This is a genomic window from Streptosporangium sp. NPDC049078 (assembly GCF_040648855.1).
Classification (GTDB): domain Bacteria; phylum Actinomycetota; class Actinomycetes; order Streptosporangiales; family Streptosporangiaceae; genus Streptosporangium.
In genome coordinates this window covers 1-56,630 of record NZ_JBEZEL010000015.1, presented here as the reverse complement: position 1 = coordinate 56,630, position 56,630 = coordinate 1, and the positions used below count along the sequence as shown (strand labels likewise).

The following is a 56,630-nucleotide window of genomic DNA, read 5'->3' as shown; positions in this document are numbered from 1 at the left end:
CCCATGGAGGATGGCCCCATGTTCATGCGCATCGATCATGTAGGAATCGCCTGCCACGACCTTGAGGAGAAGATCGCTTTTTTCGAGCAGACCTTCGAGCTCACGGTGGTGGCCCGCGAGGTGAACATCGAGCAGGGAGTGAAGGAGGCGATGCTGCGCATCGCCGACGGCGAAGGCGGTGGATCGTATATCCAGCTTCTCGAACCGCTCGGCCCCGACACGCCGGTCGGCAAATTTCTCGCGAAGCGCGGGGAAGGTGTCCATCATGTCGCCTTCGGCGTCCCGGATGTCGTGCAGGCGATGGACAAGATCGGCGGCAAGGGGGTCCGGCTGCTCGACGAGCGACCGCGCCACGGCTCCATGGACTCTTCCATCGCCTTTCTTCACCCCAAAGACGTCGGGGGAATGCTCACCGAACTCGTACAGGCCCCGGAAAGGCACGCCAAGCCCACCCCGAATGCAAGAAACGCTGATACGTAACAAGTCGCGCATAAAGTCGGACGAGACCGCCAACTCGGCAACGGCGGAGTACGCTGGCGTACCACCGGACGTGGATCCCGCCCCGGCTCCCGCTTCGGATGCCTGAAACCCCCGTCCGGCCCGTGTAGCCGTCTCGACAACCCAGGATCGAGCCTCCATGCAGTCCGACATCGATGCCCAGCTCAACAATTTCTTTGAAGACGCCCCCGCTCGGGAATTCGACGTGGTGCTTCGTGGCTATGACCGGCACCAGGTCCACGACCATCTGAAGCAGCTCGACGGCGAGCTCCGGCAGTCCCGGGAGCAGCTCCAGGGCCTGCAGCGGGAGCTGTCCGACTCACAACGTCAGCTCCAGGAGCAGGAGCGACCGACCTACTCCGGGCTCGGCGCCCGGATCGAGCAGCTCCTCCGCCTGGCGGAGGAGCAGGCGACCGAGCTGGTCCAGGCCGCGAGGGCCGAGGCGAACGAGATCAAGGCGGCGTCCAAGGTCGAGGCCGCCGACCTGCGCGCCGCCGCGGAGAACGAGGCGGCCGAGAAGCGCGCCCTCGCCACCCGCGAAGCCGACGAGATGCGCACCAGCGCGGAGCGCGATGCCGAGGAGATCCGCTCGACCGCCCGCCGCGAGGCCGACGAGCTGACCGCCACCACCGAGCGCGAGGTCTCCAAGCTGCGCGCCACCGCCGACCACGAGGTGGCGGAGAAGCGCGCCGACTCCGAGCGCGAGATCGCCAAGCTGCGCACCACCACCGAGCGCGAGGTGGCCCAGCTGCGCGCCTCGACCAAGCGCGAGCGCGACGAGGTCCTCACCACCGCCAAGCGCCAGGCCGACGAGATGCGCGCCCAGGCCCAGCGGGTGCTTGAGGAGTCCGAGGCGAAGCGGGCACAGGACGAGGCGGAGTTCGAGATCCAGCTCGCCGCCCGGCGCGAGGAGGCCGAGCGCCAGGAGGCCGAGCGCCACGCCAACGCGCAGGCCGCGGCCCAGCAGCTGACCGCCACCGCCGAGCAGCGCGCGGCCACCGCCGAGCAGCGCGCCACCAAGGCCACGCAGCAGGCCGAGCAGACCCGTCGCGAGGCCGACACGCACGCCAAGCAGTTGCTGGCCAACGCGCGCAAGAACGCCGACCAGGTCGTCTCCGAGGCCAAGGCGAGCGCCGACTCCATCGTCTCCGAGGCCAAGGCGGAGGCCGAGCGCAGCCGCACGGTCGCCCAGCGCCAGGTCGACGAGCTGACCCGCCAGCGCGACAGCATCACCAGCCACCTCGCGCAGCTGCGCCAGCTGCTCGGCGGCGCACCGCTCCCGGCCGCCGACCCGGAGCCCGCGATCGCCGCGGCACCGCCGAAGCCGGCCATCCCCGCCGCCGCCAACGGCGCCGAGAAGCCGGTCCCCGCGCCCGCGAGGACCGAGACGAAGGACGACGACGCGGAGTGGTGGCAGGAATAGGCGGCCGCTGACTCCGGGGCGTTCGCGACGGCTACGGGGAGAGAGCCCGGCGACCTGCACGGTCGCCGGGCTCTCTTCCTGTCTCGTCTCTTCTCACCGCCCGGATCACGCGGGCGTTCCGGCGGGCCCGGAGATCAGGACTTCGTGGTGCCCCGGCCTCGACGAACGGCGTACGCGACAATGATCTCGTCGGACGACCCAACCGGACAGGCTCCTACGATCCGGGAACCTCGGTGGGCAGGGGGTGGGCCGCCGGATTCACCCGCTGGACGATCTGGTCGAGGACGACGCGCACGTACGGCTCGCCGACCCACAGGTGCTTGGCGTCGTCCACCCCGACGACCTCGGCCTGGGGCACCCTGGCGAAGCGTTCACGGGCCTGTTCGGGACGCAGGTAGTCGTCGAACTCCGGGATCAGCGCGATCAGCGGCCGCCCGAACTCCGCCCACGCGTCGAGGTCGGCGTCGGTGGCCCGGTGCAGCGGCGGGGAGAGCAGGATCGCCCCCTCCACCAGCGGGTCGTGCCCCCACTTGAGCGCCAGTTCGGTGCCGAAGGACCAGCCGAGCAGCCAGACCCGGGGCAGGTCGTGGAAGTCGGCGTACTCCAGGGCCGCGGCGACGTCCATGCGTTCGTCCTCGCCGGCGCCGAAGGCTCCCTGGGAGGTGCCCCGCTCCGAGGTGGTGCCGCGCGTGTTGAAGCGCAGCACGGCCAGGTCGGCGAGGGCGGGCAGCCGGTTGGCGGCCTTCTTGTAGACGTGGCTGTCCATCATGCCGCCATGGGTGGGCAGCGGATGCAGGCAGACCAGCGTGGCCACCGGGGGCCGGTCGGCGGGCAGGGCGAGCTCACCGACGAGTGTCAGACCGTCGCCGGTGTGCAACTCGATCGGCTCCCTGCGCGCGGGCAACACCGTAGAGGCCCGAATCTCCATGTCTCTCCTCGAATCCGCCCTGCCGGCCCGCGTCGGAGCCGGTCGTGGCCGGTGATGGCCGGTCGTTGTCAGTGGTGGGTCAGTGGTGGCCGGCCCGCGTCTGCGCCGGTCGTGGCCGATGGTGGCCGGTGATGGCCGGTCGTTGTCGGTGATGGCCGGTCCGCGTGCGCCGGTCAGTATCTGCTTCTGCCGGGTCCGCGCCTGACCCGGTTGCGCCAGCACGCGGTGTGCCAGTGCCTGCGCTCGTCCTCCCCGCCCGGCCAGGCGGGCCAGCTGACCAGATGTGGCAGTCCTGGCCTGATCTCCTGATCGCATCCGGGGCAGCGGTAGACCTTGTCCGCCGCGCCACCGGTGACCCGGCGCACCTGCCAGTCACCGTCGGGCCACTCCTCGGTACGGTCGACGCCGGGCACGGAGCCCCCGACGGGACGGGCGAGGCCCCGCTTGCCGCCCCGGTCGAAGGGGTCGGCGCGGCGGGCCTTGCGGGGGCTCACGAGCCCGTCGCGCCGAGGCCGGCCATCACGGTCCTTCCGACCGCCCGCGCCGCCCGACAAGTGCTCGTCATCGCTCTCCCACCCCGCCCACCGGGTCGCCCACCTGGCGAACCGCCACTCCGGCGTCACAACAGTCTCCCAGAGAGGTACCGGCTACCCCAAAAGCCGGGCAGGTAGCCAAAGAGTGGACAGAAAGTACTTGAATCGGAGTTGAGTAACCAGTAGCGTTTGAGAACATGAGCGGAGGAGGAGTCGTGAAGGACGAGCTGACACCTGAGGACGCCCTGCGCCGGATCGACGAGGTCGGCCGGCGCACCCGGCGACCGGCGCGCCTCGCCGGCCTGCTCTACGTGATCGTGGGCGTTGGCACGATCGTCTACTGGCCCGTTATGTTCCTCGGCCCCGGCTGGTCCAGAAACACGGCCGCGGCGGCGTGGCTCGTCCTCACCGTCCTGTTCGTCGGATATCTCGGCGGCATGAGGGTTCAGGACCCGGAGGTCGCCTGGGCCAACAAGGCGACGGGGCCCGTGACGATCTCGTACGTCGCCCTGGTCTTGTCCGTGTTCGTGTTCGGCGCGTTCCTGCGCCCCGACGACCCCGGCGTGGCCTGGAGCGCGGCGCTGATCGCGCTGTCGGCCTGCGCGAGCGTCCCGATCTTCTACGCGGCCTGGCGTGTGCTGCGGGTGGAGCGGTGAGCGAGACCCACAGCGCGCGTGAGGCGGGACACCCGGGCCCGGCGGACGACGGCGCGGGCAGGGCGACGCGCGGCGCCGGGAGCGCCGCGGGCGGCACGGGCTCACACCCTCGGCACGGCCTCGACGACGTCATCCACGCGCCCGTCCGGCTGTCGATCATGGCCGCGCTCTCGGTCACCGACAAGGCCGAGTTCCGCTTCCTGCGCGACACGATCGAGGTCAGCGACTCGTTGCTCTCCAAGCACGTCATCACCCTGGAGGAGGCCGGCTACGTGAGCGTGGAGAAGGCCTTCGTGGGTAAGCGCCCGCGCACCTGGCTCGCCATCACCGATGAGGGCCGCCAGGCGTTTCATGACTACGTCTCCGTGTTGAGACGTCTCACCGAGGGATCCCCCCAATGATCGAGATAGACGACCTGCACAAGCGGTACGGCGACAAGGTCGCCCTGGGCGGCGTGACGTTCTCCGTGAAACCCGGCGAGATGTTCGGCTTCGTCGGGGCCAACGGGGCGGGCAAGACCACCACGATGCGCATCCTGATGGGCGTGCTGACCGCCGACTCGGGCTCCGTGCGCCGCGACGGCAGGGCGCTGACGTTCGACGACCGGCGCCGGTTCGGCTACATGCCGGAGGAGCGCGGTCTGTACCAGAAGATGAAGGTCGCCGAGCAGGTCGAATACTTCGGCAGGCTCAGCGGACTGACCGCGAGCGGGGCGAAGAAGGCCACCGGCGACCTGCTCGAACGTCTCTCGCTCACCGAGCGCGCGAACGACGCGGTGGACGCGCTCTCCCTGGGCAACCAGCAGCGCGTGCAGCTCGCGGTGGCACTGGTGCACGATCCCGAGGCGCTCGTCCTCGACGAGCCCTTCTCCGGGCTCGACCCGCTCGCCGTCGACTCGCTCGCCGAGGTGCTCGCCGAGCGGCGCGCCGCGGGCGTTCCCGTGCTCTTCTCCAGTCACCAGCTGGACCTCGTCGAACGGCTCTGCGACTCGGTCGGCATCATCTCCTCCGGTCGCATGGTGGCGAGCGGGACGGTCGAGGAGCTGCGCGACCGTGAGGGACGCGGCCTGCTCAGGGTGGTCGTCAGGGACGCCTCCCCCGGCTGGGCCACCTCCCTGCCGGGAGAGGTCGTCGAGAAGGGCGACGAGGTCCTCGTCGCGGGCGTCGACGGCGACGACCAGGAGATCCTGCGCCTCGCGGCCAAGGCCGGAAGAGTCGAGCACTTCGGGTGGCAGCGCCCCACACTCACCGAGATCTTCAGGGAGGCCGTAGCGTGAACGGGTTGTGGCTGGTCGCACGGCGGGAGATCGTCACGCGCGGCCGTACGAAGGCGTTCGTCATCGGGCTCGTGGTCAGTGCCGTGCTGGTCGCGGCACTGGCGTTCCTGCCCAGGCTCTTCTCCGGACCCGACTCCTACACTGTGGGGCTCGCCGGAGCGCAGTCGCAGGCGCTGCGGCCGGCCCTGACCGGCGCGGCCAAGGACGTGGAGCTCACCGTCAGGGAGTTCCCCGACGAGGCCGCCGCGAGCGCCGCGGTCACCGCGGGCGACGTCGACGCCGCCGTGGTGGACGGCCGCAAGGTGCTCGCCGACGGCGAGGTGGACCGCGACCTCGGTCTGCTGCTGGAGAGCGCGAACCAGGCCGCCCAGACCGAGAGGCGGCTGGGCGAGGCGGGCCTGGACCCGGCCAAGGTGGCGGAGGCGATGCGGGTCGCCCCTCTGGAGCAGGTCTCCATCGGAGCCGACACCCGCTACGCGGGCGTGCGGGTGGGCATCGCGTCCCTGCTGGTCATGGTGCTGTTCTTCCTGCTCATCTACTCCTCCATGTACGTCGCCATGGGCGTGGTCGAGGAGAAGGGCAGCCGGATCGTGGAGATCCTGCTCACCTCGGTCCGTCCCTGGCAGCTGCTCGGCGGCAAGATCGTGGGGCTGGGCGCGCTCGCGCTCGCCAACATGGTCGTGATCATCGTGGCCGGTCTCGGCGCGGCGGCGGCGACCGGTCTCGCGGCCGACCTGCCCCCGGGGATGACGGGCATCGTGGTCAGCGCGCTGTTCTGGTTCGTCCTCGGATACGCCTTCTTCGCCGCGATGGCGGCGGCGCTCGGATCTCTGGTGTCCAGGCAGGAGGACGCGAACAGCGTCCTCACCCCGATGACGATGCTCATGATGGTCACCTACCTGGTGGCCTACTTCGCGGCGGTCCAGCCGAGCAGCCCGGTGGCCAGGATCCTCTCGCTGGTGCCGCCGTTCTCCTCGATGGTCATGCCGGTCCGGATGGCCGGAGGCGAGGTGTTCGCCTGGGAGATCGCCCTGGCGGCGGTCCTGATGCTCCTCGCGACGGTGGGCACCCTCATGCTCGGCGCCCGCATCTACAGCCGCGCGGTCCTGCGTACGGGCGCCCGCGTCAAGCTCTCCGAGGCGGTGCGCTGACCTCTCGGCGTGACTCCCCGCCCGTACGACTCCCGTACGAGCGGGGAGTCACGTCCCAACCGCCGGCGGCCCGCCGGCGGGCCGTCCGGATGGATCACGGGGACCGGGGTCCCCGCGGGCCGATAGGGTTCGGTCATGCGTCTGGTCATAGCTCGGTGCAGCGTGGATTACGTCGGGAAACTCACCGCCCATCTTCCGATGGCACCCCGGCTCATTCTCATCAAGGCCGACAGCAGCGTCTCGATCCATGCCGACGACCGGGCCTTCAAGCCGCTGAACTGGATGAATCCGCCGTGCAAGCTCCGCGAGGAGGAGGGCACCTGGACGGTGACCCACGGCAAGACCGGCGAGAAGCTCGTCCTCACCATGGAGGAGATCATCCACGACACCAGCCACGAGCTGGGCGTGGACCCGGGCCTGATCAAGGACGGGGTCGAGGCCCACCTGCAGGAGCTGCTCGCCGAGCACATCACCACCCTGGGCGCGGGCTGGACGCTCGTCCGCCGCGAATACATGACGGCGATCGGCCCCGTCGACATTCTCTGCCGCGACCACACGGGCGCGTCCGTCGCCGTGGAGCTCAAGCGCCGCGCCGGCATCGACGCCGTGGAACAGCTCACCCGCTATCTGGAGCTGATGAACCGCGACCCCCTGCTCGCCCCGGTCTCCGGAATCCTCGCCGCCCAGAGCATCGCGCCCCAGGCCAAGACCCTGGCCGAGGACAGAGGCATCCGCTGCGTCACCCTCGACTACGACGAGCTGCGCGGCATCGAACGCGAGGACACCCTGTTCTGACGAGCTGAGTGCCGCCGAGGCCCGGAGGAGGCGTGCGAAACGGAATCCGACGGCTGTCACGGCACGCAGAGCTCCCCGCCCGGGAACGCCGACCACTTTTTGGGTGCGAAGTCCAGGGCGAGGCCGTTCGGATCCTCGCCGTCGCGCACGGCGACGACACCGGGCGGGTTTCCGCGCCACCTCGACGCGGGCACCACCCTGGCCATTACCGCGCGCTCTCGCGCCATTCGGCACCCGACGGGGTCACCGGTCGATCATTGATCGACATTTCCGCCTCCCTTCTTCCCAGTCCGCCACTCAAGCTCGGCCACCCTTTTCGCGACAGGCGTTACTGAATTCTCGACGAGCAATGCGACTGCCGGAAAACAGCCGAATATCAGTGGTTATCCCGCACCTTCTGAATCGCTCTTCAAATACGGTGTGCCGGTGGCACGCTCGATGTGCACCACGTCCGGATCATCCGGCCTGAGACCGAACGCATGAAGCGGCCGTCCGTCGCGGCACGCCGCCGATCGAGAGAGAAACGACGGGCCCCGTGTCCTCCGTTCGGTGGACACGGGGCTCCATCGAACGTCGGTACCGCGAGAACCGCGTGGACGCGACGCTTGGCACATGGACACAGCGGTAAGAGTGAGAGGTCTGACCAAGCGCTACGGCGACGTTCAGGCCGTCGCAGGAGTCGATCTCGACGTCCGCGCGGGCGAGGTGTTCGCGATCCTCGGCCCGAACGGGGCGGGGAAGTCCACCATGGTGGAGGTCATGGAGGGGCACCGCTCCAGGGACGCCGGGGAGGTGAGCGTCCTGGGGGTCGACCCCGGCAGGCCCACCCGCGCGTGGCGCTCACGGATCGGCATCGTGCTGCAGACGGCCAACGACGTGGCCGAGGCGACCGTGCGGGAGACCGTACGGCATTTTGCAGGCTACTACCCCGGCGCCAAGAATCCGGACGAGGTGATCGAGCAGGTCGGGCTCACCGAGAAGGCCGACCAGCGCATCCGGAAGCTCTCGGGCGGGCAGCGGCGCCGGGTGGACGTCGCGCTCGGGGTGATCGGCGATCCGGAGCTGCTCTTCCTGGACGAGCCGACCACCGGGTTCGACCCGGAGGCTCGCAGGCGGTTCTGGGAGCTGATCGAGAGCCTGGCCCGCGACGGCACCACGATCGTGCTGACCACCCACTACCTGGACGAGGCCGAGGCGCTCGCCGACCGGGTGGCGGTGGTCGCCGGGGGGCGGATCGTGGCCGAGGGCGAGCCGAAGACGCTGGGCGGCAGGGCCGCCGGCAAGGCACTGGTGAGCTGGTCCGACGCGGGTGAGCGCCACTTTTTGGAGACGGACACGCCGACCAGGACCGTGCTGGAGCTGACCCGTCGCTTCGACGGAGAGGTCCCCGAACTGGCCGTGACCCGTCCCACCCTGGAGGACGTCTACCTCCGCCTCATCGAGCCCCCCGCCCGACCGTCTCCCGTACGAGCGCGAACCGATCCCCCGAGGTGACCGACCAGATGAGCCAGACCCTTGCCCGCCCCTCCGCCCCGGCGTCATCCGTCGGGCAACCTTCCGTGATGCGACTGGGGCTGTCACGGACGGTTGTCGAGAACAGGATGTTCTTTCGCGAGCGAGACGCGGTGATCTTCAGTTTCGCCTTCCCGATCATCATATTGGTGATCTTCGGGTCGATCTTCTCCGGTGAGATGGAGGGGACCGGCCTCACCGTCTCCCAGCTGTATGTGGCCGGGCTCATCGGGACCGCCGCGATGACGGGGTTCCAGAACCTCGGGATCAACATCGCGGTGGACCGCGACGACGGCACGCTCAAACGGCTGGCGGGCACCCCGCTGCCGCGCACCTCCTACTTCATCGGCAAGGCCCTCAACACCCTGTTCGTCTCCTTCCTGCAGGTCGTCATCCTGCTCGCGATCGGGGTCGCGCTGTTCGGCCTGAAGCTGCCGTCGGAGACGTTCCGGTGGGTGACCTTCGCCTGGGTGTTCGTGCTCGGCGTGGCTGGCTCGGCCCTGCTCGGTGTCGCGATCAGCAGCCTGCCCCGGTCGGCCAAGAGCGCCTCCGCGGTGATCGCGATGCCGTTCGTGGTGCTGCAGTTCATCTCCGGGGTGTTCATCCCCATCGGACAGCTGCCGTCCTGGCTGGTGAACATCGCCTCGCTCTTCCCGCTCAAGTGGATGTGCCAGGGGTTCCGGTCGGTCTTCATGGGGGACGCCGGTGCCACACTTGAAGTCGCGAACTCGTACGAACTCAACCGGGTCGCCCTGGTCCTGGGAGCCTGGGCGGTCGGAGGACTGGTGCTGTGCCTGATGACGTTCCGCTGGAAGAGCCGCCGAGACGGGTGAGTCTCGCCGACCGCACCGAGCCCTCCGCCCGAAGGACCGAACCGCACGCGTGGGAGTCGCTGCGCGGCTGGGAGTTGCTTCTGGCCTTCGGGCTCCTCCTGCCCACCTCGACCGCGTTCGTCATCGACGTGCCCGTGCGCGAGAAGGTGATCGTGGCGAGCTGCCTGGGCGCGATCCTGCCGCTCTATGTCCTGTTCGGCCGTCCGGCGATCATCCGCGGTGACCGGCTGCGGGGGGCGGTCTACATCGGTCTGTTGATCGCGCTGTTCACTCCCCCGGGACTCACCGCGTCGTACGCGACCTACGCCCTGTTCGGGCTCTGCCCGCAGTGTTTCATGGTCTTCCCCGCCAGGCGGGCGATGATCGCCGTGACCGCGCTGAACCTCCCCGCGATGATCCGCTACCTGTTCCTGGTCGAGGGAGCGGAGCCGTTCAACTTCCTGGTGGCCGCCACGATCGTCGTCGTCTTCTCCGCCACGTTCGGCATCTGGATGGAGCGGATCACCCGGCAGAGCGAGGAGCGGGCCGCGCTCATCGAGGAGTTGGAGAGCAGCCGGGCGAAGGTGTCCACGCTCTCGGCCGAGCGCGGGGCGCAGGCGGAGCGCGAACGGCTCGCCGGGGAGATCCATGACACCCTGGCTCAGGGGTTCACCAGCATCATCATGCTGCTCCAGGCGGCCGAGGCGCAGCCCGACCCGTCCCGCCACCTGGCGTTGGCCATGCGGACGGCGCGGGAGAACCTCACCGAGGCCCGCCTGCTGGTCACCACGCTGAGCCCGGCGCCGCTGGACGGCTCGACCCTGGACGAGGCGCTGCGGCGGCTGACGAACCGCTTCGGCGAGGAGACGAACCTGTCCGCCGGATTCGAGGCGTACGGAAGGTCCCGGCCGCTGAGCGCTTCGGCCGAGGTGGTGCTCGTCCGCGCCGCCCAGGAAGGGCTGGCCAACGTGCGCAAGCACGCGGACGCGGCGTCCGTCGCGGTCTCGATCGCCTACCGGGACGGCTCCGTACGGCTGGGGTTACGCGACGACGGACGCGGTTTCGAGCCGTCCGGCGGCGAGGGGTACGGCCTGCGGGGCATGCGCGCCCGCGTCGAGCAGGTCGGCGGCACCCTCACCGTGAAGGCACTCCCCGGCGAGGGGACGGTGCTTGAGGTGGTCGTCCCCACCGACCGGCCCGTCCTCACCGCCGACGACTCTCCGGAACGGCCCGATCCCCCCACCGACCGAACCGGCCGGAGCGACGGCACCGGCCGTCCCGACCAGGAGGGGTGACACATGCTTCGCGTGATGATCGTCGACGATCACCCGGTGGTCCGCGAGGGCCTTCGGGGGATGCTGGAGGCCGACTCCGGGATCACGGTGGTGGGCGAGGCGGCCTCAGGGGACGAGGCCGTCGTACGGGCAGCGGAGCTCACACCGGATGTGATCCTGATGGACCTGCGTATGCCGGACGGGGACGGGGTGAGCGCCACCTCGCGTATCCTCACCGGACGGCCGGAGAGCCGGGTGATCGTGCTGACCACCTACGAGACCGACGCCGACATCGTCCGGGCGGTCGAGGCCGGCGCGGCGGGCTATCTGCTGAAGGACACCTCCAGGGCCGACCTGCTCGCCGCGATCCGCTCGGCGGCGCGCGGGGAGACCGTCCTGTCGCCGTCGGTGGCGACCAGGCTGGTCACCCGGATGCGGGCTCCGGTGACCGAGTCGCTGTCGCCGCGTGAGACGGAGGTGCTCTCCCTGGTGGCCAGGGGGCTGACCAACGCGGAGATCGGCAGGGCCCTGTTCATCGGCGAGACCACGGTCAAGCCCCATCTGCTGCGCGTCTTCGGCAAGCTCGGCGTCTCCGACCGCACCGCCGCCGTGACCACGGCCCTGGACCGGGGCCTGCTCACTCGCTAGGCGGTCGCCCACCGGGACCGGCGCCACCCCGGCCGCTCTTCCGAGGTTGGCTTCGCTCTTGAGGCCGAGCGGCCTTCGAACAGAACGGTGCCCCGAGGTTCACGACCCGGAGCCGGACTTTCCCGCGCCGCCCGCGACGAATCCCCCCCATTCCGCCGCGGCCGAAAACACCTTGACCGACTACTCAGACATGTCACCTTCTTACACGGATAATGCAAGAAATAACATAGCGACTCTTCCACAAAAAGGATCTTGCACCCATAATGGTTGATTCCGGGGGCCAGAGCCATGAGGTGGAAGTGATAAAGCGAGTATCTGTCAACCTCGCACTGATCTGTGGGAGCTTGACATGAATGGACGGTCCTACCGGGGAATGTCAGCGGAGGAGCGACTTGAGGAGCGCCGGGAGCGTCTGATCTCCGCGGCGTACACCCTCTTCTCCGACCCCGGATTCCCCGAAACGACGATCGAGAGGTTGTGTGCCGAGGCACGTATCTCCAACCGCGCATTCTACGAGTGCTTCTCAGGACGCGAGGAGCTGATGCAGACCGTGTACACCCGATGCGTGCGCGAGACGCTGGAGTCGATGTCGAAAGCGATCGAGCAGGCCCCCGACACCCTGGCCGACCGGGTCAGGACGGGAATCACCAGCTATATCAGCTTCGTCACCGAAGACAGGCGTCGCGCGCAGATCATGCATCTGGAGGTCCGCCGGGCGGGCGACTGCCTCCTCACCTCCAGGCAGTCGGCCGTCGCGGCCCTCACCAGGACGATCGAGTCGAACGTCGCCGACATGCCGGAGGCGACGAAGGCCAACCAGCACCTCCTCGCGCTGGGGATGATCGGGGCGATCCAGGAACTGCTCATCGAGTGGGTCCTGGCCGACGACCCACCTCCGGTCGCCAGGCTCATCGACACCGCCACGCACATCTTCCACAGGTCCTTCGTGACCTGATCGCGGCGTAACACAGCGGTGTACGACAGCGGTGTGACACGAGGGCGGGCCCGCCGTGCCCGTCCTCCGACATCGTGCTCCGGTGCCGCCGGACTCCCCCAACTCCGGCGACCTTCCGGATCAGGCCACCGCGGCCACCGGAAGCTCGACGGTGAGGACCCGGTTGAGCCGGGTCACCGCCAGCACCCGCATGACCCTGGGCGGCACCCTCCGCAGGATGAGGCGGCGTTCCGCGCTCACAGCGCGGCGATGCGTGCCCACCAGCACCCCGAGACCGGTGGCGTCGATCATTTCCAACCCGGAAAGATCTACGATCAGGTCGCCCCGCCCCGAGTCGACCGCCTCGTGCAGTCGCGGGCGCACCCGGGCCACGGTTCCCACGTCGAGACGATTCCCGACGCCGACCACCTGAGCCCGGGGGTTACCAGAGACGCGCATGCCTCCTCCTCACGCCCGGCCACGGAGAAACCGGCCCGGCACCACGGCGACGCGTCACCCGCCGACTGGTCACGCATCGCGTTCATCCGATGTCACCGCGCGGAAGAAGGTCGTCACTCCTACCAGAAGGTGCGAACCTCCCTCGTCCCTGACGTCGATCTTCCAGCGAACACGGGAGTCCCTTGCCCGATTCGAAGGAGAAAACGCGTTTAAAGCCAACCTTTTTGTTGGGCGGCCCGGATCGCGGTGATCCGGTTGGTCGCGCCCAGCTTGGTGATGGCGCTGGACAGGTAGTTGCGTACGGTGCCCTGGGTGAGGTGGAGCGCGACGGCGATCTCGGCGACCGAGGCGCCCTGCGCGGCCAGCTCCAGAGAGCCGCGCTCGCGCTCGGTGAGAGGGTTCTCCCCCGCCATCATCGCCGAGGCGGCCATCTCCGGGTCGAGATAGCGCCCACCCGCGTGGACCTTGCGGATCGCCGTCGCCAGTTCGTCGGCGGAGGCGTCCTTGGGGACGAAGCCGCGCACCCCTGCCGCGAGCGCCCGCCGCAGGTATCCGGGCCGCCCGAAGCTGGTCAGCATCAGCACCGCGTGGCCCCGCAGCGTCTCGGCGACGCTCAGCCCGTCCATCCCCGGCATCTCGATGTCCAGCACGACCACATCGGGCCGGTGCTCCAGCACGGCCGCCGCCACCAGGTCTCCCCTCGCCACCTCCGCCACCACCTCGATGTCCGGCTCCAGGCCGAGCAGGGTGGCGATCGCCTTCCTGACCAGGTGCTCGTCGTCGGCGAGCAGTGTCCGGATCACCATGCCTCCTCGGCCCGACAGCCCGGCACGGCGAGACGGCCCGCCTCGCCCCGACCACTCACCCCGCCGGAACGGCCCACCTCGACCGGACCGCTCACCCCACCGGGGCGCCCCACCTCGACCGGACAGCCCCGCACGGCGAGACGGTACGAGACGGTGGGACGGCCCGGCACGACGGCCATCGTCTGGATCATCGTTCTCCCTCCAGCGGGATCGTCGCCCGCAGCCTGAACGTCCCGGGACCGCCCGGGCCCGCCGTGACGGTCCCGCCGATGGCGGCGACCCGCTCCGAGAGCCCGAGGAGGCCGGTACCACCCCGGCCGTCCACCCCGTCGCCACCCCCGTCCTCGTCCACCCCGTCGTTGGTCATCTCCAGCACGGCATCTCCCCCGCGGAGGGTGATCGTGATACGGCACCGAGTGGCGGAGCTGTGCCGCAGCACGTTGGTGGTGCCCTCCCTCACCACCCAGGCCAGCAGGGTGGCCGTCCCCTCGGGCACCTGTTCGCGCGGTGTCTCCAGGGTGCAGCGGATGTCGCCCGCCTCCAGCACCGCGGTCATCGCGCGCAGCTCGGCGGTGAGGTCGACCGTCCGGTAGCCGCGTACCACCCCGCGGATCTCCTTGAGCGTCTGCCGCGCGAGGGTCCTCACCTCGTCCATCTCCCTCGCCGCCCGCCCGGCGTCCACCCCCGACAGCTTGGAGGCCACCTCGCTCTTGACGGCGATCGCGGAGAGGCTGTGCCCGACCAGATCGTGCAGGTCGCGGGAGAAGCGGAGCCGCTCCTCGGTGACGGCCAGTCTGGCCCGTGCCTCCTTGCCCTCCTCCGCGGCCCTGAACAGCTGCCAGAACCAGAGCTGGAACCGGTTCGACCACGGCGCCGCCGCGGCCACCCCGAGGTAGGCGCCGATGCCGGGCAGGGAACTCTCCTCGTACGGTGCCGCGAGCACCTCGGCGATCCCCTCTCCCGGCCACGCGAGGAACAGTCCGGCGGCGGTCGCCGCGACGGCGGCGACGATCGTGGCGGATCTGCCGAGCAGCAGCGCGGCGCCCGACACCCACGCCGGACCGAGCAGCCCCCAGGACCAGGGACCGCCGTCCTGGGTCAGCATGAGGGCCACCGCGACCACGGCCGAGGCGACGATCTCGCCTCGCGCGCCGGTTCCGTCCAGGGCCGCTCTGAGGATCCTCAGGTACAGGAGGCTGAAGATCACCAGACCCGGTATCCCGACGGTCAGCAGCGAGGGCCTGCCTCCCCCGTCCTCGTTCGCCAGCTCGGCGAGAGGGCTGATCCAGGCGAGGACGAGGCCCATGGTGAGGGAGAAGACGGTCATCCGGCGGAGCCGCTGGACGGACGAGCGCCGCCTTCTCGCGGAAAGCCCGGAAGGGGCGGCGGGAACGGCGGGGGCGGCGGGAACACGGTGCGTGGAGAACGCGAAGGGGACGAGGCGCGCGAGGCGCCTCATCCCTTGTCTCGCGAAGTCGGCCAGCATCTCGTTATGCACGTTAGCCGTGCCGAGGTTCCCAGCGGAACAGCCATCGGGCCAGCAGCCCGGCCACCGCGATCCAGGCCAGCAGGATCGCGAACGAGGGCAGCGCGGCCACCCACTGCCCGCCCGTGCTCAGCGCCTCGCCGCCCCCGGAGATGTGGTCACCGCCCAGGAAGGCGGTACGCGCGATCTCCACGATCGGAGTCGCGGGAAGCAGGGCGGCGACGTGGCCCAGCACACCGGGCAGCGTGTCCGCGGGGAACGCGATCGGGGCGCCGACCAGCACGAGCAGGAGCACCGGCAGCACCGTGACCTGGGCGAGTTCGGCGTTCGGCGTGAGGCCGGAGAAGGCGGCGGCGAGCAGGCAGAACAGCGCGACTCCCAGGACGGCGACGGTCACGAGCATCGGCACGTTCGCCGGCGTGACCCCCTCGGCCCGCCGCATCCAGACGGCCAGAAGCGCCACCTGGGCGAGATAGAGCACGAGTGCCCCGAGGGCGCCGCCACCGAGGATCGCCGGCCCCGACGGCTGGCTCGCGCACAGCCGCTTGAGCACCAGTTCCTCACGCCGGGCGGTGAAGGAGTTCACCAGGTTGACGAAGACCGCGAACACCAGCAGCACCCCTGGCAGCCCGGCCAGGACGAAAAGCCTCCCGGCCACGCCGTCGATCTTCTCGGCGCCGACCGCCTGGGTGTACAGCCAGGCCATCAGGAGCGGCAGCAGGAGCACGTTGAACAGGACCGTGGTGTTCCTGCTCACCAGGGTGAGATCGATCCTCGCGAGCCTGATCGCGTGCAGCACGTCGGTTCTCATGGTCACTCGCCCCTTCTCGCCGGTCCTGCCGCCACCGGCCCGCCGCCGGCCCGCCGATCCGTACCGTCGTCTCCGGCGTCCCCGGCCGACGACGCCTCCCCTGCCACCCGCAGGAAGACGTCCTCCAGGGTTCCCCGGCGTACGGCCAGCCGTTCCAGGGTCTCGCCCCGCGCGTCGGCCCAGTCCAGCAGCAGCCGGACCGCCGCGTGCGCGCGGGCCGCCGCCCGCGCGCCGGTCAGGGTGTAGGCGACCCCCGTATCGCCCGTGTCGCCGCCGTAGGTCAGTACGGGGGATACGCCGTCCAGCGGGGGCAGTTCGCCGAAGGTCCAGGAGATGCCGGGAAGGCGGAAGGAGATCCGGTCGCCGGAGCCGGCCACCACCTCCTCGACGGTGCCCTGGAGGTGGATCCGGCCCTCGTGCATGATGGCCAGCCGGTTGGCGAGGCGCTCGGCCTCCTCCAGGTAGTGGGTGGTGAGCAGCACCGTGGTGCCCCCCGCCCGCAGGTCCTCGATCACCTTCCAGGTGGCGCGACGCGCCTCGGGGTCCATGCCGGTGGTCGGCTCGTCCAGGAAGAGCACCTCCGGCCGGGAGATCACCGTCAGTGCGAGGTCGAGCCTGCGCCGCTGGCCGCCGGAGAGCTGCCGGACCCTGGTCCTCGCCTTCCTGGCCAGCCCCGCCGCCTCCAGTGCGTCCATGGTCCCCGGATCCGTGCCCCTGCGCCGGCCGGGAAGGGAGAACGTCCTCGCGGAGGCGGCGGTACGGTCCGTGTCGCGGCTCAGCCCCTCCCACAGGCCGACGGTCTCCGCGACCGTGAGGTCACCGAGGAAGCCGCCCTCCTGCAGCATGATCCCCACCCGGGGCCGCAGCGTCCGGCGCTGCCTGACCGGGTCGAGCCCGAGCACCCGGACGCTGCCGTCGGTGGGGGCCCTGAAACCCTCCAGGACCTCCACGGTGGTGGTCTTGCCTGCGCCGTTCGTGCCGAGCAGGGCGAACAACTCGCCCCTCGGGACGTCGAAGGAGACGCCGCGCACCGCCTCGAAGTCGCCGTACGCCTGCCGGAGCCCGCCGACCTCGATCACACTGTCGAGGCCCGGCGGGTCCGTCACCTGTGGTGTTCTCATGACGACAATCGTCGTCGTCCGGCATTTGACCAGGTAGTCGTGGATATCACCGGAAAACGGTGATCTTTACGGTGTTCCGGGTGACAAATGTCAACTACTGGCGGGGTGGCAGCGCGGGACGCCGCCGGGAGGGCCGGGTGGAGCGATCGGGCGGGGTCGCCGCCGGACGCTCCTCCAGCGCGGCCAGCACGAGCCGTACCGCCTCCTCGATCTGCGGATCCCTGTCCTGTGCCCAGTCGTCGGGGGCGATGTCGACCTCGACGTCGGGATCGACACCGTAGTTCTCCACGCCCCAGCCGAGCTCCTCGAACCAGAAGGAGTACTTGGGCACGGTGACGCGCGAGCCGTCGACCAGGCGGTGGGCGTCCTCGATACCGATGACGCCTCCCCAGGTGCGGGTGCCCACCACGGGCCCGAGCTTGTGGATCTTGAAGGCCGCGGTGACGATGTCGCCGTCGGATCCGGCGTTCTGGTCGGTGATCGCGACGAGCGGACCGCGCGGCGCGTCCTCGGGATAGGTGATCGGTGTCATGCCCCTGGGCAGGTCCCAGGCGATGACCCGGCGGATCAGCTTCTCGATGACCAGCTCGGAGGTGTGGCCGCCGCGGTTCCCCCGTACGTCCACCACGAGCCCTTCGAAGGTCATCTCTCTGCGCAGGTCACGGTGGAACTGCGCCCAGCCCTCGGCCACCATGTCCGGGATGTGCAGGTAGCCGAGGCGTCCGCCGCCGAGCTCCCTGACCCGTGCCCGGCATCGGGCCACCCAGTGCTGGTAGCGCAGGCGCCGGTCGTCGCGGAGCGGTGTGACGACCACCCGCCGCCCGCCGCCCAGGGTCAGCTCGACCGGCTTGTCGGCGGCGCCGACCAGCAGCCGCGCGGGTCCCTCCGGCGGCACCGGGCGCCCGTCGACCGCGAGCAGTGCCTCTCCCGGCTGGACGCCCGCCCCCGGACCGGCGAGCGGCGAGCGGGCGTGCACGTCGGAGGACTCCGCGGGCAGCACCCGGTCCACCTGCCAGCGGCCGTCGTCGCCCCTGGAGAGGTCGGCGCCGAGCAGCCCGACCGGTTCTGAGGCCGGGTAGCCCCAGGGAGCGGCGTCGACGTAGGCGTGCGAGCTGCCCAGCTCCCCCAGAACCTCCCAGAGCAGGTCGGCGAAGTCGTCGGCGGTGGCGACCCGGTCCACCAGCGGCCGGTACTCCTCCAGTACGTTCTCCCAGTCGACGTCGGCCATGTCCTCGACCCAGAAGTCGGCGCGCATCCTGCGGCCCGCCTGGGCGTAGGCGTGCCGCCGCAGGACGCGCGGGTCGGCGGTGATCCGGATCCTGGACAGGTCGACGGTCGCGTCGTCACCGTTCTTGCCGCCCTGCTTGCCCCCGGCGGGACGAACCGTGAGCGTGCCCTTGTCGCTGACGACGAGCTGTGTGCCGTCACCGCTCACCCGGTACCAGTCGAGCTTGTCGACCACTTCCTTCCACTCGCGCTTGACCAGGTCGTAGCGGTCCAGCGCCGGGCGGGGCGCCTCGCCGCCCACCTCGTCCCTGTCCTCGCCGAGCTCCCCCGCCAGCGGCTCCCGCAGCCAGACGAACCCGCCCTTGACCGCGCGCAGGTCCGAGTAGCGGCCCTCGGGCACCGGAACCTGCACGACCCTGGCGGCGATGCCCTCCAGGTCCACGGTGAGCGCGCCGTCGCTCTTGCCGTCGCCGTCGGGGCCGGAACCCGAGTCCGAGTCGGGGTCGGCCGCCCTTCCCGCGGCGCTGGGCGCGAACGGGGACGGCGTGGACGCGGACAGCGGCACCAGGTAGGGCCGGTAACCGAAGGGGAAGGACATGTCGAAGGAGTGCGCGTCGTAGACCGGGTCGAAGCCGCGTCGCGACAGGAACGCCAGATAGTCACCCGCGAAAGCGGGTGAGATGTCCACGAACCGGCCGTCGGTGACATCGGTGACGACCCGGTCCGCCACCCTCGCCAGCCTGATCCTGCGCAGCTGGGGGCCGTCGGGGTGCGACCAGGCCAGCCAGGCCGAGTCGGGTGACCAGGTCAGGCCGTGGATCTCCCCTTCGGCCCTGGCCAGCTCCACGGCCTCGCCGGAGGCCACGTCGACCAGGAGCAGCCGTCCGTTCCTGGCGGTCACCGCGATCGTGTTCCCGTCGGGCGCGACGGCGAGGTCACCGACCTCGCCCAGCGTCCCCACGGCGATCCTGCGGCTCTCCCCGCCGCCCGCCGGGACGATCTCCAGCCCCTGCGTCTCGCCGTCGTCGAAGACCCACACCACGCGGTCGTCGCCGAGCATGCGGGGCCGCCCCGCCGACAGGCCGTCGCTGAGCTGCCGCGCAGGGCCGTCCCGGTGCGTCACCCAGTGCACCGTTCCCTGGACCTCCACCGCGCTGGCGCGCCCGGTCGCGTCCACGGCCAGGTCGTGCAACCGCCTGCCCGCGTTGACCTGGTACGGCTGCCGCCCGCGCAGCGGGGAGCCGAGGGTGACGTCGAGTTTGCGGGCCTCGGCGTCGAGATCGTCCAGGAGGTAGAGGTCTCCGGCGTTCTGGTAGACGATCCGGGTCCCGTCGGTGGTGGCGTGCCGGGCGTAGAAGACCTCGTGGTCGGTGTGGCGGCGCAGGCCGCCGCCGTCCAGGTCGCAGGAGTAGAGGTTGCCGATGCCCTCGTGGTCGGAGAGGAAGACGAGCCGCCCCCCGACGAGCATCGGGCTCGCGAGGTGGCCGTTCAGGTCGGTCAGGATCCGGGTGAAGTCACCGTCGCCGCGCCGCACCCACAGGCGGCCCGCCGTGCCGCCCCGGTAGCGCTTCCAGACCGCGGGGTCGCGGGGAAGCCCTCCGGCGAGCAGCGCCACTGTGTCCCCCGCGGTTCCCCCCGCCATCGACAGGTCGTTGACCGGGCCGTACGGCAGCCGCTCGACCCGTCCCTCACCGAGCGCGTAGGCCCAGGTCTGCGAAGCGAACGGCTGGCCGGTCGCGCTGATCGCGAGGACCTCGCCGTCCGGCGTCCAGCCGCGCGTCCGCGTCCGCGCGTCTCCCCAGTAGGTCAGCCGCTCCGCGGAACCGGACTCCAGGTCCGCCAGGTAGACCTCGGGAGCGCCGTCACGGACACCGGTCCAGGCGACCCTGGTACCGCCTGGCGAGAGACGAGGGTGGCTCGCGGGGGCTCGGTCCAGGGAGAGACGCCACGCACGGCCGCCGTCCGCCGGGGCCGCCCACACGTCGTCGTCGGCGACGAAGGTGAGCGTCTCATGGGAGATGTGGGGGAATCGCAGGTAGAAACCAGAAACCATCGACAAATCATATGGTCCTCTATCAGGTTAAACAGGATGGTTTTCCTGCCGATACGCTGAGCCTCATGACGCGAGCTGACAGAGACAACCCGGTGGTGCTCTCGAAGATCTACACCCGTACCGGGGACGACGGCACGACCGCGCTCGGCGACATGAGCCGCACTCGCAAGACCGATCCGCGCCTGGCCGCCTACGCGGACGTCGAGGAGGCGAACGCCGCGATCGGCGTCGCCCTCGCCGCGGGGACCCTGGAGGCGGACATCACCGCCGTCCTCAGCCGGATCCAGAACGAACTGTTCGACGTCGGGGCCGACCTGTGCGCCCCGGTCGTGGAGAACCCCGAGTTCCCCCCGCTGCGCGTCGAGCCCTCCTACATCGACTGGCTGGAGGCGCGGTGCGACGAGTTCAACGAACGCCTCACGCCGCTGCGCAGCTTCATCCTGCCCGGCGGCACCCCGGCCGTGGCCGCGCTCCACGTCGCCAGGACCGTGGTCCGGCGGGCCGAGCGGACCGCCTGGTCGGCCATGGAGGCCCACGACGACGTCAACCCGCTCACCGCGAAGTACCTCAACCGGCTGAGTGATCTGATGTTCATCCTCTGCCGGGTGGCCGCGGGCGGCGACGAGATCCTCTGGAAACCCGGCGGCACCCGCTGAGAGCGAGCGCCGACGGATCCCCACGGAGAAACCCGTCGGCACACGCGGAGAACGCGGACCGCGCCCTGCCCGGCGGGTGCCCCCGGGCACGTGGGTCAGGCGACGTCGAGGTAGGCGCTGGGCGGGGCGGACTCCAGCCAGGCGACGAAGCCCGTCAGTGCCCGGTATCCCATCGCGAGCTCGAAGGCGTCATTCCCGTTGCGGCACTCGATCGCCGTCACGCCCTCGATGAACCCGAAGAACTCACCGGACCCGACCTTGCGCCGTCCGGAAACCACAAGGCCGCGCCTCACGATGACGTGGCGCGGCCTTGGGAGCAGACCTATGAGCGGAATCCAGTTGAGGTGGCCGTCGGCGTAGCGGGCCACCCCGACCCGCCAGCCCCGCTTCTTCGACAGGGAGCGCAGACAACAGAGCACCGATCCCCGGGAGCGGGTGAGTATCAGAACCCGAAGGCCCAGGAGGGCGACGAGCAGCCCCAGCACGATGAGAACATCCACCACCATGTCTGCTCGCCCCCCAAAAGCGCGTACAGCCTAAGAAGCAGAATTTATCCGACTTCTTCCCCGGCCGCGCGCAACCGGGCCCTGGCACGCCTCGCCCCGGCGGCCGCGTCCGCGTCTTCCTGCTCGGATTCGACCGAGGCCTGAGCCCGTTCCAGCGCGCTCTTCGCGCGGGCGACATCGATCTCGGAACCCAGCTCGGCCACCTCGGCCAGAACCGACACCTCGTCGTCGGCCACCGAGAGGAACCCTCCGTGGACGGCGGCGACGAGATCGGCCTCGCCGTTGCCTCGCTTGATCTTCAGCAACCCGCCCTCGACGAGAACGCCGAGCACGGGCGCGTGCTTAGGCATGATACCGATCTCGCCGTCGACGGTCTTGGCAATGACCATGTCGGCCTCCCCGGACCAGATCTCACGCTCCGGGGAGACGACGCCTACTCGCAGCTTCGCCACTTTCTCTCCAGTTCCTTATCGAACCAGGCGCCGGTACGGCCGCGTGACCGTACCGGCGCCGAAGGCGACTAGCGGGCGAGTTCCTTGGCCTTGGCCACGGCCTGGTCGATGCCGCCGACCATGAAGAACGCCTGCTCGGGCAGGTGGTCGTAGTCGCCGGCGCACAGACCCTTGAACGAGGCGATGGTCTCGTCCAGCGGGACGTTCTCGCCGGGCTGACCGGTGAACGCCTCGGCGGCGTACATCGGGTGGGACAGGAAACGCTCGATACGACGGGCCCGGTTGACGGTGACCTTGTCCTCTTCCGAGAGCTCGTCGATACCGAGGATCGCGATGATGTCCTGCAGTTCCTTGTACTTCTGCAGGATCCGCTTGGTCTCCTGGGCCACGCGGTAGTGCTCCTCGCCGACGATCAGCGGGTCGAGGATCCGCGAGGTGGAGTCGAGCGGGTCCACCGCGGGGTAGATGCCCTTCTCCGAGATCGGCCGCGAGAGCACGGTCTGCGCGTCGAGGTGCGCGAACGCGTTGTGCGGGGCCGGGTCGGTGATGTCGTCCGCGGGGACGTAGATCGCCTGCATGGAGGTGATCGAGTGACCGCGGGTCGAGGTGATGCGCTCCTGGAGAACACCCATCTCGTCGGCGAGGGTCGGCTGGTAACCCACCGCGGACGGCATACGGCCGAGCAGGGTGGACACCTCGGAGCCGGCCTGGGTGAACCGGAAGATGTTGTCGATGAACAGCAGCACGTCCTGCTTCTGGACGTCACGGAAGTACTCCGCCATGGTCAGGGCGGAGAGCGCGACGCGCAGACGGGTGCCCGGGGGCTCGTCCATCTGGCCGAAGACGAGGGCGGTGTCCTTGAGGACGTTCGCCTCCTCCATCTCCAGCCAGAGGTCGTTGCCCTCACGGGTGCGCTCGCCGACGCCGGCGAACACCGAGGTGCCACCGAAGTTGCGGGCGACCCGGCGGATCATCTCCTGGATCAGAACGGTCTTGCCCACGCCCGCGCCGCCGAACAGGCCGATCTTGCCGCCCTGCACGTACGGGGTGAGCAGGTCGATGACCTTGATGCCGGTGGTCAGCATCTCGGTGCGCGACTCAAGGGTGTCGAAGGAGGGCGAAGGGCGGTGGATGCCCCAGCGCTCGCTGATCTGGAGCGAAGAGGTCTCGACGTCCAGCGACTCGCCCAGGGTGCTCCACACGTGGCCCTTGACGACGTCGCCGACGGGGACCGAGATGGCCGCGCCGGTGTCGGTCACCGGGGCGCCACGGGTGAGGCCGTCGGTGGGCTGCATGGAGATCGCGCGGACGAGGTTGTCACCCAGGTGCTGGGCGACCTCCAGGGTGAGGACCTTCGCCTCACCCTGGAGCTCGACGTCGACCTTGAGGGCGTTGTAGATCTCGGGCATCGCCTCGACGGGGAACTCCACGTCGACGACGGGACCGGTGACCCGCGCGACGCGGCCCACGCCGGTCTCAACAGTCTGTGCAGTCATTTCACTCTTTCCCCGCTGCGGAGTCGGCCAGCGCGTTCGCGCCACCGACGATCTCGCTGATTTCCTGGGTGATCTCGGCCTGGCGGACCTGGTTCATCTGCTGGGTGAACACGCGGATGAGCTCGTTGGCGTTGTCGGTGGCCGACTTCATCGCCCGGCGGCGCGAAGCCTCCTCCGAGGCCGCCGACTGGAGCAGCGCGCTGAAGATGCGCGACTCCACGTAACGCGGCAGCAGCGTGTCGAGGACCTCGCCCGCGTTGGGCTCGAACTCGAAGTAGGGAAGCGGCGTGTCGGACGCCTCCTCCACGCTCTCCTCGACCTCCAGCGGGAGGATCCGCTTGACCACGACCTCCTGCGTCAGCATCGAGACGAACTCGGTGGAGACGATGTGGATCTCGTCCACCCCGTCGTCGTTCGAGAACGCCTCGATCAACGCGCCGGCGATCTCCTTGGCGTCGGAGTAGGCGGGCTTACGGGAGAACCCCGTCCACTGCCCGCCCATCTCACGGTTGCGGAAGGTGTGCCAGGCGACGCCCTTGCGACCCGTCACGTAGGGCACGGGCTCGACGCCCCTGTCCCTGAGCAGGTTGCCGAGCGCCTCCGCCTCGCGAAGGATGTTGGCGTTGAAGCCGCCGCAGAAGCCGCTGTCGCTGGTCACGATCAGGACGGCGGCCCTGGAGGGCTGCTCCTTGGCCACCGTCAGCGGATGGTCGGTGACGGTGGTGTTGCTGACCACGCTCGTGACGGCGTGGGTGATCTCGCGCTCGTACGGCACCGCGGCCTGCATCCGCTGCTGGGCCTTGACGATGCGGGACGAGGCGATGAGCTCTTGGGCGCGGGTGATCTTCGCCGTGGACTTGACCGACTTGATCCTCCGCCGCAGCAGTCTTAGCTGGGCACCCATCGGCTACTTCTTCTCCACCGAGCGGACTCGCTTCGTGATCTTCTCCTGGCCGACCTCGGCCTCGCCGAGCGCGGCGACCGGCTCGTCGTTGACCAGGTACTCACCGGAGGAGGTCTCGAAGCTCTTCTTGAACTCGGTGATGGCGTCCTTGAGGACGGTCACCGTGTCGTCGGACAGGTCACGGGTCTCGCGGATACCGTCGAAGACGCCCTTGTTCTCACGGCCCAGGTAGTCGAGGAACTCCGACTCGAAGCGGCGGATGTCCTCGACCGGGACGTCGTCGAGCTCACCGGTGGTGCCGGCCCAGACCGACACGACCTGCTTCTCGACGGGGAACGGGCTGTACTGGGCCTGCTTGAGCAGCTCGACCAGGCGCTGACCGCGCTCCAGCTGGGCGCGGGAGGCCGCGTCCAGGTCGGAGGCGAAGGAGGCGAAGGCCTCCAGGTCACGGAACTGCGACAGCGACAGACGCAGGGTGCCGGCGACCTTCTTCATCGCCTTGATCTGCGCCGAGCCGCCGACTCGGGAGACGGAGACACCGACGTTGATGGCCGGACGCACACCCGCGTTGAACAGGTCGGTCTCGAGGAAGCACTGGCCGTCGGTGATGGAGATGACGTTGGTGGGGATGAACGCCGAGACGTCGTTGCCCTTCGTCTCGATGATCGGCAGGCCGGTCATCGAGCCGGACCCCATGTCCTTGGAGAGCTTCGCGCAGCGCTCAAGGAGACGGGAGTGCAAGTAGAAGACGTCGCCGGGGAACGCCTCACGGCCCGGCGGACGGCGCAGCAGGAGGGAGACCGCGCGGTAGGCGTCGGCCTGCTTGGTCAGGTCGTCGAAGACGATGAGGACGTGCTTGCCCTGGTACATCCAGTGCTGGCCGATGGCCGAACCGGTGTAGGGCGCGAGGTACTTGTAGCCGGCCGGGTCGGAGGCCGGAGCGGCGACGATGGTGGTGTACTCCATCGCGCCCGCCTCCTCAAGGCGGCCCTTGACCTGGGCGATCGTGGAGCCCTTCTGGCCGACCGCGACGTAGACGCAGAGAACCTGCTTGTCGGGGTCGCCGGAGAGCCAGTTCTCCCGCTGGTTGAGGATGGTGTCCACGGCGACGGCGGTCTTGCCCGTGCCACGGTCACCGATGATCAGCTGGCGCTGGCCGCGGCCGATCGGCGTCATGGCGTCGACCGCCTTGAGGCCGGTCTGCAGCGGCTCCTTCACCGGCTGGCGCTGGACCACCGAGGGGGCCTGGAGTTCGAGGGCGCGCAGGCCCTCGGCCTCGATCGCGCCCTTGCCGTCCAGGGGGACGCCCAGCGGGTCGACCACCCGGCCGAGGAAGCCGTCGCCGACCGGCACGGACAGGACCTCGCCCGTCCGGCGGACCGACTGACCCTCCTCGATCTTGCTGAAGTCACCCAGAACGACGACACCGATCTCTCGGACGTCCAGGTTCAGTGCCAGGCCACGCGTGCCGTCCTCGAACTCAAGCAGCTCGTTCGCCATCGCCGAGGGAAGGCCGGAGACATGGGCGATACCGTCGCCGCAGTCGACGACGGTCCCGATCTCCTCGCGCGCGGCACCTTCCGGCTCGTACGCCTGGACGAAGCGCTCAAGTGCGTCCCGGATCTCGTCCGGCCGGATCGTAAGCTCCGCCATCTCTCTTCAGTCTCCCTATTCGCCTAGCCGGCCAACCGGCGGCGGACTTCTTCGATTCGTCCCGCGATGGTGGTGTCGATGAGGTCGTCCCCGATGTGGACCGAGAACCCTCCCAGCACCCGCGGATCCACCTCGACGTTCAGATGAACGTCGCGGCCGTACGAGGTGCGCAGCCACGTGGCGAGACGCTGCTTCTGCACCTCCGAGAGCACGACGGCGCTGCGCACCACCGCGACGAGGCGCTGCCGCTGGGCGGCGACCAGCCTGCCGAACTCGGCAAGCCCACTGTCCAGGCTACGTCCTCTCGGATGCAGCACAAGCTGGATGAGCAGGCGCAGGGTGGTGGGGGCCACCTTTCCTGCCAGGAGGGAGTTCAGCAGCTCCCGCTTGGCCGGTGCCGGGGCCGCCGGCGCCGTCAAGGTCCGGTAAAGCTCCAGGTTCGAGGCGGTGATCCGCCCGAACCTGAACAGCTCGTCCTCGACGTCGTCGAGCCTGCCCTGTGCCTCCGCCTCGGCCGCGGCGGCGATGACGCCGAGGCGCTCCAGCGCGTCGGCCAGGTCGCCCAGGCGCGCCCACTTGGCGGACACGGCCGCGATGACCGTCTCCAGCGCGGCACCGCTGATCTTGCCCTCCAGCAGCACCCGTACGACCTGCGCCTTCTGGGCCGCGGGACGTGCGGGGTCGGAGAGGTTGCGGCGGAGCCCGTGCTCACGGTCCAGCAGGTCGGCGACCGAGAAAAGCTCGTCGGCCAGCGTGCCGAGGTCGGCGCTTCCCGCCACGGCGTTGAAGCGCTCTTCGACCTCGGCCAGCGAGGCCCTGCTCAGGCCCCTCATCGGCTGCTCACCGACACTCGCGCGTCACGCCCGGTTCGCCGCGTCATCAGCGGACCGCCGCGCTGCTCGACTCGAGCTCCTCAAGGAACCTGTCGACCGTACGGCGCTGACGCGCCTCGTCCTCCAGGGACTCCCCGACGATGCGGCCGGCGAGCTCGATCGACAGGCGGCCGAGCTCGGTGCGGAGCTGGGCGAACGCCTGCTGGCGGTCGGCCTCGATCTGCAGGTGCGCGGCCTCGACCAGGCGGCGGGCCTCGGCCTGCGCCTCCTCGCGGAGCTCGGCCTTGATCTGCGCGCCCTGCTCGCGGGCCTCCTCACGCAGCCGCGAGGCTTCGTGACGGGCTTCGGAGAGCTGGTCCTTGTACTGCTTGAGCAGCGCCTGGGCCTCGGCCTGGGCGTCCTCGGCTCGCTTGATGCCGCCCTCGATCGCGTCGGTCCGCTCGGCCAGGGTCTTCTGGATGCGCGGGGTGAGGATCTTACCGACGACGAAGAGGACGACGAAGAACGCGAAACCGCCGACGACCAGCTCGTAGAGGTGCGGCATGAGCGGACTGTTGCCCTCGGCCGCCAGGAGCTTAGCTGCGGTAGTCATCGATGCAGCCTTCCGTCAGGGTGTTTTCTATCAGAGGCCGTAGATGAACGGCGCGACAAGACCGATCAGGGCCAGCGCCTCGACGAGCACGAAGCCCAGCAGCATGTTCTGGCGGATCAGGCCGTAGGTCTCGGGCTGGCGGGCGATGGCCTGCAGACCGTTACCGAAGATGAGACCGACACCGATGCCGGGGCCGAGCGTGGCGAGTCCGTAACCGATGGAACCGATGTTGCCGGAGACCTCAGCGATGACGTTCATTGCTGTTTCCTTTACAAGATGGCCGGTGAACGAGTCTCACCGGTCTGAACTGGACGAGAAGGGTCTTAGTGCTCGGCGTGCAGCGAGCCGCCGATGTACATCGCGGCGAGCAGCGCGAACAGGAAGGCCTGGAGGAACTGGATGAACATCTCGAACCCGGTCATCGCGATCGTCATGATGACGCCGACGACACCGACCGGGGCCCCGAGCGGCGTGAGCTGCTCGAAGAGGAACCAGAAACCGACGGCGCTGAAGAAGGCGAGGATGATGTGGCCCGCGAACATGTTGGCGAAGAGTCGCACGGCGTGGGTGAACGGCGCCACGATCATGTTGGAGAGGAACTCGATCGGCGCGAGCAGCAGGTAGATCGGCTTGGGCAGGCCGGGCGGGAACATCATGTTCTTGAAGTAGCCGATACCGCCCTGGTGCTTCACACCCAGGTAGATCTTCAGCACGTAGATGCTCACCGCCAGGACGATCGGGAAGGCGATGTGCGAGGCGACCGGGAACTGCAGGAAGGGGACGACCCCCATCAGGTTCCAGATCCAGACCAGGAAGAACAGGCTCAGCAGCAGGCCCATCCAGCGGTCGGCGTCCTTACCGAGGAAGGGGCGGGCCACCTGGTCGCGGACGAACGTGTAGCCGACCTCGCCGATGTTCTGGATGCCCCTGGGGACCAGCTTCGGGTTGGCGAAGGCCGACCAGCAGAAGGCTATGACCAGGAGCGAGCTCAGCAGGGCGAGCAGGACCGGCTTGGTGAACCAGGCGACGCCGGGAATGATCGGGGGGAGATCGAACAGCTCAAGCCCGGGGGCCTTGAACTCGTCGGCGGCGAGGACCGTCAGCGCCTTCACGCGGCGTTCCCTTCAACGTGGTAGTGGATCAAGATTGCTTCCTCAGCGAAGCGACCGCCGCGCGAGGTCAGCGACCGTATTTCCGGTAGACCAGGTAGATGGCGAGAACGACACCGACGATCACTCCGATCGGTGTGAACACAGCCACGCCGGTCCAACGGCTCAGCAACCAACCACCGCCGCCGTACAGAATGATCCCGGAGAGAATGTAACTGGGAACCGACCAGGCAGCATTGGCGAAGTCGCGGCCATCGCTCTCGGGCCTGCGTTCTTGTTCGCTCATTGCGGGCATGACAATAGCAGCCAGGCAGATGACTAGTCATATCGGGTGCCCACCGCCCGGTCATAATACGCCTCACCGGGGGTCACCCCGACCGGGAACGGTCGCACTCGGGTCGACGTAGAGCATCTTCGTCTTCATGAACCCCCACATCTCACCGGCCGTCCAGACGACGGTGCAGATGATCGCCGACCAGCCGAAGGCGCGGGGCTCGAAGGCCGTGGCACTCTCGAAAGTTTTAAGGAGCGCCATGATGATCAGGACCTTCACCGCGTAGGTGACGATCGCGGCGACCATCATCATGGCGGGAGAGATCCTGCTCGCGTAGGAGACCGCGACCAGGCTCACCGTGAAGAAGACCGCCACCACCAGGAGGCCGAGCGCGGCCCCCAGCGCCCCCTTGCCACCGGAGAGCAGCGTCGCCGCGAGCACGACGACCACGCCCGCGGCGGCGGTGGGTATCACGGCCCCTTTGAGGACGCGCACGTCGTTGGCCTGCATCGGCACTCCCTGTGGCTGTTATCAAGCGAGCGATTGCTACGTCGTAGATCCGGCCGGCCCCCGGACCCGTTAGTGAAAGCTATCACAAGCTCTCGGAAGGCCGCCTTTACCTGCTGTTTCAAGTAAACGATCAAGGTGTTGGCGAAAACGGCTCAAAGCGGCGTCTCAGAGTTCGAGAAACCCTGACGGGGAGCGCTGAGCGACAGGTCGGGCAGCGCCGAGAGCGTCGCCGTGTCGTCGCCGGCGGCGGCCGGACGGGGTCCCGACGCCTCCGAGGGATACGGATGGGGCCTGCCCCGGTGCGGCTGCCCGCCGGGACGCGCGTGCCGCCCCGGCCCCTCCGCCGGACCCGCGGGACCCGTGGGAGAGGCGGGATCCGGCCCACCACGCCCCTCGGTCCCCCCCTCGGCCTCACCCTCGGCCCCGCCGAGGTCGCGGCGGGCGCGCCAGCGGGGCAGCGCCATCATCACCAGCACACCGATCGCGAGCAGCACGGTGAGCGGGAACAGGATGAGCGGGACGCCCTCGATGGACAGCGCCACGACCGCGAAGGCGAACAGGAAGGTCCACGCGTACATGATCATGACGCTGCGGCGGTGCGAGTGGCCGATGTCCAGCAGCCGATGGTGCAGATGCCCCCGGTCGGGTGAGAACGGCGACAGGCCGTTGGACGTGCGCCGGATCACCGCCATGATCAGGTCCAACAGCGGGAGCACCAGGATCGCGACCGGCACGAGCAGGGGAAGGATGACGGGGAAACGGTTGATGCTGCTGGAGTCGAGCGGCGTGACCAGGATCATCGTGGAGGCGAGGACCAGGCCGATCAGCATCGCCCCCGTGTCGCCCATGAAGATCTTCGCCGGGTGGAAGTTGTGCGGCAGGAAGCCGAGGCAGATCCCGATGAGCACCGAGGCGATGACCGCCGTCGCGTTGATGCTGGTGTTGCCGTAGTCCTTCGACAGGGCCACCGAGTACGTCCACGTGGCCATCGCGGCGATGCCGACGATCCCCGCGGCGAGCCCGTCGAGCCCGTCGACGAAGTTGACCGCGTTGATCATGACGACCACGATCAGGATCGTGATCAGCGGGCTCAGCGTCGAGTCCAGGATGGTCTGCCCGCCCAGCGCGGTGGGCAGCGGGAGCCACGGCAGGCTGACACCGAAGGTGACGAGCACCCCCGCGGCGCCGATCTGCCCGGCGAGCTTGACCAGCGCGTCCATACCCAGCCAGTCGTCCAGGAAGCCGGTCAGCGTGATCAGGCCACCCGCGGCGATCAGCGCGATCACGGTCTTGCCCTGGCCCTCGGCCGCCAGCTTGCCCCCGGCGTAGGGCAGCTCTCCGGCGATCAGCAGACCGGCGACCAGGCCACCGTACATCGCCAGGCCACCGAGCCTGGGGGTCGGCGTGGTGTGCACGTCACGGCTGCGAACCTCGGGCATGGCGCCGATCCGAACGGCGAAAACGCGGATCAGGGGAACCAGCAGGTACGTCACCGCGGCCGCGACGAGCGCCATGAGTAGGTATTCGCGCACGGAACCAGTTTCGCGGATAGTCCGGCCACCTGTGACCGGAAAACGACACAGAACAGCTCATAGTTCGCTGGGATATATCTGATGAGCCCTCGTCAACACCTCGACGCGCTCCCGTATCTCCCCCGTCGCGTCCGGATCTCGGACGGCCTGCGCGACCATCGAGGCCACTTCCTTCATCTCCTCGGGGCCCATTCCCTGAGTCGTGACGCAGGGGGTGCCGACCCGGATCCCCGAGGTCACCGTGGGCGGCTCGGGATCGTAGGGGATCGCGTTGCGGTTCAGCGTGATCCCGGCCGCCTGGCACCGCTGCTCGGCCACCGCTCCGGAGATCCCGACATCGCGCAGATCGATCAGCGCCAGATGGCTGTCGGTGCCCCCGGAGACCGGCCGCATGCCCTCGGCGGCGAGCGCCTCGGCCAGCACCTGGGCGTTCGCCACCACCTGTCGCGCGTACTGCGCGAACTCCGGCCGCAGCGCCTCGCCGAACGCGACCGCCTTGGCCGCCACCGCGTGCATGAGCGGGCCCCCCTGCACGAACGGGAAGACCGCGCGATCGATCCTGGGTCCCAGCTCCTCCGTGCACATGATCCCGCCGCCTCTCGGACCGCGCAGCGCCTTGTGCGTGGTGAAGGTCACCACGTCCGCGTACGGCACGGCGGACGGCAGGGCCAGTCCGGCCATCAGGCCGACGGTGTGCGCGACGTCCGCGAGCAGCCAGGCGCCCACCTCGTCCGCGATCCCGCGGAAAGCGGCGAAGTCGATCTCACGCGGATAGGCGGTGGCGCCACAAATGATCATCTTGGGCTGGTACCGAAGCGCCAGCTCCCTCACCTCGTCGTAGTCGATCAGCTCGGTGTCCCTGCGCACGCCGTACGCCACGACGTCGAACCAGCGTCCCGAGAAGTTGACCTTGGAGCCGTGGGTGAGGTGGCCGCCGTGCGACAGCTCCATCGCGAGCATGGTGTCGCCGGGCTGGAGCAGGGCCGCGTAGGCGGCCAGGTTCGCCGAGGCGCCGGAGTGGGGCTGCACGTTGACGTGCTCGGCGCCGAACAGCAGCTTGGCGCGGTCGATCGCGAGCCGCTCGGCCCGGTCGACGACCTCGCACCCGGCGTAGTAACGCCTGCCGGGATAACCCTCGGCGTACTTGTTGGTGAGCGTCGAGCCGAGCGCGGCGAGCACGGCGGGTGAGGTGAAGTTCTCGCTCGCGATCAGCTGGACGCCGCCACGGAGCCGGTCGAGCTCGTCGAGGAGCACACTCGCGATCTCCGGGTCCTCGCGCTGCAGAAGACCGAAATCCGGCCCGTAGTACGGTTCTGCGCCCATGGCTCACACCCCGAAGACGACGACTCACCCCCACTGTAAGCCCGCCCGCCCCCGGTTGTCCCAGGTCAAGGACGTGCCGCCCCGGAAGGCGTGTCGCGAGGGAGCGCCCTCATCGCAGAGACCGCATCGCAGGAACACCCGTCAGGCAGGCGCGACGCCGCCCGGAGAACCGTCCCACGAGACCGCGTGTCCGGAGGGTCGGCACCCCGGCGGGGCCGCCTCACGAGAACGCGTGCGGGGCTCCGGATCTGACCGGCACCCACCTCGGCGTGTCGGCCGCCTGGTCGCTGATCGACGTCAGGACCGCCTGCCGGTAGAGGCCAAGGCGGGTGCGCCACTCCGTCATGTCCTCGACGTAGCGGCCCGAGACGGGCGCGTCCCAGACGTCGCTGCTCCTGGCGAGCTGGTAGGCCTTGTCCAGGCTGGAGGTCAGCGTGTCGAGCACGGGGAGCACCTGCCTCCACATCATGACCAGCCGCTGGTAGTCGGGGTTGAACTCCCACGACGTGGCCGCGTCCGGGGACGGCAGGCCGGTGCTGGCCGAGGCCGGAGGGGTCTCCCCCGGCTGCATCGGCTGCGGTGCGGGTGGATCCACGAACATCACAGGCTCCTCACCCTCGCTGACACGCTCCCTGCCTCCTGCTCACTGACCCTCTTCACTCGCCGACCACGCTCAAGGACGAGGACGAACCGCCGGCACACTCACCGCCTGCCGCCCTTCGCTTCCCAGGCGCCCCTCACCCACCCGCTCGCCGCCTCGACGCCGCCTTCGCGACGGTCACCGGCCGTCCCCCGGAGGCGGGATAGGCCGCAGCGGATCTCCCGCCTCCACGTCACCCGCAGGACCGTCGGGCCGGATGTCCATGGGCGCCCAGGCGCCCTCGCCCCAGGTCTCCCCGTCGGGCACGCTCACGCCGGGCATCTCCAGCGGTTCGATCTCGCGGGCGTTGTCGGCGAGCGTCCTGAGCGCGTCGAGGTCGAGCGGACCCGCCTCCGCGGTGACGACGTCACTGCCGTCGTTCGCCCACCGGGCGACCGAACCCCCGTCCTGCTGTGCGACCGGTTGCGTGTCCGGTCGCACGGGCGGCTGCGCGTCCGGCTGTACGGCCGGTTGCGCGGACACACCCCCGGGAGCCGCTCCCGCCTGTCCGGAAACCCCCGCCGCATCCTGCGCCACAGCGGAAACCGCGTCGCCGACGGCCGGCACCCGCATCCCGTCCGGCCGCGCGGCCTCACCCGAGGACGTATTCGCCGTCTGGATCGCGGGCTCGCCCGAAGCCGTCCCGACGGGCCGGAGCGCGGCCTCACCGGTGGACCGGGAAGGGGAGTCTCCCTGCGTCACATCGGCGGGCCTCGGGGCGGGATCGCCCGAGGTCGTACCCGTGGACTGGGGAGTCGCGTCGCCACCGGTGCCCGGCGGCTGGACGGTCTGGTCCGTGGTCGGGCCCGCCGTGTCGAGGAGCGGGTACGCGGGCTTGGCGGAATCGAGCGGCTGGTGCGGCTCGACCCAGCCGGGCTGCCCCCCGGTGACGGAGACGTTGTCGACCCCCGGCATCTCCAGCGGCGGGATGTCCTCGATGTTCTTCAGCAGCTCGTCGACCTCGGCCGCCGTGGGCGCGTCGAGCGGGATCTGGAGCACCTTCACCCCGTCGACCTCCACGACCTTCGCCCTGGAATCGCCGCTCTGGTCGATGTCGTCGGGGTGATCCTTCCTCGGGGTGTCGAGAACGGTGTCGCCGGACGACCCTCCCCCGTCTCTGGGCGAGCGCTCGTCGCCCTTGGAGCCGGTGTCACTCTTGGCGTCGGAATCGTTCACGGGCGCGTTCCCCGTGGAATCCCCGCGCGGCGTCGTCTCATCACCCTTGGAGCCGGTGTCGCCCTTGGCGTCGGAATCGTTCACCGGCACGGTGCCGGTCGAATCCTGCCCGCGCGGCGTCGTCTCATCACCCTTGGAGCCGGTGTCGCCCTTGGCGTCGGAATCGTTCACGGGCGCGTTCCCCGTGGAATCCCCACGCGGCGTCGTCTCATCACCCTTGGACCCCATGTCGCCCTTGGCGTCGGAATCGTTCACCGGCACGGTGCCGGTCGAATCCTGCCCGCGCGGCGTCGTGTCGCCCGAGTTGATGACCTCCCTCCCCCCGTCGTCGGCCCTGGGCGGCTCCGGCGTGGGCGTGGAGTCCCCCTGCGGCGCCCCGGGCGCGGGGGCGGTGTCCGGGTTGGGAGCCCCGGGCGTACGCGGGAGGTCGGGCGTCTCGCGCGGCGCGGTGTCGACAGGCTGCCCTCCCCCCTGCGGGTTCTCCCCCGGTCCGGGAACCGCGGGCTTCAGATCCTCGACCCTCGGCGTCTCAGGATGCGTCCCCTCGGTTCTGGGGACGTCCGGCGCGGGCGCGGAATCCTGCCTGGGCACCTCCGCGCCCTCGGCGTTCGGGGCACCCGGCGTGGGCGCGCCCTCGACGTTCGGCATCTCGGGGACGCGACCCGGCGCGGGGGCCTCCGGCCGGGTGTCCTCGCCCCTCGGCATGTCCGGTACGGACTGGGAGTCCGGGTTGTACACCTCCGACGGAGGCACGGCATCGTCCCTCGGAGCCTCCGGCACGGGGTCCGGGCGGGGAGGCTCAGGACGGGGCTCCTCGGCCTTCGGAGGCTCGGGACGTGGTTCCTCCGCCTTGGGAGGTTCGGGACGGGGCTCCTCGGCCTTGGGCGGCTCAGGTGTCGGATCGGGCCTGGGAGGCTCAGGACGCGGCTGCTCCGCCTTGGGCGGCTCAGGCGTGGGATCGGGCCTGGAGGTCTCGCGCGGCGGGGTCTCAGTCGGTTTCGCGGTCTCCTTGGGCTTCTCCCGCTCCTCCTTGGCCTTCTCCCCCTCCCGCTCTTCCTTGGCCTTCTCTCCTTCGCGCGGAGAGGTCTCGTCGGCCTTCGACCCCGTTTCCGGTTTCCGGTCGTCGGCCCCGGACGCCTCGGGTTTCCGCGTCTCCTTCCGATCATCCCGCTCATCCCGCGGGGAGGTCTCGTCGCTCTTCGAACCGGCCTCCGGCTTGGCCTCGTCGGCCTTCGGGGAGTCGTGCTTGGAGTCAGGCTTGCTGTCGTGTTTGGAGGAGTCTTTGGGATCGTCGCGCTGGGTGGCCTCCGCCGACTGGTCGCCGACGCGGGGCTTGTCGTCCGCCCCGACGGCCGGCTTGAGGTCGTCCGCCTTCGGGGTCTCGGGCTTGGCCCCGTTCTGAGAACCGCTCTCCGGCTTGGCGCCGTTCTGGGAGCCCGACTCGGGCTTGGCACCGTTCTGGGCGTCCGTCTCCGGCTTCGCGCCCTCGCCCTGGGAACCCGCCTCGGGTTTCGTGTCCCCGGCCTTCGGCTCGGTGGGGGGCGCCGTCCCGTTCTGGTTGACCCTCTTCTCCAGCAGCGCCACGCGGGCGGAGACGTCGCGGACCATCACGTCGCACGCGTCGGCGATCTGGACGGGTCTGTGGGTCGACTGAGAGGACAGGCCCGCCCCGCTCATCATCTGCGAGACCTTGCCTTCGACGTCCCGCATCCGCTCGGCCGCCCGCTGAACCTCGGACAACAGATCGCGGACCAGCTTGGGGTCCATTCCTTCGAACTTGCCCATGGACGTCTCCCAGGAAGTGTCGGCCCACTTCAAGGTACCGGGGAGACAGCCCGGCGTCACGGTGATAATCAGATGGCATGGATCACGGCATATGCCGGAGACGCGCGCTCAGACATCGGGGCGCCCCCGTGGAGGCGCTCGCCCGTGTCCTCACACCGCCCTCACCGTCAGTCGCCGGGCTCCGGACCCGCGTCCGTGGCAACGTAGCCGATCACGCCGCGCAGCTTCTCCACGCTGATCGCCCCACGCCGCAGGAGCCTGGGCACCGCCGTGGTCAGATCGAGGATCGTCGAGGGGATGTCGCTCTCGCACGGCCCGGCGTCGAGATAGACCGACACCGAGTCGCCGAGCTGCTTCTCCGCGTCGGCGGCGGTGGTCGCCGCGGGGGCACCCGAACGGTTGGCGCTGGAGACGGCGAGCGGGCCGGTCTCCTTGAGCAGGTCGAGGGCGACCGCGTGCAGCGGCATCCGGATCGCGACGGTGCCCTTGGCGTCGCCGAGATCCCACGACAGCGACCGGTTCGCCCGGCAGATCAGCGTGAGCGGTCCCGGCCAGAAGGAGTCGATGAGATCCTGGCCGTACGGACCGAGGTTCTCCACCAGGGCGTTCGCGGCCCGGACGGTCCCGACCAGCACGGGAACCGGCATGTCACGGCCGCGTCCCTTCGCGTCAAGCAGGGCGGTGACCGCGGCGGGCGTGAAGGCGTCGGCGCCGACACCGTAGACGGTGTCGGTCGGGAGCACCACGAGCTCCCCCCGCTGGAGGGCGGACGCGGCCTCCAGGAGGCCCGTGGCTCGCTGGGTGGCATCCATACAGTCAAAACGTCGGCTCACGGCGTGCATCCTATTCCTGGCCGAATCGAGCGGTGACGAAGCGGTCCCTGCGAGTCAGGTCCTGGCGGCTGCGAACGTCGCGCCAGCCGTTCTCCTCAGAGAAGATCAGATAGACCGGAGTGCCCTGCTGGTCGGCGTGTTCCACGGCGACGAACCCGCCGGGGCGCAGCAGCCGCCTCGCGGTCCGCTCCACCGCCCTGACCTCGTCGAGGCCGTCGCTGCCCGATCCGTACAGCGCGCGGTGCGGGTCGTAGTCGCGGACCTCGGGGTCACGGGGGATCGCGCCCGGCGGGATGTAGGGCGGGTTGGAGATCACCAGGTCCACCTGGCCGTTCAGCTCCGAGAGGGCGTCGGCCAGGTCCTCGGGGTGCAGGTGGACACGGCCCTGGCCGTGTTCGATGATGTTGCGTTTCGCCCAGGTGTACGCGCCGGGATCGACCTCGACCGCGTGCACGGTGGCGAGCGCGACCTCCTGGGCGATGGACAGCGCGATCGCGGCCGAACCGGTGCCGAGATCCACGACCACGGGCGAGGCGACGTCCATCTCCCGCAGCCGATCGATCGCCCAGCCCACCACGACCTCGGTCTCCGGGCGCGGCACGAACACGCCCGGCCCGACCTCCAGGGACAGGTAGCGGAAGTAGGCCCGCCCGGTGATGTGCTGGAGCGGCTCGCGGGACTCCCTGCGGGCGACGCCCTCCCAGAACAGGGCGTCGAAGTCGGAGTCCTTCACCATGTGCAGCTCACTGCGGCGTACGCCGTGCACACACGCGGCGATCTCCTCGGCGTCGGTGCGCGGCGACGGCACACCTGCCTCGGCGAGCCGGGCGGTGGCGAGGGCGATCTCGTCCAGCAGAAAGGTCATGGGCGCGTTCTATGAATGGGCGGCGAGCTTCTCCGCCATCTCGGCGTCGAGCAGGGACTGGATGACGGCCGTGAGATCCCCGTCGAGCACCTGGTCGAGGTTGTAGGCCTTGAAACCGACGCGATGATCGGAGATGCGGTTCTCGGGGAAGTTGTAGGTGCGGATGCGCTCGGAGCGGTCGACCGTGCGGATCTGGGACTTGCGCTCGGCCATGGCGGCGGCGTTCGCCTCCTCCTCGGCGATCGCCTGCAGGCGTGCCCGCAGGATGCGCATCGCCGACTCCTTGTTCTGGAGCTGGCTCTTCTCGTTCTGGCAGGAGGCGACGACACCCGTCGGCACGTGGGTGATCCGCACGGCCGAGTCGGTGGTGTTGACACTCTGCCCGCCGGGTCCGCTGGAGCGGTAGACGTCGATACGGAGATCGTTCGGGTCGATCTGGACGTCGACATCCTCGGCCTCCGGGTAGACGAGCACGCCGGCGGCGCTGGTGTGGATGCGCCCCTGCGACTCGGTGACCGGGACCCGCTGGACGCGGTGCACGCCGCCCTCGAACTTGAGCCTCGACCAGACGCCCTCGTCGCCCCTCGCCTTCAGGGCGATCGTGACGTCCTTGTAACCGCCGAGGTCGGAGTGGGTGGCGTCGATCAGCTCGGTCTTCCAGCCGATCCGCTCGGCGTACCGCAGATACATCCGCAGGAGGTCTCCGGCGAACAGGGCGGACTCCTCGCCACCCTCGCCCGCCTTGATCTCCATGATGATGTCCTTGTCATCGTTGGGATCGCGCGGGACGAGCAGGTGCCTGAGCTTCTCCTCCAGCTCGGGAATCCGGGCCTCCAGCTCCTTCGCCTCCTCGGCGAACCCCTCGTCCTCCGAGGCGAGCTCCCTCGCCGTGCCGAGGTCGGACTGGACGCCCTCAAGCTCGCGGTAGGTGGCGATGATCGGGGTCAGCTCGGCGTAGCGCCTGCCGAAGGTGCGCGCCTGCTTCTGGTCGGCGTGCACGGAGGGGTCGGCGAGCTTGAGTTCCAGCTCGGCGTACTCACTGAGCAGCTCGTCGAGATTCACCGTGCGTCCTTCCTTGAAAGCCCTTGTCAGCCTGCCTCATCACCACGAACGCCGACCCGGGCACCCCGCGAAGGGGGTTATCCGAGCCGGCGCCGAGATGAGAGCTACTGGCCCGCGGGCTTCTTGCCGAAGCGCTTCTCGAAGCGCGCCACCCGGCCGCCGGTGTCCAGGATCTTCTGCTTGCCCGTGTAGAAGGGGTGGCAGGCGGAGCACACGTCGGCGTGGATCACGCCGTTCTTGGCGGTGCTGCGGGTGGTGAAGGAGTTACCACAGGTGCAGGTCACCTGCGTGGCGTGGTACTCCGGGTGGATGTCGGGCTTCATGTTGCCTTTTCCTCTCCAAAACGCGGTCGCCGGGTCGCCACTGTCTCTCGCCTGTGGGGCTTGCGCGCTGAGCACACCGAGGTGCGCGCGGGCGGGAACCGGAACCGCTACGGTTCGGCTACCAGTGTGCCAGATCCTCCAACCATCCCAGGCCACAAGACATTCCCCGCCCCCGTGACCTGCCTCTCCAGGCCGCTCACGGCCCCCGCCTGTCGCGATATCCGCGCGGAGGCCGCGCCAGGCGGGCGTCCGCGAGGAAACCGGGTGCTCCAGGCTGTCACCGTCCCAGGTACGCCAGCACGGCGAGGACACGGCGGTGATCGTCGGCGGCGGGCTCCAGACCGAGTTTGCAGAAGATGCTGGAGATGTGCTTCTCCACGGCGCCCTCGGTGACGAGCATCCGTCCGGCGACCGCGGTGTTGGAGCGCCCCTCCGCCATCAACGCCAGGACCTCGCTCTCCCTCGCGGTCAGGGACTCCAGGGGATCGCCCCTGCGCTGGCGGCTCAGGAGCTGTCCGATCACCTCGGGGTCGATGACCGTCCCACCGGCCGCCACCCGGCGTACGGCGTCGAGGAACTCGGCCACGTCGGCTATCCGCTCCTTGAGCAGGTAGCCGACCGCCGCGGCGCCGCCGCCGATGAGTTCGGTGGCGTACTGCTCCTCGACGTACTGCGACAGAACGAGAATCGGCAGCCCCGGCCGCCTGGACCTCGCCTCCAGTGCGGCGCGCAGCCCTTCGTCGGTATGGGTCGGCGGCATCCGCACGTCGACGACGGCGAGGTCCGGGTCGTGCTCGTCGACCACCGCCACCAGCCCGGGGCCGTCGCCGGCCACCCCCACGGTCTCGATGCCCCCGTCCGCCAGGAGCCTCGCCAGTCCCTCACGCAACAGCACCGAGTCCTCGGCGATCACCACCCGCATGGGTCCCACGTTCTCACCATTCGCAGGGCAACTCCGCCCTGATCATCGTGGGACCGCCCAGCGGGCTGTCGACGCTCAGGGTGCCGTCGATGGTCGCGGCCCGGTCCGCCAGCCCGGCGAGGCCGCTGCCCGGCCGCGGCACGGCGGCGCCGACCCCGTTGTCGTAGACCTCGACGATCACCCGCTGCCCCTCGCGGCTCACCCGGACGAACGCCTCGGTGGCCTCGGAGTGCTTGGCGAGATTGCTCAGGCACTCGGCCACGACGAAGTAGGCGATGCTCTCCACCGCGGGCGGCGGCCGGTGGGAGACCTCCACCGACAGGTCCACCCGTACGGGCGCGCGGGCGGCGAGCGACGACAGGGCCGCACTCAGCCCCCTGTCGGTGAGGATCGCCGGGTGGATGCCCCTGGCGAGGTCACGCAGCTCGGCGATGGCGGCCTTGGTGCCCCGGTGCGCCTGGGCGAGGAGCTCCCTCGCGGCGTCGGGGTCGGAGTCCAGCTTGGCCTGGGCCCGGCCCAGGTCCATCGCCACGGACAGCAGCCGCTGCTGGGCGCCGTCGTGCAGGTCCCGTTCGATCCGGCGCCGCTCGGCCTCCGCCGCGTCCACCCCGCGGGCCCTGCTGGCCCTCAGGTGGGCGGCGCGGGCCGCCAGCCGGTTCTTCTCACTCGTCCCCAGCAGGGCGACGCCGAACAGGACGTGCAGCCAGGCCATGCCCCGGGTCGCGTACAGGGCGGCGAGGAGGAAGCAGGCCCCGATCAACGCGCACAGCAGCACCCTCGGCCCGCTGTCGACCGGCAGCCCGCCGATGGGTGTCATCGGCTGCCCGGCCAGCAGCAGGGGCAGTGGCGCGAACGTCAGGCCCAGCCCGAGGACCCACAGGACCGCCGTGACGGTGAACTCCGCGATCCCGACCGGCAGCAGCAACAACAGGTAGAGCAGGTCCTTCCAGGTCGCGGGGTCGACGAACATGTCCTTCCAGCGCAGGAACAGGTTGTCGCCCTCGGAGGGCCGGTAGGGGCTGGGGATGTCGACGCCGAAGGCCAGGCGCAGGAGGTGGCGCTCCAGCATCGCGGCGCCCCGCCAGGCGAGCATGGTCAGGGCGAGCAGCGGCAGCCCGATCCACACGAGCACCATCACCAGGGAGGCCGGGATCACGGACGCGAGGAACGCGAAGCAGGCGAGACCGTAGAACACGCTCACCAGCAGGTAGGGGACGGCCCGCCAGGTCATCGGGTCGACGAGCATGCCCAGGGGACCGTTCGGCCCGAGCGGGACACGCCATCTGAGCGGCGTCCTGACCGGGGTCGTGCCTCCCAGCGTCTCGGCCGTCATGCGCCTCCTCTGCCCCCGGTGCCCACCCTCGTCATCTGTGTCCCCGCCGCCCCCGCCGTTCCCGACGTTCCCGCTGTCCCCGGCGTCTCCCCGCGCCCGCCCGCCCCGGTGCGCCGCCCTCCTCGCGTGCCGTCCACACTCGCGACCGTCCCGGGCACGAGAGCCACGGGAAAAAGGGGTCCTGAAGTAGGGATATCCCGAAGTACCGGGTCACACAAGGGCTTTGGAAAACGTGAACGCCCCGGCCGGAGGGGCCGGGGCGTTCGACGTACGGCGGACGATCAGTCGCGGTCGGAGCTGACCGTCGTCTTCTGCACCTGGAGCAGGAACTCCGCGTTGGACTTGGTCTCCCTCATCTTCTCCAGGAGAAGCTCAAGGGCCTGCTGCATGTCCAGGGCGTGCAGCACGCGGCGGAGCTTCCAGATGATCTGGAGCTCGTCCTTACCCATGAGGATCTCCTCCTTACGGGTGCCGGACGCGTCGACGTCCACCGCGGGGAAGATCCGCTTGTCGGCGAGCTGCCGGTTGAGCTTGAGCTCCAGGTTGCCGGTGCCCTTGAACTCCTCGAAGATGACCTCGTCCATCTTGGAGCCGGTCTCGACCAGCGCGGTGGCGAGGATCGTCAGCGAGCCGCCGTTCTCGATGTTGCGGGCGGCACCGAAGAAGCGCTTCGGCGGGTAGAGCGCGGTGGAGTCGACACCACCGGACAGGATGCGGCCGGAGGCCGGGGCCGCCAGGTTGTAGGCGCGGCCCAGACGGGTGATCGAGTCGAGCAGCACGACCACGTCGTGGCCGAGCTCCACCAGGCGCTTGGCGCGCTCGATGGCCAGCTCGGCGACCGTGGTGTGGTCCTCGGCGGGGCGGTCGAAGGTCGAGTGGATCACCTCGCCCTTCACCGACCGCTGCATGTCGGTGACCTCTTCCGGACGCTCGTCGACGAGGACGACCATGAGGTGGCACTCGGGGTTGTTGCGGGTGATCGCGTTGGCGATCGACTGGAGCACCATCGTCTTGCCCGCCTTGGGCGGGGAGACGATGAGACCGCGCTGGCCCTTGCCGATCGGCGCCACCATGTCGATGATCCTGGTGGTCAGGATGTTCGGCTCGGTCTCCAGACGCAGGCGCTCCTGCGGGTAGAGGGGGACGAGCTTGTTGAAGTCGGGCCGCTGCCGCGCCTGCTCCGGGTCCATGCCGTTGACCGTGTCGAGACGGACGAGCGCGTTGAACTTCTCCCTGCGCTCACCGTCGCGGGGCTGGCGGACGGCGCCGGTGACGACGTCACCCTTGCGCAGGCCGTTGCGACGGATCTGGGCCAGCGAGACGTAGACGTCGTTGGAGCCCGGCAGGTAACCGCTCGTCCGCACGAACGCGTAGTTGTCGAGGATGTCCAGGATTCCGGCGATCGGGATGAGGACGTCGTCGTCGCCGACCACGGGCTCGTTGCTGTCGAACCGCTCGCGGCCACGGCGGTTGCGCTCGCGGAACCGGCCGCGGCGGCCACGGCGGTCGTCGTCGTCGCCCACGCCGTGCTGGTCGTTGCGGTCCTGCGGGCCTCGGTTCTGCGGGCCCCTGTCACCACGGTCGCCTCGCTCGCCCCTGTCACCACGATCGCCGCGGTCGTTGGTCCGCTCACCGCGGTCACCGCGGTCGTTGAGACGGTCTCCGCGGTCGTTGGCCCGCTCGCCACGGTCGTTGGCCCGCTCGCCACGGCTCTGGCCGGTGTCGGTGGCGCGCTGGTCGGGGCGGCCGTCGGTCCGGTTGTCGGGGCGGGTGTCGCCACGCTCGCCACGCTCGCGGCGCTCGCTGTTGCGGCCACGGCGCTCGCCGCGCTCGCGACGGCTCTCGCGCTCGCCACGGCCCTCGGCCGGGGTGGTCTCGATGGTCTGCTGCTCCACGACGGGCTCGGGCGCGACGACGGCGGCCACGGGCTCGGGGGTGGGGGCGGAGGGCGCCTGCTCCACGACGGGCTCGGCGGCCACGACGGGACGGGACCGTTCCCTGCGGGTGCGCGCCGGACGCTCGGCGACCGGCTCGGCCACGACGGCGGGGGCGGCCACGGCAGGTGTCTCCTTGACGGCGGCGGGAGCCTGGGCGCTCTCGGTGGAGACGCCCTGCTTCTCCTGAATGGCCGCGATCAGCTGGCTCTTGCGCATCCGCCCGGTCCCGCTGATGCCGAGCCCGGAGGCCATGGCCTGCAGCTCAGGCAGCACCATGGCGGAAAGGCCGGTGCCGGAGCGACGGCGCGGCTTGGCCGCGGGGCGGGTGGGGGTGTCGCCGGACGCCGGCGCCGTGCCGGTGACGTCGGAGAGGAGTTCGGTGGTGTCGCTCACTAATGGGTCCTTCCCAGGGGTCGGGCGTGGCCATGATCAGCCAATCGTCCCGGTGGTGCGATCGACCCGGTGGGACAGACCGGGTCGGGTTGCACGTTGCGATCCTCGACGGCCCATCGAGAGCCGCCGCCACTGTCGGAGAAGGGCGGATCCAGGCCGTCACCATCGAGAATCGCCGACGGTGGGACTTGGAGGACACCCCCCGGATTGCTACCGGCAACCAGATGTCGAGGTGGTTCGAACGCGCATGCCCCCCTAAACGCCGCTTCTCAATGCCCCTACCGAAATACGGGGCATTCGGAGGCAACGGATTCGGGGAGGCCACTGCGGCGCCCATGTCTCACCAGGTGAGACATGGCACAGCGATGTGTGGCTGACAAGCACGCACCCAACGCGGGGCACCTGGTGCGGCTATCAGCCTAACATCACCAGCGCACACAGCTATTCCCTGAGGGTCGAAGAGGTGTCAGCGTGTCTCGAGAGAAACAACGCGGGCTCCTCTGGTTTCGACGTCCAGTGGCTGGATGTGCCAGTCATTACCCACTTCCGGTGCGATCAAATCCTGCGTATTCACCGTTGAAAACGCAAGAACCGTGGGCCCCGCTCCCGAGACGACAGCGGCGACCCCCGCCTCGCGCAGCCGTCGCACCAGATCGGCGGTCCGCGGCATGGCGGGTGCGCGGTAATCCTGGTGGAGACGGTCCTGCGTGGCGGCGAGCAGCAACTCGGGCTCGGGTCTGGCGGTCAGCGCCGCGACCAGCAGCGCGGCCCTTCCCGCGTTCGCGGCGGCGTCGGCGTGCGGGACGTCCTTGGGCAGCAGCCCGCGGGCGACCTCGGTGGACAGCCGGTGCGCGGGGACGAGGACCACGGGCCTGACGGCCTCGTGGGGCGGCAGCCGCACCAGGTGCGGCACGCCCCCGGCGTCCGTCCACGCCACGGTGAACCCGCCGGCCAGGCACGGCGCCACGTTGTCGGGATGCCCTTCGATCTCGGTGGCCAGCGCGAAGACGGCGTCGTCGGTCAGCTCGGGCGGCCCCTCCGGCGACCGATCCCCGCCACGGTCGTCTCGCGCGTACGGGGTGGCGGCGAGGGCGCGGGCGGCGAGGATTCCGGCGCAGATCGCCGCGGACGAGGAGCCGAGGCCACGGGCGTGCGGGATCCGGTTGAGACAGCGCAGCCGGATGCCACGCGGCCGTGGGAGACCCATCGCGTCAAAGGTCGCGCGCATCGTGGTGACGATGAGGTGCCCCTCGCCCAGGTCGAGCTCCGCGGCCCCCTCGCCCTCGACCACGATGTCGACGCTTCGGGAGTCCGGCCCGCCCTGGGGATCGAACAGCTCCGCCTCGATCTCGTCGTGAAGGTCGAGAGCGAGCCCCAGCGTGTCGAATCCGGGCCCCAGATTGGCCGACGTCGCGGGGACGTGGACGGTCACCTTCGCCGTGCCGCCGGTCATCGGGGTCCTCGGGGGGCCGTGAGGGGCACGTCGCTTCTCCTGAGGTTCACGTGATGTTCACTGGGCGAGCTTGAGGTCCGGCTAGGCGAGTTCGAGGGCGGTGGCCGCCGCGTGCGCGTCGATCGGGATCGTCACCGGCGTCGGGGCGCCCGAGATGGCCCAGTCGGGGTCCTTGAGGCCGTTTCCGGTCACCGTGCACACGATGCGCTGTCCCGGTTCGACCAGGCCCTGCCCGTGGGCCTGGAGGAGGCCCGCCACGCTGGCGGCGGAGGCGAGCTCGACGAACACGCCCTCCTCCTGGGCGAGCAGCTTGTACGCGGCGGCGATCTGACGGTCGGTGACGGACTGGATCACACCGCCCGACTCGTCGCGGGCGGCCTCGGCGAGCTGCCACGAGGCGGGGTTGCCGATGCGGATCGCGGTCGCGATCGTGTGCGGGTGGGTCACCGGCGCGCCGTTGACGATCGGCGCGGCGCCGCTGGCCTGGAAGCCGAACATCCGCGGCGTCCTCGTCGCGACGCCGTCCCCGGCGTACTCGGTGTAGCCCATCCAGTACGCCGAGATGTTGCCCGCGTTGCCGACCGGGATGCAGTGGATGTCGGGGGCGTCCCCGAGCGCGTCGACGATCTCGAAGGCGGCGGTCTTCTGGCCCTGGAGCCGGAACGGGTTCACCGAGTTGACCAGGGCGATCGGGTAGTTCTCCGACAGCTTCCTGGTCATCTCCAGGCAGTCGTCGAAGGACCCCTCGACCTGGAGCAGCCTCGCCCCGTGGACCAGAGCCTGGGCCAGCTTGCCCATCGCGATCTTGCCTCGGGGCACCAGCACGGCGCAGGTCAGGCCCGCCCGGACCGCGTAGGCGGCGGCGGAGGCGCTGGTGTTGCCGGTCGAGGCGCAGATGACCGCCTTCGCCCCGTCCTCGACGGCCTTGCTGATCGCCATGGTCATGCCACGGTCCTTGAAGCTTCCGGTCGGGTTGAGGCCCTCGACCTTCAGATAGACCTCGCAGCCGGTCAGCGCCGACACCCGGTTCGCCGGGACGAGCGGGGTGCCGCCCTCCAGAAGCGTGACAACGGGCGTCGCCGTGGTCACCGGAAGTCGGTCACGGTACTCCTCGATGAGGCCACGCCACGCCCTGGTCATGATTGCTCCTCACCGCGCACGGCCGATCCGTGCGCGTGCTACCTGCGGTATTGGGAAACGAGTCTACGGGCAACGCGCTCGGCTCCGGGATGCGATGTCCACCAAATGGACAAGCCAGGCGTCTCCCCAGGGAACTCTAAGGATCAGCCGATATGGTCTGCGAGCCTTGACAGGGCTTGACAGACGGGGAATCAGACAAGGGGTGCCACATCATGACGGGCGGCACGGCGGCGGACCTGCCGCCGATCCGGCACAACGACTACTCACCCCTGGACCCGCCCGCGCTCGGCGCGTGGGATCCGGAACTCCCGGTGAGCGTGATCATTCCGGCCCACGGCGGGCAGCACAGGCTCGACCTCGCCCTCGCCGCCCTGGCCGCGCAGACCTACCCCGATCACCTCATGGAGGTGATCGTGGTCGACGACGGCAGCGACCCGCCGCTGCGGCTGCCGGAGATCGCTCCGAGTGGCGCCAGGATCGTGACCACCGGCTCCTCGGGCTGGGGGATCGCCCACGCGGTGAACACCGGTGCCGCCCTCGCGGAGGGGCGGATCATCCAGCGCCTCGACGCCGACATGGTCGTCTGCCGCGAGCACATCGAGGCTCTGGCCCGCTGGCACCACCTGGCCGGCTACCTGGTCACGATCGGTGCGAAGAAGTTCGTCGAGGAGCCGGCGCTCACGGCCGCGCGGGTCCACGAGGGCGTGCGCGCGGGCTCGCTCGCGTCCCTCTTCGACCTGTCGGCCGCCCTGCCCAGCTCCACCGAGCAGACGATCTCCCGCACCGACGGCCTGCGTGCCAGCCGCAACCCCTACCACGTGTGCACGGGGCCGACGGTGTCGATGCGGCGCGAGATCTTCCAGGCCGTGGGCGGGGTCGACCCCGGGGTGCTGCGGGGTGAGGACACCGAGTTCGCCTACCGGCTGGCCGCGCACGGGGTGGTCTTCGTCCCCGACATGGCCGCCCAGGCCGTCCACCTGGGGCTTCCCGCCCAGCGGCGCGACCCGGGGCGGGCGGTGCGGGTCGTCGCCCCCTACCTGGCCCATCGGGTGCCGCTCCGCCGCGACCTGCGCAAGGACCGGGGCCGTCACTGGCTGGTCCCGTACGTGGAGGTGGTGCTGCGCGCCGACGGGCCTTGGGAGAAGGTGCGCGAGGCGGTGGGCGCGGCGCTCGACGGGTCGCTCGGCGACGTGATCGTCACCCTGGTCGCCCCGTGGTCGAAACTGTCCGGGGAGCGTCGCCCCGTGCTGGACGATCCCCTGTTCGACCTGCGGTTGCTGCGCGAGCACTTCGCCCACGACGAGCGGATACGCTTCGCCGACGAGATCTCCGCGACCCCCGCCCCGATCGCGTTCCGCTACACGGGCCCGGTCTCGGTGCCGCTGGGACGCGAGACGCTGGAGCGGATGATCCGCGTGATGCAGGACGACCGTTCCGGCATGCTCGTCGCCGATCTCGGCGACGACGGCGAGGCGAGGCTGGAGCGGACCGAGGCGCTGGGCCGGGCGAGGCTGCTGGGCGCGGACGACGTCGCCGCGTCGATCGAGGCCACCCACGGCGTACGGCGCGGCGGCCGGTCGGAGTTCTGGCCCGCCTCCCCGATCCCCGCTCCTCCGCCCGCCCAGGTTCCGGCCACGTCCGAGAGCCCGGCCCCGGATCGGGGGCGGGAACCCGCGAGATCCGTGGCGGAGCGGGCTCCCGGGCAGGAACGGCACCAGGAGGGAAGTCGCCGGGAGGGGCGTGGCTCCCTCCTCGGCAGGCTCCGCACCGCGCTCAGGAGCTGAGCGCGGCGCAGGCCCCCGGGGGCGTCTCCTGAACGCGGAGCTCCGCGTTCAGGAGACGAGCGGCGGCCGAGATGCGGTCATGTCGTCAGCGACGGCGGGTGATGACCCGTTTCACGGAGGACAGCAGCCCGTACTGGACGACCTTCCTGGCCGCCGCCAGCTCCTTGCGCAGGGTGCCGACCTCGCGGCGCAGTTCGACGGTGCTCCTGCGCCAGCGACCCGCCTCGTCGCGCCACTTGACCACCTGTTCACGGAGCCGTTCCGCCTCTTTGGCGAGGCGCGCCACCTCGGCCTCCGCCTCGCTCCTGACCCGGTAGGCGCTGCGGCGGCCGGTGAGGGCACGGGCCTCCGGCGCGAACCCGTAGGTCTCGGCGTCCACCCAGATCACGCCGAAGGTGTCGTCCACGGCGGCGTCGAGATCCTCCCCCTCCCTCGACACGATCGCGGCGCGCGCGAACGCGGCGGCACGTTCCAGCCGCGCCGCGACGACCCCCCGCCCCGAACCCGTGCCGTCGGTGCCGTCAGCGCTGCCGGCGCCGGCACCGTCCTCCTCGGCCAGCAGTACCGAGACCAGGCCGTATCCCTCGTCCACGGCCAGGTCGAGCAGGCGGGCCAGGGTGTCCTCGCCCGGTACCCACCCCGCGGGCAGCCGGAGACGGTACGGAACCGCCCGGGCGGGACCTGGCGAGGCCCCCGGCCGGTCACGGGGAGCCTCGGAGGTCTCGGCGGTCTCGGCGGTCTCGGCGGTCTCGGAGGTCTCGGCGGTCTCGGCGGCGAAGCGGACCCTGGGTTCGTGGGCGTAGTGGCCGCGGATCAGCACCAGGTCCAGGTCGGGGTCTCTCAGGGGGGCGCGCCCCTCGACGCCGACGCGGTCCCACGGCCCGGTGAGGGTGACCGCGACGTCGGGCACGGTGCCCGCCAGCACGGCGTCGACGGTGGCGCGGACCTCGTCGTAGGCGTACTTCCCGGGACCTCCTGTTCCGCCCGGCTCGACGACCACCTCGACGTACGGCACCTTCCACTGTCTGGCCGGGTGGGAACGGAGCCAGCGGTAGGACGGGATCCGGTCGGCCACGAAGGCGTGGCTGACCCGGTCGATCGGCGCCTTGTCGCGCATGCGCATGGTCGGGCCCAGGTGAAAGGCGCGCGACAGCGGCTCGGGGACGAAGACGGCGCCCGCCTGGGCGAGCCGGTAGCCCATCTCGGTGTCCTGGCCGAGGATCAGGTCGGTGTCCATCGGCCCGGCGGCGGCGAGCAGCGCGGCGTTGACCGAGGTCGCGCCGCCGACGTGCATGCTGAACGCGCGGTGCGGGTTGGCGGTGAGGCCGTCGGTGCGCTCGACGAGGTCGACCAGCCAGGCGTGCGGCTCGGCGGGCTCGAAGAGTTCGGCCAGGTCGTCGGCGGCGGCGACCACCTCGGGGGCCGGCAGCGCCGCCGGGGTGAAGCGCAGGTATCCGGTGACCACGAGGTACGGGGCGGCGTGGTGCCAGCGCATGTGCGCCTCGACCGACCTGCGGTCCAGGACGACGTCGGAGTCGAGCCAGTGGATCACGTCGCCGGTGGCGGCCGACAGCCCGGCGTTCCTGGCGTGGGCGCGGCCGGGGACGGGGCAGACGATCAGGCGGGTGTTCTCGGGACACAGCGCGGGCAGCCGCAACGGCGGGCTGCTGCCGTTGTCGACCACGATCACCTCGGTCAGGGCCGCGGGGTAGGTCTGGGTGGCCAGCCCGGCGAGCGCGAGGTCGAGTTTCTCCTGGTCACCGTAGGCGGGAACGACGACGCTGACCCGGAGCGAGGGTGCCAGGGAGCCCAGGGCGGCCGGCGTGAGGCTCCGGTAGTCGTTACCGGTGATCCGTGCCGTCATGGCGCTTCCAGGGCCGGGGTCCGGCGAGGACCGCGTCCCGGGTTCGGGGCGACACAGGGGAGCCGGTGTCGAGGGGGCCTCGGGACCGGGTGTCGGGGCGGGTGATCCGGGCCGCCGGCGCGGTGGGCGCTCACTCGCGGGAGGCCCGCCGGGGTGGCCGGAGAGGGCGGGGAGGGGGAGGTCGGCTGCGCGGGCACGAGCGAAGGATAGCGAGGCAGGAAGATCCCTTCTCACCACACTTCCCACTTGACATTGAGGATCACTGCTAAAGGCTCACAGCTGTCACACAGGTCACAGGAACCTTCGAATTTCTTATTTGTCGACGTATTTGCACTTGAAGAGCCGATAACCTCATTTACCACTGACAAGGACAGGTAAAGATTACAGAGCGGCACGGAAGGTAAGCGCGGATGTCCACACCCCGAAAACTGACGCTTCTGGCGGCGACACTCGGCCCGGTGTTCCTGATCGCGCTGACGCTGCTCGCGAGCTTCGAGATCATCTCGGTCACCGCGGCCATCGTGCTCGGCGCGATCGCGACGGTGCTCGCCGTCCAGGTGTTCGCGGTCGCGACCGTACGCAGGGTCGACGGAAAAGCCCAGCGGATCGACGCCCGGGTCAAGCGCTACGAGACGGAACTCGCCACGGTCAAGGCGGCCACCCAGCGGCTCGACCGGCGGCTGGACGAGATCGTCGAGTTGCTCAAGAAGCACGAGCACAAGCGCGACGAGGATCTGCAGGCGATCCTGGTCTCCCTGGGAGAGGACCGGCTGGCCTCCGTACCCCGGCATCAGGAAATCGAGGAGATGGTTCACGACCTGCTGCCGCGCCTGGCCGCGGTGGAGGCGAGAACCGCACGGGGCGCGTGGGAGAAAGCGGAGGGAAAGGCGTGACCGGGACTGGTTTCGCCACCCCCGACACCGCTTCCCCCACCTCTCCCGCCCACCCGAGCGACGACCGGACCGCCGTCCCGCGCGCCGCGGTGAGGCACAACGACTACGGCTCCCTGCTCCCGCCGGACCTGGGCACGTGGGAGCCCCGGCTCAGGGTGAGCGTGGTGATCCCCGCGCACGACTGCCAGGAGGCCCTGGACCGCACGCTCGCCGGGCTGGCCGCGCAGACCTACCCCGCGCACCTCATGGAGGTGGTCGTGGTCGACGACGGCAGCGACCCGCAGATGCGCGTCCCCGAGATCACCCCGGCCAACACCAGGCTCGTCCAGGTGCCCGAGGGCCGCTGGGGCCGGGGCTGGGCCCGCCAGACCGGCGCCACCGCCGCCGCGGGCGACATCCTGCACTGGGTCGACTCCGACATGGTCCTCGACACCGAGCACGTCGAGGCGCACATGCGCTGGCACCATCTCCTCCCCTACGCCGTCGTGATGGGCGACGTCCGCTTCACCCCCGGCGGGATCGGCCCCTCGGCCGACGAGGTCTTCTCGGCCGTGAACGCCCGGGACGCGGAGAAGCTGTTCGACGAGTCCACGCCGCACGAGTGGCGGGCCGGGGTGCTGGAGGAGACCCGGTGGCTGCGGGACGCGGGCACCGGGGCCTACCGGCTCCACTCCGGCGCCACCACCTCGGTCCCCCTGACGCTGCTGCGCTCGGTCGGCGGCGTGAACACCACCCTGAACATGGCCGAGGACACCGATCTCGGCTTCCGTCTCGCGCAGGCGGGCGCGGTCTTCATCCCCGACCCGCGGGCCCGCGGCTGGCATCTCGGACCGTCCACGGTCATGATCCGGGAGAAGGAGGTGCACCGGCACAACTGGTCGGTGCTGCCCGATCTCATTCCCGACCTGCGCTGGCTGCGCACCCACCCGCGCAGGACCTGGCTGGTGCCGTACGTGCACGTCGTCGTCGACGCCCGCGACGCCTCCTACGAGGACGTGCGGGCGAGCGTGGACTCCGCGCTCGCGGGCACCCTCGTCGACGTCGCCGTCACCGTGGTCGGGCCGTGGACGGACCTCCCCACCGGGCGCCGCCCCTCCCTCGACGAGCCACTGCTCGACCTGCGCCTGGTGCGCAACCTGTACGCCCACGAGCCACGCGTCTCCTTCACCGAGGAGGCGCCCGCCGACTCCGCTCCCGCGCCGTTCAGGCTCACCCTGCCCGCCGGATGGGCGCTCGGCGCGGAAAGCCTGGCCGAACTGGTCGAGCTCGCCGAACGCGAGGAGTACGGGCTGCTGAGCGTGGCACTCGACGAGGGGCCCTCCGGGGTGAGGTCGGCCAGGTTCGAACGCACCGCCGCCTTCGCCAGGGCCGCGCTGGTGAGCGGCGACGGACGCCGGAGCCTCGGCAGTGATCCCGACGGTGACATCGACGGTGACATCGACAGTGACATCGACAGTGACATTGACGGGGTCGTCCACGAGCTGTTCGGCTCACTCTGGGTGGGCGCCGCCGAGGTCGGCGTGACGACCGCGGGCGAGGCGGAGCCCGTCGCCGGGGACACCGCGAGGTGGCGGGCCGACTCCGCGCGCCGGAAGCGTGAGGCGGAGAGCCTGAGGAGCGAGGTGAAGAGCCTCCGCGCCGAGACCGAACGGCTGCGGGCGAAGAACGCGCGCCTGGAGGACGAGCTGCGGCGCGGGCCACTCAAAAAGATCATCTCAACGGCCAGGCTGCGGGGGAAGACCGGCTGATGTCCCTTCTGATCGATCTGGTCCGCGCCGCCAGGGAACGCGCCGGCAAGCGACGCGTCCTCGTCTACTGCGCGGGCCTCGAAACGCTCGGCGAGCTGGAGGCGTACGGGGCGATGGACCTCGACGGCGACCTCGACGGCCTCCCGCGCGCCGAGGAGGGCGCCGCGGAGATCCTGGTGCTCGCCCGCACCGCGACCGACGTCCGCAGGGCCGCGAGCCTGCAGTCGCTGCTCGCCATGGCCCCCCGGGTCGTCGTCGCCGTACTGGAGACGCCGCACTGGTACACCGCGCCGGTGCTGTCCCCGACCCCGGCCCACCGCTGGCGCGCGCTCGTGGAGCTCCGCGTCCACCAGCCGAAACAGCCCGCCTGGGTGGTCGAGGCGGGCTTCTCCAAACCGGTGCCCGCCGGGCGGACGCTCGCCGCGACCGCGCGGGCGTTCGGCGGACACCGGATGGACGCCGTCGCCGGCCCCGTCGGCGCGCTGGCGGGCCCGGGAGCGGCCCACTGGCGCCCCGGCGACCCGAACGCGGCCCCCGCGCCCCTCACTGGCCCCGTTCCCGACAGGTTCGGCGCCCGCGGCGCCGACCTGGTCGTGCGCACGGTCGGCGAGGAGCCGCCGCCCTGGTCCGGCGTCGAGACCACCGGCGAGACCACGGTGGACCGCCCGGTCGCCGAGCTGATGACCTGGGAGAGACTCGGCCGCCCCGGCGGCGGCAAGATCCTGGAGAACGGCATCGGCGACCTGTCGGAGCCCTGGACCATTCCCCCGGTCGACAGCCGCTCGGTCAACCCCATGAACTTCGTCACCGTGCCGACCCTCGGCACGGCCGACCTGTCCTCCGAGTCCGGGCGCTGGACGATCACCTGCGATGGCGGGACGCTCACCTCCTTCGACGCCTCCGGCCGCGTCACGGACGTGGACGTCAGCCGGATCAGGCAGGTCAGGTGCGTACGGGTGGACTGGCGGCACAGCCACACCGGCCCTGCCGCCGCACTGCGGGTCGTCACCGGACTGGCCGCGGCCGGGGTTCCCCTGATCTGTGAGACCGTGCCGCGCTGGGCGGGCGCCCTCGGCCCCGAGCTGGCCAGACTGATCACCTCGGTCGACGAGCCCGCGCTCAAGGACGACCTGGAGCGCGAGGAGCACAGCATCCGGTTGCGCCGCGAGGCGCTGCGCCTGCACGGGGTCCGCGCCCGATGGGAGCAGCTGGGCGCCCCCGTGGCGCCCGCGGCGACGGTCTCGGTGCTGCTCGTCACCCGCCGTCCGGAGATGGTGGGCTTCGCGCTGAGGCAACTGTCCAGGCAGCGCGGCGCCACGTTCGAGGTGATCCTCGCCCTGCACGGCGTCCCCGCGACGCATCCGGGCGTCGCCGAGGCCCTCGCGTCCTTCGAACGGCCGATCACCGTGGTCGAGGCCGACCAGCAGACCGTGTTCGGAACCGTGCTGAACCAGGCTGCGGCGAGGGCGTCGGGGTCGTTCCTGCTGAAGATGGACGACGACGACTGGTACGGGCCCGACTTCATCTCCGACCTGCTGCTCGCCCACTCCTACTCGGGAGCCCAGGTCGTGGGCATGGTCCCCGAGTTCGTCTATCTCGCCTCGATCGGGGTGACCGTCCACCGCGAGCAGATCACCGAGCAGATCACGAACTTCATCGCCGGAGGAACCATCTTCTCCGAACGCTCCGCGTTCGAGGCCGTGGGCGGCTTCCGTCCCCTGCCGGGAACGATCGACGCCCAGTTCCAGCACGCCGTGCAGGCCGCGGGCGGACAGATCTACCGCACTCAGGGACTGGGTTACATCCTGCGGCGCGGCAACGTCGCCAACCACACCTGGCGCGAGCCGATCGGCACGTTCCTGCGGCGCAACAAGCGCCAGTGGCGCGGCTTCCGGCCCAGCGCGCTCATGGAACTCTCCACGGAGACGCCGTGAGCACGCCGCCCCCCTCCGACGCACGGCGTGTCCCCGGCACGCCGTACCCGACACCGACACCAGCTCCGGCTCCGGCTCCGGCTCCGGCCACGGAAGGCGCTGCGGGCACGTCGCGGGCCCTCGCCGGCGACGCCGTCGCCACGCCCCGGATTCCGGGCAACGACTACGGGGTGCTGCCCGCACCCGCGCCCGGCACGTGGGAGCCGCGCCTGCCGGTGAGCGTGGTGATCCCCGCCAGGGGACGGCAGGACAGGCTCGACCTCACGCTGGCCGCGCTCGCCGCCCAGACCTACCCCTCCCACCTCCTTGAGGTGATCGTCGTGGACGACGGCAGCGCGCCCCCGCTCCGGCTCCCCGAGATCGCCCCCGAACACACCCGGCTCGTCGGCAACGCCTCGGGGCGCCGGGGCATCGCCTGGGCCCTGGAGACCGGCGTGGCCGTCGCGGACGGCGAGGTGATCCACCGGATGGACGCCGACATCGTCTCCTACCGGGAGCACGTCGAGGCGCACATGCGCTGGCACCATCTGGCCGGCTACCTGGTGGTGACGGGGACACTGCGCTTCACCGCCATGGCCGGCACCCCGCCCACCCCGGCCGAGGTCCAGATCGCCGTCGCCAAGGACAGGGCCGACTCCCTCTTCGAGGAGGATCCCGAGCACGGGCACGACTGGATCGGCGAGCTCGTCGCCGCCCACCGCGACTTCCGCGACGCGCCCAGCTCGCTCCTGCACCGCGTCCACGTGGGCGCGACGGTCTCGCTGCCCGCCGCCCTGCTGAGGGAGGCGGGAGGGCTGGACACCTCCCTCACCCTCGGCGAGGACACCGAGCTGGGTTACCGGCTCACCCAGACGGGCGCGGTGTTCGTCCCCGACGCCGAGGCGCTGAGCTGGCACCTGGGTACGACGACGGCGATGCGCAGGCCCGCGGACGTCAGGCGGCACAACGACCCGTTCATCGCCGACCGGATCCCGTACCGGCGCCACCTGCGCACCGACGCGGGCAGGCAGTGGCTGGTGCCCTACGTCGACGTCGTGGTGGACGCCGAGGGCGCCTCCTTCGAGGACGTCAGGGCGAGCGTCGACGGGGCGCTGGCCAGCACCCTGCCCGACGTGCGCGTCACCCTCACCGGGCCGTGGGGGTCGCTCACCGGCGAACGCCCGGCCCCGCTGGACGACCCGCTGCTCGACCTGCGGCTGCTGCGCGGCCAGTACGCCCACGACGGCCGCGTCTCCTTCGCCGAGCACGTCCCCGCGACCTCCGCGCCCGCACCGTTCCGCCTGCTCTGCCCTGCCGGATGGGTGCCGGGGGCGGACTCGCTGGCCACGCTGATCGAGCGGGCGGAGAAGGAGGACGAGGGCCTGCTGCTCGTGGCGCTGGACGAGGACGAGTCGGGGGTCCTCGCCGCCCGCCTGGAGCGGACCTCCGCCGTCGCGAGGGCGATGCGCGTGGCCCGCGAGGGCGAGCGGCTCGACGACGTGATCGCCGACCTGCACGGGGCGACCTGGCTGGACGCGGAGTCGTGGAAGCTGCGGCCCGCGGCCCAGGCCTACCCCTACTGGGCCGTCAACCGCAACAGGGAGGCCGCGCGCTGGAAGGCCGCGGCCGAGTCGCGGGCGAAGGAGGCCGAGCGGGCCAAGCGGCAGGTCGCCGCCCTCAAGGCCGAACTGAAGGAGTTGCGCTCCAAGGCCGCCAAGGGCAGCCGGGACACCCTCAGGTGGAAGGAGAAGGCCGAGCAGCGCCGCCTGGAGGCCGTCGCCCTGCGCCAGGCCCAGCAGCGCTCCCTGCTCTCCCGCGCCGCCCGCCGCCTCCGCAGGCTCACCGAGGGTCCCTGACGTCCCACCGTCTCGCCGAGGCTGGCCGCCGCCGAGGACACCCGGATGTCTCCGGGCGGTCTCGGCCGCGTTCACTCCCACACGGGCAGGGGGCGTTGACGCGCTCCCCTGCCTGAAGGCCGGGGATTCAGCCCGCGCCGCGCGTTCACGCGGCACCTCTGAGGCTTCCTGCTTCGTCGACCTGAGCCACCGCGAGCGGTGGTCTTACCGGGCCTCCACAGTCGTTTAGCGTCTCCGCCCGTCCGGCGGCGACTCGAACACATTACCGCATCGCCCCTGATCTGACGGCGAAACCGCTCAGGTCAGGGCACGCTCGCACCCTAGCGGGCACTCCCACGCGGGCCTTCACCTCCGGCCTGAAGGCCGGAGCACTAGGGCGTGTTTTAGAAGTCGGTGATGTGCCTGGTTGGCCGTCCGGGGAAGTGGCGGGCGGCCAACCAGACGGTGAGGTCGCGGGCGATGTCGTT

General features: G+C 70.4%; 53 protein-coding genes. 18 read left to right on the top strand and 35 right to left on the bottom strand.

Annotation, left to right across the window (positions count from 1 at the left end):
- Positions 1–18 precede the first annotated feature (18 nt).
- Positions 19–480, top strand: coding sequence for a methylmalonyl-CoA epimerase (gene mce, locus AB0B90_RS25505; protein ID WP_350948591.1), 462 nt, complete (start codon positions 19–21; stop codon positions 478–480).
- A 157-nt stretch (positions 481–637) separates the two neighbouring features.
- Positions 638–1,921, top strand: coding sequence for a DivIVA domain-containing protein (locus AB0B90_RS25500; RefSeq protein ID WP_350948590.1), 1,284 nt, complete (start codon positions 638–640; stop codon positions 1,919–1,921).
- A gap of 214 nt (positions 1,922–2,135) precedes the next feature.
- Here the strand turns inward: AB0B90_RS25500 and AB0B90_RS25495 are convergent, their stop codons facing one another.
- On the bottom strand, positions 2,136–2,849 hold the full coding sequence (locus AB0B90_RS25495) for an alpha/beta hydrolase (protein WP_350948589.1): 714 nt from the start codon (positions 2,847–2,849) through the stop codon (positions 2,136–2,138).
- A 173-nt stretch (positions 2,850–3,022) separates the two neighbouring features.
- Positions 3,023–3,343: an ATP/GTP-binding protein gene (locus AB0B90_RS25490; protein WP_350948606.1), complete on the bottom strand. Its 321-nt coding sequence runs from the start codon at positions 3,341–3,343 to the stop codon at positions 3,023–3,025.
- Positions 3,344–3,597: 254 nt separating this feature from the next.
- Here AB0B90_RS25490 and AB0B90_RS25485 point away from each other — a divergent pair, with 254 nt between their 5' ends.
- From AB0B90_RS25485 to nucS, 5 genes are all read left to right on the top strand, one after another.
- Positions 3,598–4,038, top strand: coding sequence for a hypothetical protein (locus tag AB0B90_RS25485; RefSeq protein WP_362925122.1), 441 nt, complete (start codon positions 3,598–3,600; stop codon positions 4,036–4,038).
- Complete coding sequence (locus AB0B90_RS25480; RefSeq protein WP_350948587.1) at positions 4,035–4,439, top strand: transcriptional regulator; 405 nt, start codon at positions 4,035–4,037, stop codon at positions 4,437–4,439. Before AB0B90_RS25485 ends, AB0B90_RS25480 begins: the two co-directional genes overlap by 4 nt.
- The gene (locus AB0B90_RS25475) at positions 4,436–5,314 is read left to right on the top strand and encodes an ATP-binding cassette domain-containing protein (protein WP_350948586.1); all 879 of its coding nucleotides are present in this window, start codon (positions 4,436–4,438) and stop codon (positions 5,312–5,314) included. Before AB0B90_RS25480 ends, AB0B90_RS25475 begins: the two co-directional genes overlap by 4 nt.
- Positions 5,311–6,465, top strand: a complete 1,155-nt coding sequence (locus AB0B90_RS25470; RefSeq protein ID WP_350948585.1) for an ABC transporter permease — start codon at positions 5,311–5,313, stop codon at positions 6,463–6,465. Before AB0B90_RS25475 ends, AB0B90_RS25470 begins: the two co-directional genes overlap by 4 nt.
- Positions 6,466–6,600: 135 nt before the next feature.
- Positions 6,601–7,260 (top strand): endonuclease NucS, encoded by a 660-nt coding sequence (nucS, locus tag AB0B90_RS25465; RefSeq protein ID WP_350948584.1) that lies wholly within the window; start codon positions 6,601–6,603, stop codon positions 7,258–7,260.
- Positions 7,261–7,316: 56 nt separating this feature from the next.
- Here the strand turns inward: nucS and AB0B90_RS25460 are convergent, their stop codons facing one another.
- Positions 7,317–7,487 (bottom strand): DUF397 domain-containing protein, encoded by a 171-nt coding sequence (locus AB0B90_RS25460; protein ID WP_362925119.1) that lies wholly within the window; start codon positions 7,485–7,487, stop codon positions 7,317–7,319.
- A gap of 385 nt (positions 7,488–7,872) precedes the next feature.
- Here AB0B90_RS25460 and AB0B90_RS25455 point away from each other — a divergent pair, with 385 nt between their 5' ends.
- The 5 genes from AB0B90_RS25455 (at position 7,873) to AB0B90_RS25435 (ending at position 12,461) form a co-directional block, all read left to right on the top strand.
- Positions 7,873–8,754, top strand: coding sequence for an ABC transporter ATP-binding protein (locus AB0B90_RS25455; RefSeq protein WP_362925117.1), 882 nt, complete (start codon positions 7,873–7,875; stop codon positions 8,752–8,754).
- An 8-nt stretch (positions 8,755–8,762) separates the two neighbouring features.
- On the top strand, positions 8,763–9,605 hold the full coding sequence (locus AB0B90_RS25450; RefSeq protein ID WP_350948581.1) for an ABC transporter permease: 843 nt from the start codon (positions 8,763–8,765) through the stop codon (positions 9,603–9,605).
- Complete coding sequence (locus AB0B90_RS25445; protein WP_362925114.1) at positions 9,563–10,879, top strand: sensor histidine kinase; 1,317 nt, start codon at positions 9,563–9,565, stop codon at positions 10,877–10,879. Before AB0B90_RS25450 ends, AB0B90_RS25445 begins: the two co-directional genes overlap by 43 nt.
- A 3-nt stretch (positions 10,880–10,882) precedes the next feature.
- Complete coding sequence (locus AB0B90_RS25440) at positions 10,883–11,506, top strand: response regulator transcription factor (protein WP_362925112.1); 624 nt, start codon at positions 10,883–10,885, stop codon at positions 11,504–11,506.
- Positions 11,507–11,855: 349 nt separating this feature from the next.
- Positions 11,856–12,461 (top strand): TetR/AcrR family transcriptional regulator, encoded by a 606-nt coding sequence (locus AB0B90_RS25435; RefSeq protein ID WP_350948578.1) that lies wholly within the window; start codon positions 11,856–11,858, stop codon positions 12,459–12,461.
- A 120-nt stretch (positions 12,462–12,581) separates the two neighbouring features.
- Here the strand turns inward: AB0B90_RS25435 and AB0B90_RS25430 are convergent, their stop codons facing one another.
- From AB0B90_RS25430 to AB0B90_RS25400, 7 genes are all read right to left on the bottom strand, one after another.
- Positions 12,582–12,899, bottom strand: coding sequence for an STAS domain-containing protein (locus tag AB0B90_RS25430; RefSeq protein ID WP_350948577.1), 318 nt, complete (start codon positions 12,897–12,899; stop codon positions 12,582–12,584).
- 209 nt (positions 12,900–13,108) lie between these two features.
- Positions 13,109–13,702: a response regulator transcription factor gene (locus tag AB0B90_RS25425; protein ID WP_350948605.1), complete on the bottom strand. Its 594-nt coding sequence runs from the start codon at positions 13,700–13,702 to the stop codon at positions 13,109–13,111.
- Complete coding sequence (locus tag AB0B90_RS25420) at positions 13,699–13,896, bottom strand: hypothetical protein (RefSeq protein ID WP_350948576.1); 198 nt, start codon at positions 13,894–13,896, stop codon at positions 13,699–13,701. Before AB0B90_RS25420 ends, AB0B90_RS25425 begins: the two co-directional genes overlap by 4 nt.
- A complete protein-coding gene (locus tag AB0B90_RS25415) occupies positions 13,893–15,164 on the bottom strand; it encodes a histidine kinase (RefSeq protein WP_362925109.1) in 1,272 nt (423 codons plus the stop codon). The genes AB0B90_RS25420 and AB0B90_RS25415 overlap by 4 nt, the downstream gene beginning before the upstream one ends.
- Positions 15,165–15,204: 40 nt before the next feature.
- Positions 15,205–16,002, bottom strand: a complete 798-nt coding sequence (locus tag AB0B90_RS25410) for an ABC transporter permease (protein WP_362925301.1) — start codon at positions 16,000–16,002, stop codon at positions 15,205–15,207.
- A gap of 2 nt (positions 16,003–16,004) precedes the next feature.
- A complete protein-coding gene (locus AB0B90_RS25405) occupies positions 16,005–17,123 on the bottom strand; it encodes an ABC transporter ATP-binding protein (protein WP_362925107.1) in 1,119 nt (372 codons plus the stop codon).
- 94 nt (positions 17,124–17,217) lie between these two features.
- On the bottom strand, positions 17,218–20,403 hold the full coding sequence (locus tag AB0B90_RS25400) for a S41 family peptidase (RefSeq protein WP_350948573.1): 3,186 nt from the start codon (positions 20,401–20,403) through the stop codon (positions 17,218–17,220).
- Between the two features lie 65 nt (positions 20,404–20,468).
- Here AB0B90_RS25400 and AB0B90_RS25395 point away from each other — a divergent pair, with 65 nt between their 5' ends.
- Positions 20,469–21,059, top strand: coding sequence for a cob(I)yrinic acid a,c-diamide adenosyltransferase (locus AB0B90_RS25395; protein WP_350948572.1), 591 nt, complete (start codon positions 20,469–20,471; stop codon positions 21,057–21,059).
- Positions 21,060–21,154: 95 nt separating this feature from the next.
- On the opposite strand, the gene AB0B90_RS25390 is transcribed toward AB0B90_RS25395, so the two are convergent.
- The 24 genes from AB0B90_RS25390 to thrC all read right to left on the bottom strand — a co-directional run bounded on the left by AB0B90_RS25390 (position 21,155) and on the right by thrC (position 46,105).
- On the bottom strand, positions 21,155–21,565 hold the full coding sequence (locus tag AB0B90_RS25390; RefSeq protein WP_350948571.1) for a DUF2550 domain-containing protein: 411 nt from the start codon (positions 21,563–21,565) through the stop codon (positions 21,155–21,157).
- A gap of 44 nt (positions 21,566–21,609) precedes the next feature.
- Complete coding sequence (locus AB0B90_RS25385) at positions 21,610–22,017, bottom strand: F0F1 ATP synthase subunit epsilon (protein ID WP_350948570.1); 408 nt, start codon at positions 22,015–22,017, stop codon at positions 21,610–21,612.
- Positions 22,018–22,085: 68 nt separating this feature from the next.
- Positions 22,086–23,513: a F0F1 ATP synthase subunit beta gene (gene atpD, locus AB0B90_RS25380; protein WP_350948569.1), complete on the bottom strand. Its 1,428-nt coding sequence runs from the start codon at positions 23,511–23,513 to the stop codon at positions 22,086–22,088.
- 1 nt (position 23,514) lies between these two features.
- Positions 23,515–24,417, bottom strand: coding sequence for a F0F1 ATP synthase subunit gamma (locus AB0B90_RS25375; protein ID WP_350948568.1), 903 nt, complete (start codon positions 24,415–24,417; stop codon positions 23,515–23,517).
- A gap of 3 nt (positions 24,418–24,420) precedes the next feature.
- On the bottom strand, positions 24,421–26,070 hold the full coding sequence (gene atpA, locus AB0B90_RS25370; RefSeq protein ID WP_350948567.1) for a F0F1 ATP synthase subunit alpha: 1,650 nt from the start codon (positions 26,068–26,070) through the stop codon (positions 24,421–24,423).
- A 23-nt stretch (positions 26,071–26,093) separates the two neighbouring features.
- Entirely contained in the window at positions 26,094–26,903 is an 810-nt protein-coding gene (locus AB0B90_RS25365) for a F0F1 ATP synthase subunit delta (RefSeq protein ID WP_350948566.1), read from the bottom strand.
- Between the two features lie 46 nt (positions 26,904–26,949).
- Positions 26,950–27,495: a F0F1 ATP synthase subunit B gene (locus AB0B90_RS25360; RefSeq protein WP_350948565.1), complete on the bottom strand. Its 546-nt coding sequence runs from the start codon at positions 27,493–27,495 to the stop codon at positions 26,950–26,952.
- 30 nt (positions 27,496–27,525) lie between these two features.
- Entirely contained in the window at positions 27,526–27,753 is a 228-nt protein-coding gene (gene atpE, locus AB0B90_RS25355) for an ATP synthase F0 subunit C (RefSeq protein ID WP_350948564.1), read from the bottom strand.
- A gap of 65 nt (positions 27,754–27,818) precedes the next feature.
- Positions 27,819–28,607, bottom strand: coding sequence for a F0F1 ATP synthase subunit A (gene atpB, locus AB0B90_RS25350; protein WP_350948563.1), 789 nt, complete (start codon positions 28,605–28,607; stop codon positions 27,819–27,821).
- Between the two features lie 67 nt (positions 28,608–28,674).
- Positions 28,675–28,890, bottom strand: a complete 216-nt coding sequence (locus tag AB0B90_RS25345; protein ID WP_343975662.1) for an AtpZ/AtpI family protein — start codon at positions 28,888–28,890, stop codon at positions 28,675–28,677.
- 72 nt (positions 28,891–28,962) lie between these two features.
- On the bottom strand, positions 28,963–29,388 hold the full coding sequence (locus tag AB0B90_RS25340; protein ID WP_350948562.1) for a hypothetical protein: 426 nt from the start codon (positions 29,386–29,388) through the stop codon (positions 28,963–28,965).
- Between the two features lie 152 nt (positions 29,389–29,540).
- Positions 29,541–30,920, bottom strand: a complete 1,380-nt coding sequence (locus AB0B90_RS25335; protein ID WP_350948561.1) for an undecaprenyl/decaprenyl-phosphate alpha-N-acetylglucosaminyl 1-phosphate transferase — start codon at positions 30,918–30,920, stop codon at positions 29,541–29,543.
- A gap of 57 nt (positions 30,921–30,977) precedes the next feature.
- The gene (gene glyA / locus AB0B90_RS25330; RefSeq protein WP_362925103.1) at positions 30,978–32,243 is read right to left on the bottom strand and encodes a serine hydroxymethyltransferase; all 1,266 of its coding nucleotides are present in this window, start codon (positions 32,241–32,243) and stop codon (positions 30,978–30,980) included.
- A 220-nt stretch (positions 32,244–32,463) separates the two neighbouring features.
- Positions 32,464–32,844 (bottom strand): hypothetical protein, encoded by a 381-nt coding sequence (locus AB0B90_RS25325; RefSeq protein WP_350948559.1) that lies wholly within the window; start codon positions 32,842–32,844, stop codon positions 32,464–32,466.
- A 177-nt stretch (positions 32,845–33,021) separates the two neighbouring features.
- Complete coding sequence (locus tag AB0B90_RS25320; protein WP_350948558.1) at positions 33,022–35,844, bottom strand: hypothetical protein; 2,823 nt, start codon at positions 35,842–35,844, stop codon at positions 33,022–33,024.
- Positions 35,845–36,011: 167 nt separating this feature from the next.
- A complete protein-coding gene (locus tag AB0B90_RS25315; RefSeq protein ID WP_350948557.1) occupies positions 36,012–36,677 on the bottom strand; it encodes an L-threonylcarbamoyladenylate synthase in 666 nt (221 codons plus the stop codon).
- Between the two features lie 10 nt (positions 36,678–36,687).
- Complete coding sequence (gene prmC / locus AB0B90_RS25310) at positions 36,688–37,542, bottom strand: peptide chain release factor N(5)-glutamine methyltransferase (RefSeq protein WP_350948556.1); 855 nt, start codon at positions 37,540–37,542, stop codon at positions 36,688–36,690.
- Between the two features lie 9 nt (positions 37,543–37,551).
- Positions 37,552–38,604: a peptide chain release factor 1 gene (gene prfA, locus AB0B90_RS25305; protein ID WP_350948555.1), complete on the bottom strand. Its 1,053-nt coding sequence runs from the start codon at positions 38,602–38,604 to the stop codon at positions 37,552–37,554.
- A gap of 104 nt (positions 38,605–38,708) precedes the next feature.
- The gene (rpmE, locus tag AB0B90_RS25300; protein ID WP_350948554.1) at positions 38,709–38,927 is read right to left on the bottom strand and encodes a 50S ribosomal protein L31; all 219 of its coding nucleotides are present in this window, start codon (positions 38,925–38,927) and stop codon (positions 38,709–38,711) included.
- 277 nt (positions 38,928–39,204) lie between these two features.
- Positions 39,205–39,849, bottom strand: a complete 645-nt coding sequence (locus AB0B90_RS25295; protein WP_350948603.1) for a response regulator transcription factor — start codon at positions 39,847–39,849, stop codon at positions 39,205–39,207.
- A gap of 13 nt (positions 39,850–39,862) precedes the next feature.
- Complete coding sequence (locus AB0B90_RS25290; protein WP_350948553.1) at positions 39,863–41,182, bottom strand: sensor domain-containing protein; 1,320 nt, start codon at positions 41,180–41,182, stop codon at positions 39,863–39,865.
- Between the two features lie 281 nt (positions 41,183–41,463).
- Complete coding sequence (gene rho, locus AB0B90_RS25285; protein WP_362925100.1) at positions 41,464–43,512, bottom strand: transcription termination factor Rho; 2,049 nt, start codon at positions 43,510–43,512, stop codon at positions 41,464–41,466.
- Positions 43,513–43,978: 466 nt separating this feature from the next.
- Positions 43,979–44,965, bottom strand: coding sequence for a homoserine kinase (locus AB0B90_RS25280; protein WP_350948551.1), 987 nt, complete (start codon positions 44,963–44,965; stop codon positions 43,979–43,981).
- Positions 44,966–45,046: 81 nt separating this feature from the next.
- Positions 45,047–46,105, bottom strand: a complete 1,059-nt coding sequence (gene thrC / locus AB0B90_RS25275) for a threonine synthase (RefSeq protein WP_350948550.1) — start codon at positions 46,103–46,105, stop codon at positions 45,047–45,049.
- Between the two features lie 212 nt (positions 46,106–46,317).
- Between thrC and AB0B90_RS25270 the strand changes: the two genes are divergently transcribed.
- Positions 46,318–47,889 carry a glycosyltransferase gene (locus AB0B90_RS25270; protein WP_350948549.1) on the top strand — a complete coding sequence of 524 codons (1,572 nt, stop codon included), beginning with the start codon at positions 46,318–46,320 and terminating at the stop codon, positions 47,887–47,889.
- 85 nt (positions 47,890–47,974) lie between these two features.
- On the opposite strand, the gene AB0B90_RS25265 is transcribed toward AB0B90_RS25270, so the two are convergent.
- Complete coding sequence (locus tag AB0B90_RS25265; protein ID WP_350948548.1) at positions 47,975–49,753, bottom strand: glycosyltransferase; 1,779 nt, start codon at positions 49,751–49,753, stop codon at positions 47,975–47,977.
- Between the two features lie 410 nt (positions 49,754–50,163).
- Here AB0B90_RS25265 and AB0B90_RS25260 point away from each other — a divergent pair, with 410 nt between their 5' ends.
- The 4 genes from AB0B90_RS25260 to AB0B90_RS25245 are packed head-to-tail and all read left to right on the top strand — an operon-like array spanning position 50,164 to position 56,163.
- A complete protein-coding gene (locus AB0B90_RS25260) occupies positions 50,164–50,646 on the top strand; it encodes a hypothetical protein (RefSeq protein WP_350948547.1) in 483 nt (160 codons plus the stop codon).
- Entirely contained in the window at positions 50,643–52,394 is a 1,752-nt protein-coding gene (locus tag AB0B90_RS25255; protein ID WP_362925097.1) for a glycosyltransferase, read from the top strand. Before AB0B90_RS25260 ends, AB0B90_RS25255 begins: the two co-directional genes overlap by 4 nt.
- Positions 52,394–54,328: a glycosyltransferase gene (locus AB0B90_RS25250; protein ID WP_362925095.1), complete on the top strand. Its 1,935-nt coding sequence runs from the start codon at positions 52,394–52,396 to the stop codon at positions 54,326–54,328. Before AB0B90_RS25255 ends, AB0B90_RS25250 begins: the two co-directional genes overlap by 1 nt.
- Complete coding sequence (locus AB0B90_RS25245; RefSeq protein ID WP_362925093.1) at positions 54,325–56,163, top strand: glycosyltransferase; 1,839 nt, start codon at positions 54,325–54,327, stop codon at positions 56,161–56,163. The genes AB0B90_RS25250 and AB0B90_RS25245 overlap by 4 nt, the downstream gene beginning before the upstream one ends.
- The last annotated feature ends 467 nt before the right edge of the window (positions 56,164–56,630 follow it).

Excerpts from the sequence above, each read along its gene's own strand:
- AB0B90_RS25460 (WP_362925119.1), bottom strand. The coding sequence starts at position 7,487 with ATGGCGCGAGAGCGCGCGGTAATGGCCAGGGTGGTGCCCGCGTCGAGG.
- AB0B90_RS25340 (WP_350948562.1), bottom strand. The coding sequence starts at position 29,388 with ATGCAGGCCAACGACGTGCGCGTCCTCAAAGGGGCCGTGATACCCACC.
- AB0B90_RS25405 (WP_362925107.1), bottom strand. The coding sequence starts at position 17,123 with ATGAGAACACCACAGGTGACGGACCCGCCGGGCCTCGACAGTGTGATC.
- AB0B90_RS25400 (WP_350948573.1), bottom strand. The coding sequence starts at position 20,403 with ATGGTTTCTGGTTTCTACCTGCGATTCCCCCACATCTCCCATGAGACG.
- AB0B90_RS25345 (WP_343975662.1), bottom strand. The coding sequence starts at position 28,890 with ATGAGCGAACAAGAACGCAGGCCCGAGAGCGATGGCCGCGACTTCGCC.
- AB0B90_RS25320 (WP_350948558.1), bottom strand. The coding sequence starts at position 35,844 with ATGGGCAAGTTCGAAGGAATGGACCCCAAGCTGGTCCGCGATCTGTTG.
- atpD (WP_350948569.1), bottom strand. The coding sequence starts at position 23,513 with ATGACTGCACAGACTGTTGAGACCGGCGTGGGCCGCGTCGCGCGGGTC.
- AB0B90_RS25440 (WP_362925112.1), top strand. The coding sequence starts at position 10,883 with ATGCTTCGCGTGATGATCGTCGACGATCACCCGGTGGTCCGCGAGGGC.
- glyA (WP_362925103.1), bottom strand. The coding sequence starts at position 32,243 with ATGGGCGCAGAACCGTACTACGGGCCGGATTTCGGTCTTCTGCAGCGC.
- rpmE (WP_350948554.1), bottom strand. The coding sequence starts at position 38,927 with ATGAAGCCCGACATCCACCCGGAGTACCACGCCACGCAGGTGACCTGC.
- AB0B90_RS25295 (WP_350948603.1), bottom strand. The coding sequence starts at position 39,849 with ATGCGGGTGGTGATCGCCGAGGACTCGGTGCTGTTGCGTGAGGGACTG.
- AB0B90_RS25455 (WP_362925117.1), top strand. The coding sequence starts at position 7,873 with ATGGACACAGCGGTAAGAGTGAGAGGTCTGACCAAGCGCTACGGCGAC.
- AB0B90_RS25500 (WP_350948590.1), top strand. The coding sequence starts at position 638 with ATGCAGTCCGACATCGATGCCCAGCTCAACAATTTCTTTGAAGACGCC.
- atpE (WP_350948564.1), bottom strand. The coding sequence starts at position 27,753 with ATGAACGTCATCGCTGAGGTCTCCGGCAACATCGGTTCCATCGGTTAC.
- AB0B90_RS25360 (WP_350948565.1), bottom strand. The coding sequence starts at position 27,495 with ATGACTACCGCAGCTAAGCTCCTGGCGGCCGAGGGCAACAGTCCGCTC.
- AB0B90_RS25415 (WP_362925109.1), bottom strand. The coding sequence starts at position 15,164 with ATGAGGCGCCTCGCGCGCCTCGTCCCCTTCGCGTTCTCCACGCACCGT.
- AB0B90_RS25290 (WP_350948553.1), bottom strand. The coding sequence starts at position 41,182 with ATGACGGCCGAGACGCTGGGAGGCACGACCCCGGTCAGGACGCCGCTC.
- AB0B90_RS25495 (WP_350948589.1), bottom strand. The coding sequence starts at position 2,849 with ATGGAGATTCGGGCCTCTACGGTGTTGCCCGCGCGCAGGGAGCCGATC.
- AB0B90_RS25265 (WP_350948548.1), bottom strand. The coding sequence starts at position 49,753 with ATGACGGCACGGATCACCGGTAACGACTACCGGAGCCTCACGCCGGCC.
- AB0B90_RS25395 (WP_350948572.1), top strand. The coding sequence starts at position 20,469 with ATGACGCGAGCTGACAGAGACAACCCGGTGGTGCTCTCGAAGATCTAC.
- AB0B90_RS25390 (WP_350948571.1), bottom strand. The coding sequence starts at position 21,565 with ATGGTGGTGGATGTTCTCATCGTGCTGGGGCTGCTCGTCGCCCTCCTG.
- AB0B90_RS25260 (WP_350948547.1), top strand. The coding sequence starts at position 50,164 with ATGTCCACACCCCGAAAACTGACGCTTCTGGCGGCGACACTCGGCCCG.
- AB0B90_RS25325 (WP_350948559.1), bottom strand. The coding sequence starts at position 32,844 with ATGTTCGTGGATCCACCCGCACCGCAGCCGATGCAGCCGGGGGAGACC.
- AB0B90_RS25375 (WP_350948568.1), bottom strand. The coding sequence starts at position 24,417 with ATGGGTGCCCAGCTAAGACTGCTGCGGCGGAGGATCAAGTCGGTCAAG.
- AB0B90_RS25475 (WP_350948586.1), top strand. The coding sequence starts at position 4,436 with ATGATCGAGATAGACGACCTGCACAAGCGGTACGGCGACAAGGTCGCC.
- AB0B90_RS25270 (WP_350948549.1), top strand. The coding sequence starts at position 46,318 with ATGACGGGCGGCACGGCGGCGGACCTGCCGCCGATCCGGCACAACGAC.
- mce (WP_350948591.1), top strand. The coding sequence starts at position 19 with ATGTTCATGCGCATCGATCATGTAGGAATCGCCTGCCACGACCTTGAG.
- atpA (WP_350948567.1), bottom strand. The coding sequence starts at position 26,070 with ATGGCGGAGCTTACGATCCGGCCGGACGAGATCCGGGACGCACTTGAG.
- AB0B90_RS25365 (WP_350948566.1), bottom strand. The coding sequence starts at position 26,903 with ATGAGGGGCCTGAGCAGGGCCTCGCTGGCCGAGGTCGAAGAGCGCTTC.
- AB0B90_RS25280 (WP_350948551.1), bottom strand. The coding sequence starts at position 44,965 with ATGACCGGCGGCACGGCGAAGGTGACCGTCCACGTCCCCGCGACGTCG.
- prmC (WP_350948556.1), bottom strand. The coding sequence starts at position 37,542 with ATGACCTTTCTGCTGGACGAGATCGCCCTCGCCACCGCCCGGCTCGCC.
- AB0B90_RS25250 (WP_362925095.1), top strand. The coding sequence starts at position 52,394 with ATGTCCCTTCTGATCGATCTGGTCCGCGCCGCCAGGGAACGCGCCGGC.
- AB0B90_RS25420 (WP_350948576.1), bottom strand. The coding sequence starts at position 13,896 with ATGATCCAGACGATGGCCGTCGTGCCGGGCCGTCCCACCGTCTCGTAC.
- thrC (WP_350948550.1), bottom strand. The coding sequence starts at position 46,105 with ATGACCAGGGCGTGGCGTGGCCTCATCGAGGAGTACCGTGACCGACTT.
- AB0B90_RS25410 (WP_362925301.1), bottom strand. The coding sequence starts at position 16,002 with ATGAGAACCGACGTGCTGCACGCGATCAGGCTCGCGAGGATCGATCTC.
- nucS (WP_350948584.1), top strand. The coding sequence starts at position 6,601 with ATGCGTCTGGTCATAGCTCGGTGCAGCGTGGATTACGTCGGGAAACTC.
- AB0B90_RS25435 (WP_350948578.1), top strand. The coding sequence starts at position 11,856 with ATGAATGGACGGTCCTACCGGGGAATGTCAGCGGAGGAGCGACTTGAG.
- AB0B90_RS25430 (WP_350948577.1), bottom strand. The coding sequence starts at position 12,899 with ATGCGCGTCTCTGGTAACCCCCGGGCTCAGGTGGTCGGCGTCGGGAAT.
- AB0B90_RS25450 (WP_350948581.1), top strand. The coding sequence starts at position 8,763 with ATGAGCCAGACCCTTGCCCGCCCCTCCGCCCCGGCGTCATCCGTCGGG.